49 protein-coding genes and 1 pseudogene are annotated in these 57,671 nt (G+C 53.0%); 19 read left to right on the top strand and 31 right to left on the bottom strand.

The window, feature by feature from the left end:
* Positions 1-65 precede the first annotated feature (65 nt).
* Entirely contained in the window at positions 66-1,379 is a 1,314-nt protein-coding gene (locus CXF87_RS05215) for a hypothetical protein (protein WP_101145757.1), read from the top strand.
* Positions 1,380-1,383: 4 nt separating this feature from the next.
* On the opposite strand, the gene CXF87_RS05210 is transcribed toward CXF87_RS05215, so the two are convergent.
* Positions 1,384-1,905 carry a zinc ribbon-containing protein gene (locus CXF87_RS05210; RefSeq protein WP_101145756.1) on the bottom strand — a complete coding sequence of 174 codons (522 nt, stop codon included), beginning with the start codon at positions 1,903-1,905 and terminating at the stop codon, positions 1,384-1,386.
* A 161-nt stretch (positions 1,906-2,066) separates the two neighbouring features.
* Between CXF87_RS05210 and leuS the strand changes: the two genes are divergently transcribed.
* The 6 genes from leuS (at position 2,067) to CXF87_RS05180 (ending at position 9,189) form a co-directional block, all read left to right on the top strand.
* The gene (gene leuS / locus CXF87_RS05205) at positions 2,067-4,676 is read left to right on the top strand and encodes a leucine--tRNA ligase (protein WP_101145755.1); all 2,610 of its coding nucleotides are present in this window, start codon (positions 2,067-2,069) and stop codon (positions 4,674-4,676) included.
* Positions 4,673-5,167: a twin-arginine translocation signal domain-containing protein gene (locus CXF87_RS05200; protein WP_008956582.1), complete on the top strand. Its 495-nt coding sequence runs from the start codon at positions 4,673-4,675 to the stop codon at positions 5,165-5,167. The genes leuS and CXF87_RS05200 overlap by 4 nt, the downstream gene beginning before the upstream one ends.
* Complete coding sequence (holA, locus tag CXF87_RS05195; protein WP_101145754.1) at positions 5,164-6,231, top strand: DNA polymerase III subunit delta; 1,068 nt, start codon at positions 5,164-5,166, stop codon at positions 6,229-6,231. Before CXF87_RS05200 ends, holA begins: the two co-directional genes overlap by 4 nt.
* An 85-nt stretch (positions 6,232-6,316) precedes the next feature.
* The gene (locus CXF87_RS05190; RefSeq protein WP_008956584.1) at positions 6,317-6,721 is read left to right on the top strand and encodes a PA2779 family protein; all 405 of its coding nucleotides are present in this window, start codon (positions 6,317-6,319) and stop codon (positions 6,719-6,721) included.
* A gap of 85 nt (positions 6,722-6,806) precedes the next feature.
* Positions 6,807-7,700: a PA2778 family cysteine peptidase gene (locus tag CXF87_RS05185; protein ID WP_232774652.1), complete on the top strand. Its 894-nt coding sequence runs from the start codon at positions 6,807-6,809 to the stop codon at positions 7,698-7,700.
* A 289-nt stretch (positions 7,701-7,989) separates the two neighbouring features.
* Entirely contained in the window at positions 7,990-9,189 is a 1,200-nt protein-coding gene (locus CXF87_RS05180) for a GGDEF domain-containing protein (RefSeq protein WP_101145752.1), read from the top strand.
* A gap of 38 nt (positions 9,190-9,227) precedes the next feature.
* Here the strand turns inward: CXF87_RS05180 and sthA are convergent, their stop codons facing one another.
* From sthA to CXF87_RS05135, 9 genes are all read right to left on the bottom strand, one after another.
* Positions 9,228-10,619 carry a Si-specific NAD(P)(+) transhydrogenase gene (gene sthA, locus CXF87_RS05175; protein ID WP_008956587.1) on the bottom strand — a complete coding sequence of 464 codons (1,392 nt, stop codon included), beginning with the start codon at positions 10,617-10,619 and terminating at the stop codon, positions 9,228-9,230.
* A 177-nt stretch (positions 10,620-10,796) separates the two neighbouring features.
* On the bottom strand, positions 10,797-11,051 hold the full coding sequence (nqrM, locus tag CXF87_RS05170) for a (Na+)-NQR maturation NqrM (RefSeq protein WP_008956588.1): 255 nt from the start codon (positions 11,049-11,051) through the stop codon (positions 10,797-10,799).
* Between the two features lie 266 nt (positions 11,052-11,317).
* On the bottom strand, positions 11,318-12,550 hold the full coding sequence (gene nqrF, locus CXF87_RS05165; RefSeq protein ID WP_008956589.1) for an NADH:ubiquinone reductase (Na(+)-transporting) subunit F: 1,233 nt from the start codon (positions 12,548-12,550) through the stop codon (positions 11,318-11,320).
* A 71-nt stretch (positions 12,551-12,621) separates the two neighbouring features.
* The gene (gene nqrE, locus CXF87_RS05160) at positions 12,622-13,239 is read right to left on the bottom strand and encodes an NADH:ubiquinone reductase (Na(+)-transporting) subunit E (protein WP_008956590.1); all 618 of its coding nucleotides are present in this window, start codon (positions 13,237-13,239) and stop codon (positions 12,622-12,624) included.
* Position 13,240: 1 nt separating this feature from the next.
* Complete coding sequence (locus CXF87_RS05155; RefSeq protein ID WP_101145751.1) at positions 13,241-13,909, bottom strand: NADH:ubiquinone reductase (Na(+)-transporting) subunit D; 669 nt, start codon at positions 13,907-13,909, stop codon at positions 13,241-13,243.
* Between the two features lie 2 nt (positions 13,910-13,911).
* Entirely contained in the window at positions 13,912-14,733 is an 822-nt protein-coding gene (locus tag CXF87_RS05150; protein ID WP_101145750.1) for a Na(+)-translocating NADH-quinone reductase subunit C, read from the bottom strand.
* Complete coding sequence (locus CXF87_RS05145; protein WP_101145749.1) at positions 14,733-15,959, bottom strand: NADH:ubiquinone reductase (Na(+)-transporting) subunit B; 1,227 nt, start codon at positions 15,957-15,959, stop codon at positions 14,733-14,735. The genes CXF87_RS05150 and CXF87_RS05145 overlap by 1 nt, the downstream gene beginning before the upstream one ends.
* Positions 15,959-17,308, bottom strand: a complete 1,350-nt coding sequence (locus CXF87_RS05140) for a Na(+)-translocating NADH-quinone reductase subunit A (RefSeq protein ID WP_101145748.1) — start codon at positions 17,306-17,308, stop codon at positions 15,959-15,961. Before CXF87_RS05140 ends, CXF87_RS05145 begins: the two co-directional genes overlap by 1 nt.
* Positions 17,309-17,628: 320 nt before the next feature.
* Positions 17,629-19,083 (bottom strand): glyceraldehyde-3-phosphate dehydrogenase, encoded by a 1,455-nt coding sequence (locus tag CXF87_RS05135; RefSeq protein WP_035586224.1) that lies wholly within the window; start codon positions 19,081-19,083, stop codon positions 17,629-17,631.
* A 261-nt stretch (positions 19,084-19,344) separates the two neighbouring features.
* Between CXF87_RS05135 and mfd the strand changes: the two genes are divergently transcribed.
* Together mfd and CXF87_RS05125 are read left to right on the top strand one after the other, a co-directional pair.
* Positions 19,345-22,794 (top strand): transcription-repair coupling factor, encoded by a 3,450-nt coding sequence (gene mfd / locus CXF87_RS05130; protein WP_198556009.1) that lies wholly within the window; start codon positions 19,345-19,347, stop codon positions 22,792-22,794.
* 109 nt (positions 22,795-22,903) lie between these two features.
* On the top strand, positions 22,904-24,070 hold the full coding sequence (locus CXF87_RS05125; RefSeq protein WP_101145746.1) for a L,D-transpeptidase family protein: 1,167 nt from the start codon (positions 22,904-22,906) through the stop codon (positions 24,068-24,070).
* 154 nt (positions 24,071-24,224) lie between these two features.
* On the opposite strand, the gene CXF87_RS05120 is transcribed toward CXF87_RS05125, so the two are convergent.
* The 6 genes from CXF87_RS05120 to CXF87_RS05095 form a co-directional block, all read right to left on the bottom strand.
* Positions 24,225-24,488: an Lpp/OprI family alanine-zipper lipoprotein gene (locus CXF87_RS05120; RefSeq protein ID WP_008956598.1), complete on the bottom strand. Its 264-nt coding sequence runs from the start codon at positions 24,486-24,488 to the stop codon at positions 24,225-24,227.
* Between the two features lie 225 nt (positions 24,489-24,713).
* Positions 24,714-25,343: a L,D-transpeptidase family protein gene (locus CXF87_RS05115; RefSeq protein ID WP_008956599.1), complete on the bottom strand. Its 630-nt coding sequence runs from the start codon at positions 25,341-25,343 to the stop codon at positions 24,714-24,716.
* 154 nt (positions 25,344-25,497) lie between these two features.
* Positions 25,498-25,962: a hypothetical protein gene (locus CXF87_RS05110; RefSeq protein WP_008956600.1), complete on the bottom strand. Its 465-nt coding sequence runs from the start codon at positions 25,960-25,962 to the stop codon at positions 25,498-25,500.
* A gap of 52 nt (positions 25,963-26,014) precedes the next feature.
* Complete coding sequence (locus tag CXF87_RS05105) at positions 26,015-26,476, bottom strand: DUF6586 family protein (protein WP_008956601.1); 462 nt, start codon at positions 26,474-26,476, stop codon at positions 26,015-26,017.
* On the bottom strand, positions 26,473-29,100 hold the full coding sequence (gene topA / locus CXF87_RS05100; RefSeq protein ID WP_101145744.1) for a type I DNA topoisomerase: 2,628 nt from the start codon (positions 29,098-29,100) through the stop codon (positions 26,473-26,475). Before topA ends, CXF87_RS05105 begins: the two co-directional genes overlap by 4 nt.
* A gap of 293 nt (positions 29,101-29,393) precedes the next feature.
* Positions 29,394-32,030, bottom strand: a complete 2,637-nt coding sequence (locus CXF87_RS05095) for a DUF3141 domain-containing protein (RefSeq protein ID WP_101145743.1) — start codon at positions 32,028-32,030, stop codon at positions 29,394-29,396.
* Positions 32,031-32,278: 248 nt separating this feature from the next.
* Between CXF87_RS05095 and CXF87_RS05090 the strand changes: the two genes are divergently transcribed.
* Positions 32,279-33,265 carry a LysR family transcriptional regulator gene (locus tag CXF87_RS05090; protein ID WP_008956604.1) on the top strand — a complete coding sequence of 329 codons (987 nt, stop codon included), beginning with the start codon at positions 32,279-32,281 and terminating at the stop codon, positions 33,263-33,265.
* Between the two features lie 172 nt (positions 33,266-33,437).
* Positions 33,438-34,496, top strand: a complete 1,059-nt coding sequence (lipA, locus tag CXF87_RS05085; protein ID WP_008956605.1) for a lipoyl synthase — start codon at positions 33,438-33,440, stop codon at positions 34,494-34,496.
* A 54-nt stretch (positions 34,497-34,550) separates the two neighbouring features.
* Here lipA and lipB read toward each other — a convergent pair whose 3' ends face one another.
* From lipB to CXF87_RS05030, 11 genes are all read right to left on the bottom strand, one after another.
* Positions 34,551-35,213, bottom strand: coding sequence for a lipoyl(octanoyl) transferase LipB (lipB, locus tag CXF87_RS05080; RefSeq protein WP_035586226.1), 663 nt, complete (start codon positions 35,211-35,213; stop codon positions 34,551-34,553).
* A gap of 2 nt (positions 35,214-35,215) precedes the next feature.
* Positions 35,216-35,527 (bottom strand): HP0495 family protein, encoded by a 312-nt coding sequence (locus CXF87_RS05075; RefSeq protein WP_035557238.1) that lies wholly within the window; start codon positions 35,525-35,527, stop codon positions 35,216-35,218.
* Between the two features lie 53 nt (positions 35,528-35,580).
* Positions 35,581-36,795, bottom strand: a complete 1,215-nt coding sequence (locus tag CXF87_RS05070; RefSeq protein WP_101145742.1) for a D-alanyl-D-alanine carboxypeptidase family protein — start codon at positions 36,793-36,795, stop codon at positions 35,581-35,583.
* Positions 36,796-36,892: 97 nt separating this feature from the next.
* Positions 36,893-37,939 (bottom strand): septal ring lytic transglycosylase RlpA family protein, encoded by a 1,047-nt coding sequence (locus CXF87_RS05065; protein ID WP_101145741.1) that lies wholly within the window; start codon positions 37,937-37,939, stop codon positions 36,893-36,895.
* Positions 37,936-39,009 carry a lytic murein transglycosylase B gene (mltB, locus tag CXF87_RS05060; protein ID WP_101145740.1) on the bottom strand — a complete coding sequence of 358 codons (1,074 nt, stop codon included), beginning with the start codon at positions 39,007-39,009 and terminating at the stop codon, positions 37,936-37,938. The genes CXF87_RS05065 and mltB overlap by 4 nt, the downstream gene beginning before the upstream one ends.
* A 121-nt stretch (positions 39,010-39,130) precedes the next feature.
* Positions 39,131-40,291: a rod shape-determining protein RodA gene (rodA, locus tag CXF87_RS05055; RefSeq protein ID WP_101145739.1), complete on the bottom strand. Its 1,161-nt coding sequence runs from the start codon at positions 40,289-40,291 to the stop codon at positions 39,131-39,133.
* Positions 40,292-40,294: 3 nt separating this feature from the next.
* Positions 40,295-42,202: a penicillin-binding protein 2 gene (gene mrdA / locus CXF87_RS05050; RefSeq protein WP_101145738.1), complete on the bottom strand. Its 1,908-nt coding sequence runs from the start codon at positions 42,200-42,202 to the stop codon at positions 40,295-40,297.
* 71 nt (positions 42,203-42,273) lie between these two features.
* On the bottom strand, positions 42,274-42,741 hold the full coding sequence (gene rlmH / locus CXF87_RS05045; RefSeq protein WP_008956613.1) for a 23S rRNA (pseudouridine(1915)-N(3))-methyltransferase RlmH: 468 nt from the start codon (positions 42,739-42,741) through the stop codon (positions 42,274-42,276).
* The gene (rsfS, locus tag CXF87_RS05040; RefSeq protein ID WP_008956614.1) at positions 42,738-43,124 is read right to left on the bottom strand and encodes a ribosome silencing factor; all 387 of its coding nucleotides are present in this window, start codon (positions 43,122-43,124) and stop codon (positions 42,738-42,740) included. Before rsfS ends, rlmH begins: the two co-directional genes overlap by 4 nt.
* Before the next feature lie 78 nt (positions 43,125-43,202).
* Positions 43,203-43,862 (bottom strand): nicotinate-nucleotide adenylyltransferase, encoded by a 660-nt coding sequence (nadD, locus tag CXF87_RS05035; protein WP_101145737.1) that lies wholly within the window; start codon positions 43,860-43,862, stop codon positions 43,203-43,205.
* A gap of 9 nt (positions 43,863-43,871) precedes the next feature.
* Positions 43,872-45,179 carry a glutamate-5-semialdehyde dehydrogenase gene (locus CXF87_RS05030; RefSeq protein ID WP_101145736.1) on the bottom strand — a complete coding sequence of 436 codons (1,308 nt, stop codon included), beginning with the start codon at positions 45,177-45,179 and terminating at the stop codon, positions 43,872-43,874.
* A 346-nt stretch (positions 45,180-45,525) separates the two neighbouring features.
* Between CXF87_RS05030 and CXF87_RS05025 the strand changes: the two genes are divergently transcribed.
* From CXF87_RS05025 to CXF87_RS05015, 3 genes are read left to right on the top strand one after another with little or no spacing between them, the layout of a single operon-like run.
* Positions 45,526-46,380, top strand: a complete 855-nt coding sequence (locus tag CXF87_RS05025) for a hypothetical protein (protein ID WP_101145735.1) — start codon at positions 45,526-45,528, stop codon at positions 46,378-46,380.
* Positions 46,377-47,309, top strand: a complete 933-nt coding sequence (locus CXF87_RS05020; RefSeq protein ID WP_008956618.1) for a diguanylate cyclase domain-containing protein — start codon at positions 46,377-46,379, stop codon at positions 47,307-47,309. The genes CXF87_RS05025 and CXF87_RS05020 overlap by 4 nt, the downstream gene beginning before the upstream one ends.
* 40 nt (positions 47,310-47,349) lie before the next feature.
* Positions 47,350-48,747: a bifunctional DedA family/phosphatase PAP2 family protein gene (locus CXF87_RS05015; protein WP_101145734.1), complete on the top strand. Its 1,398-nt coding sequence runs from the start codon at positions 47,350-47,352 to the stop codon at positions 48,745-48,747.
* Positions 48,748-48,766: 19 nt separating this feature from the next.
* Here CXF87_RS05015 and CXF87_RS05010 read toward each other — a convergent pair whose 3' ends face one another.
* Genes CXF87_RS05010 through mpl form a run of 3 tightly spaced genes read right to left on the bottom strand, consistent with a single transcriptional unit; the run spans position 48,767 to position 51,507 of the window.
* Positions 48,767-49,390: a LysE family translocator gene (locus tag CXF87_RS05010; protein WP_198556008.1), complete on the bottom strand. Its 624-nt coding sequence runs from the start codon at positions 49,388-49,390 to the stop codon at positions 48,767-48,769.
* 3 nt (positions 49,391-49,393) lie between these two features.
* Positions 49,394-50,059: a flavin prenyltransferase UbiX gene (locus tag CXF87_RS05005; RefSeq protein WP_101145733.1), complete on the bottom strand. Its 666-nt coding sequence runs from the start codon at positions 50,057-50,059 to the stop codon at positions 49,394-49,396.
* On the bottom strand, positions 50,056-51,507 hold the full coding sequence (gene mpl / locus CXF87_RS05000) for a UDP-N-acetylmuramate:L-alanyl-gamma-D-glutamyl-meso-diaminopimelate ligase (RefSeq protein WP_101145732.1): 1,452 nt from the start codon (positions 51,505-51,507) through the stop codon (positions 50,056-50,058). The genes CXF87_RS05005 and mpl overlap by 4 nt, the downstream gene beginning before the upstream one ends.
* Before the next feature lie 278 nt (positions 51,508-51,785).
* Between mpl and CXF87_RS04995 the strand changes: the two genes are divergently transcribed.
* The gene (locus tag CXF87_RS04995; protein WP_008956417.1) at positions 51,786-52,172 is read left to right on the top strand and encodes a glutaredoxin family protein; all 387 of its coding nucleotides are present in this window, start codon (positions 51,786-51,788) and stop codon (positions 52,170-52,172) included.
* A gap of 57 nt (positions 52,173-52,229) precedes the next feature.
* Here CXF87_RS04995 and CXF87_RS04990 read toward each other — a convergent pair whose 3' ends face one another.
* Positions 52,230-52,799: a hypothetical protein gene (locus CXF87_RS04990; RefSeq protein ID WP_035557206.1), complete on the bottom strand. Its 570-nt coding sequence runs from the start codon at positions 52,797-52,799 to the stop codon at positions 52,230-52,232.
* Between the two features lie 275 nt (positions 52,800-53,074).
* Here CXF87_RS04990 and CXF87_RS04985 point away from each other — a divergent pair.
* The 4 genes and pseudogenes from CXF87_RS04985 to CXF87_RS04970 form a co-directional block, all read left to right on the top strand.
* Positions 53,075-54,655, top strand: a pseudogene (locus CXF87_RS04985) (ABC transporter substrate-binding protein).
* A gap of 185 nt (positions 54,656-54,840) precedes the next feature.
* A complete protein-coding gene (locus tag CXF87_RS04980; RefSeq protein WP_008956414.1) occupies positions 54,841-55,890 on the top strand; it encodes an ABC transporter permease in 1,050 nt (349 codons plus the stop codon).
* Positions 55,887-56,843 (top strand): ABC transporter permease, encoded by a 957-nt coding sequence (locus CXF87_RS04975; RefSeq protein WP_101145731.1) that lies wholly within the window; start codon positions 55,887-55,889, stop codon positions 56,841-56,843. Before CXF87_RS04980 ends, CXF87_RS04975 begins: the two co-directional genes overlap by 4 nt.
* 7 nt (positions 56,844-56,850) lie before the next feature.
* The coding region (locus CXF87_RS04970) for an ABC transporter ATP-binding protein (protein ID WP_101145730.1) at positions 56,851-57,671 on the top strand (821 nt) is incomplete at its 3' end.

Here is a 57,671-nt window from a genome sequence, read left to right as displayed (position 1 = left end):
TAGCTTACCGCTAGCCTTCCGCTAAAAATCCGATTAGCCTGCTAATTCACTATTAAGGGTTTGGCATGCAAGAGACGAATTCTCGGCAGCGCTTGGCGGGCGTGCTGATTCTGCTTGGTTTGATCGCGCAAATTATTGGGTTTACTGGCTGGCTGAGCACTGCGCATGCGGTGAGCTATTTGCTGTGGGCGGCGATTGTGTTGCTGTGGCGGGATATTCCTAAGCGCTCGCGGATTCAGGCGGGCGTTTTGATTGCGCTGGGCGCTGGCATGCTGCTGGTGGCGCGGTTTGTGTATGGTGCGGATGTCGATTGGCCCGCGATGTTGCAGGGCAACTCGTTCGTGGCGGCGATGCTGGTGGGCGTTAGCTTTATCTCTCTGATTGGTAAGCAAGGAACTAAAGGTGCGTCGGGTAAACGTGTGACTGGTGCTAGCGGCGTGATGAGTACCTGGCTGGGGGTTCACTTCCTGGGTACGATTTTGAATCTCTCGACCGTGTTTATGGTCGGCGATAAGCTCGCTCGGCGGGGGCCGTTGACCACACCACAGCTGTTGGCGCTGAACCGTGGACTTTCTAGCGCGGCGCTATGGTCGCCGTTTTTTGCTTCCATGGGCGTGGTGATCGCGCTGGTGCCGGAGGTTGAGTATGCGCAAATCGCCGTGGTGGGTTTTCCCATGGCGATGCTGTCGGGGCTGTTAACCACGCTGGAACTACGCCGACGGTTTGATCTTAGCGAGGTGGATGGCTACTCACTGGCGCCGCGCAGTCTAATGATGCCAGTCGGTATGGCCGCGATGGTAATGCTGTTTCACTTTGTGCTCACCCCTACCCTCACCATTGTCAGCATTATCACCTTTCTACTGCCTAGCGTTGCCGTGCTGAGCAACTTGCACCATGGGCCACGCTTTACCCTACGGCGAATTCGTCAACACACCACGACGCGCTTACCCGCCATGCGTGGGGAAATTTCGTTATTTTTAGCCGCAGGGCTTTTGACGATTGGCCTTTCGACGCTGGTCACGGCTGCCGCAGGCAGCGACTGGACGCTGTTCACTCGCTTTGGCACAACCCAGGCGATGATTAGTTTTGCGGCCATTACGCTGAGCGCGTTAGCAGGCCTACACCCGATTATTGGCGTGTCGGTGTTGGCGTCGATACTTAATCTGCAAAACGGGGAGCAAACGCTATTTGCGTTTGTGGCATTAAGCTCATGGGCGGTGGGCACCAGCGTCGGGCCGCTTTCCGGCATTAATCTTTCATTGCAGGGGCGCTACGGGGTAAGCGGTTATCGCATGATGAAGAATAACCTGCTGTATGCGGCGGTAATGAGCCTGCTTTCGCTGGGGGCGATCGCAGGCGTCAGTTTACTGGTGATTTAGTGAATCAGGTCTCAATGATCTTGCTGGGAAAGCGGTAGAAGTAGCGATGGCCGCACTCATGGCAAGGTTCCAGGCGTGCAACGGTGGGTAGCATTACCTGTGCATCGCAGTGGGTGCAGGCCATTAAACCGGGCGCGGCCATTTCGCCTTCGCAGTAGTCGGCGCGGGCGGCTTCTAGGTCTTCTTCAAAGCGTTCGCGTTCCACCACGCTACGGTCGGCAATCGAAAGCAGCGATTCCGCCACGCGACGGGAGAGCCCGTCAATATCGATGCCTAGCCAGCTGGCTACTTGCTTGCCGGTATCCGCCATGAAGTAGCGCATATCTTTAAGGTCGCGCTCTACCCAGGCGCGCAGCAGCGCTAGCTCGTCTTTGGTGTACTCTTCAAGCTCCGATTCAAACTCAACCGCGTCGTCCAGATCCTTCTGTAAATTTTCCCAGGTGAGCTCATTTGCGCCCCCCTGCATCCGCTCCAACAATCTTTCGTAACCTTCGCGTAGGCGGTTGTCATTCTGTTGTTCACTCATGGTGCCTCTCCTTTTGTCGACGCATGCGGTTTCCTATCATCGGCTTACCGTTCAAGGATACACCTGCATAGGATACAATCGACCTCACTTATCTGACAGATGTCATCTCACATTCACTTTGCGCCCCTTTTGGGCGAATACGCCAAGGCATTAATAAACCGATGGACGCACACTACAGCCCTCGTGATATCGAACGCGACGCCCAGCAGTACTGGGACAAACATCAGTGCTTCAAAGCCGTAGAGGACGCGAACCGCGAGAAGTACTACTGCCTCTCCATGTTCCCCTACCCCAGCGGCAAGCTGCACATGGGCCATGTGCGTAACTATACTATCGGCGACGTTGTCTCGCGTTACCAGCGTATGCAGGGCAAAAATGTCATGCAGCCCATGGGCTGGGATGCCTTCGGTATGCCCGCAGAAAATGCGGCGATACAGAACCAGGTGCCGCCCGCCAAGTGGACGTATCAAAACATCGACTACATGCGCAATCAGTTGAAGGCACTGGGCTTTGCCTACGACTGGAGCCGCGAATTCGCCACCTGCGATACCAGCTACTACCGCTGGGAGCAGTGGTTCTTCACCAAGCTGGTCGAAAAAGGCCTGGTGTATAAGAAGATGTCGACGGTCAACTGGGACCCGGTGGATCAAACCGTTCTCGCCAATGAGCAGGTTATCGATGGCCGCGGCTGGCGTTCTGGCGCATTGGTTGAGCGCAAAGAGATCCCGCTTTGGTTCTTGAAGATTACCGACTACGCCGATGAACTGCTGGCCGATTTGGATAAGGTTGAGTGGCCGGAGCAGGTCAAAACCATGCAGCGCAATTGGATTGGTAAATCCCGTGGCGTTGAGCTCAGCTTTGATATCAAGACCGCTGAAGGCTCCGATATCAAGGCGAAAGACGGCAGCACCTGCGATCCGTTAGCGGTGTACACCACGCGCCCGGATACGCTGCTAGGCGTGACCTATGTGGCGGTTGCGGCAGGCCACCCGCTGGCCAAGCAGGCGGCTGAGCAGAACAGTGAGCTGGCAGCCTTCTGCGATGAGTGCGCCAAAGGCGGCACCTCAGAAGCTGAAATGGCCACCAAAGAGAAAAAAGGCATGCTCACCGGCCATAGGGCGGTTCACCCGCTCACGGGCGATGAAGTGCCGGTTTATGTGGCTAATTTCGTGTTGATGGAATTTGGCACCGGCGCGGTGATGGCGGTGCCCGGCCACGACCAGCGTGACTGGGAGTTTGCCACCAAGTATGGCATTGCGATCAAACCAGTTATCGCCGACGAAAGCGGCCAACCCGCCGATGTTTCTGAAGCCGCCTACGCCGAATACGGCACGGTAGTGAATTCAGGTGAGTTTGATGGGCTCGGTTTTGAACAGGCCTTTGATGCCATTGCTGCCAAATTGGCCGAGCTTGGCCGTGGTGAAGTCAAAACCAACTACCGCCTGCGCGATTGGGGCGTTGCCCGTCAACGCTACTGGGGCGCGCCGATTCCGGTCAAATACGGCCCGGAGGGTCAAACCGTACCGCTGACCGATGACGAACTGCCGGTGTCCCTGCCGATGGAAGTCACCGTCGATGCTTCGGGCTCGCCGCTGAAGAAAATGCCCGCGTTCTCTGACCTGGGCGATGGCTGGACCCGTGAAACCGACACCTTCGACACCTTCATGGAGTCGTCCTGGTACTACGCGCGCTTCTGCTGTGCCGATAACACCGAGGCGATGCTGGACGAGCGCGCCAACTATTGGCTGCCGGTCGATCTCTATATTGGTGGTATCGAGCACGCCATTCTCCACCTGCTGTATGCCCGTTTCTTCCACAAGCTGATGCGTGACTTTGGCTTGGTGGATTCCGACGAACCCTTCCAGCAGCTGCTGACCCAGGGCATGGTCATCGCGGAAACCTTCTACCGCCCTACCGATAACGGCGGCAAGCAGTGGTTTAACCCCGCTGATGTGGAAGTGAAACGCGATGAGAAGGGTCGCCCGCTCAGCGCTATTTTGATGAGCGACGGCGAGCCGGTAGAGATGGGTGGCATCGAGAAGATGTCCAAATCGAAAAACAACGGCGTTGATCCGCAGTCGATGATCGACAAGTTCGGCGCCGATACCGTGCGCCTGTTTATGATGTTTGCCGCACCGCCCGAGCAGTCGTTGGAGTGGTCGGATTCCGGCGTAGAGGGTGCTCACCGTTTCTTGAAGCGCCTATGGCGTCAGGTCAATGAGCATTTGGCGGCTGGTACGCCTGGGCCGCTCAACATTGACGCGCTCAATGATGACCAGAAGGCACTGCGGCGTAAAACCCATGAGACCATCAAGAAGGCCAGCGACGACATTGGCCGCCGCACCACCTTCAATACGGCGATCGCAGCGGTCATGGAGCTCTCCAACGCGATCGGCAAGTTCGACGACACCTCTGAACTTGGTCTCGCGGTTAGCCGTGAAGCGTTGGAAGCCGGTGTGTTGCTGCTCTCGCCGATTACCCCGCACCTGTGCCACAGCTTGTGGGAAGCACTCGGCCATACAGGCCCGGCCATTGAAGCGACTTGGCCTGCCGTGGATGAAACGGCCCTGACCCGCGATAGCATTGAGCTGGTGGTGCAAGTCAACGGTAAACTGCGCGCCCGTCTTGAGGTGCCCGCAAGCGCCGATAAGGCATCTATCGAAAAACTCGCCATGGAACACGAAAACGTACAGCGCTATCTTGAAGGTAACACCGTGCGTAAAGTGATCGTGGTGCCCGGCAAATTGGTCAACATCGTGGTGAGCGGATGAACCGACGCACATTTTTAACCGCCAGCATCGCCGCCTCAGCGGCGGTGCTGCTCAGCGCCTGCGGGTTTCAGCTACGGGGTACTGAATCACTGCCCACGCTGCCTCCCCTTTCCCTAGAGGGCGACACCAACAGTGCCGTTGCCCAACAGGTCGCTGCGCGCCTTCAACAGTTAGGCACTCAGGTAACGGCTGATGCCCCATGGCGGGTCACCCTGGGTACGCCTGCGTTAATTGAGCGGCGATTGGGTGGTGATGGCCGCGCAAGTCGTGAACATGAGCTGACACTGAGCACTTCGCTTTCGGTACAAGAGCGGGCATCCAATGCCTATCACCTCAATAACGCGACCCTGACGACGAGCACGCGTATTCGCGTTAGCGACGATGATCTCCTTAACCGTGAAACGCTGATGATGGAAGCCGAGCAAACGCTTGCTCGACAATTGTCTCAGCAAATCATCGAACGCCTTGCTTACATTGAGGGCATGCAGTGAAGGTATTTGCTGATCAGCTACCCGCTGCGTTAGCAAAAAAGCTGCCCCGCGTGGTTATCGTGGCGGGGGATGAGCCCTTACAACATCGCGATGCCTGCGATGCTGTAAGGAAAGCAGCTCGCCAAGCAGGCGTTGAAGAGCGTGAAGTACTCGATGTAGAGCCCAACTTTGCTTGGGGTCGGTTGATGGAGATGTCCAGCAACCTCTCATTGTTTGCGACCAGCAAGCTCATGGAATTGCGTTTGGGCAATCACAAGCTAGGGCAAGAAGGCAGTAAAGCACTAGCGCAGTATGCCGAAACACTGGATAACAGCGATGATATCTTGCTTATCAGTATGGGCAAATTAGACGCCAAGCAGCAGAAAAGTGCATGGTTCAAAACGCTGGATAAGCAAGGGTTATTCGTACCGGTCTGGCCTGTCGATGTTTCCCGGTTGGGTTACTGGCTGAGGGATCGCGCTTCACTCCACGGCTTACAAATTGACCTTGATGCAGCTCGCCTGCTGGGTGAGCGCACAGAGGGTAACCTACTGGCCGCCGACCAGGAGCTGCAGAAACTAGCGCTGATTCACCCGCAGGGCACGCGCTTGAATGTGGAAAGCATTGCCCAAGGCGTTGAAGACAGCACACGCTTCGATGTTTTCAATTTGGCCGATGCCTGCCTAAAAGGCGAACCTAGCCGCGCATCGCGTATCGTCAATGGATTGCGTAGTGAAGGGGTCGAGGCCCCCATCGTGCTTTGGTCACTGACCCGGGAGCTGCGCACTCTCCTCTCGCTGCATCAGCATCTGGATCAAGGGCAAAGCTTTGAACATGCCTGCAAAAGCCAAAAGCCGATGATTTTTGATAAGCGACGTCCGGCCTATCAAAAAGCGATTGGCCGCCTGCCAATGAAGCGCCTGCATAAATTGCTGTTAATGGCACAGCGGCTCGATTTAGCCGTTAAAGGCGCTGCAACAATACCGCTGTGGCCAGGCCTAAATGATTTGGCAATGACCATGGCCGGTGGTCGTGGGCTGCTTTCTGAATCCGCCTGGACCTATCGCATTAGTGCAAATAATTAGTACTTTGCACATTAGACTTAAAAATTGAACCAATTGTTTCTATACTCACTCCACACCCCCCGACTAGTCTATAAGGAAGAAGACGATGAAAACATTGCGTGCATACCTCTCCACCCTCCTGATTGCGGCGCTTGTTATTACCAGCCTACCCGTTGCAGCAGCTCCCACTGCGCCTCAATCCATTGATTTAGTCTCTACCCAATCTGTTTTGTCAGCTGATCGTGCTGGCGCTGACCGTGAGCGTATTAACGAGGTCCTGGCCCGCGCCGATGTGCAGGATCAACTGCTAAAACAGGGTGTTGACCTGAACGAAGTAGATGCCCGCGTTGCTGCCTTAAGCGATTCTGAAGCAAAGCAAATGGCTGACCAGCTCGAGATGATGCCTGCCGGTGCCGGTGGTGGCGTTATCGGTGCCCTCTTTGCCGTCTTTATCATTCTGTTGATTACCGATATTCTCGGCCTGACCGACGTTTATCCGTTTACGCGTTGATAGGCAGCTCATGACCCCTAAGTCTTTGAATAGCGTGTTTTTGAATAACACGTTTTCTAACGCCCGCTTCGCGGGCGTTTTTATTATGTTGCTACTGCTGAGCGGCTGCGCACGAAACCCGGTACTGCTACAAAGTACCTATCAAGCGCTTCCGCCCCATGCAGAAATCACCAGCGTACCGTTTTACGCCCAAACGGAGTTTCAGTGCGGCCCTGCCACGCTGGCGATGGTTCTCAACCATCAGGATGTCGAAACAGACGTTGAGCAACTGATCCCCCAGGTGTTCTTGCCTGAACGCGACGGCAGCGTACAGCCAGAAATGCTGGCGACTGTGCGACGCTATGATCAACTCGCTTATCCCATTCGAGGCACCATGGATGCGCTGTTAGGCCATCTGGCAGCAGGCGATCCGGTGGTGGTGATGCAAAACTTATCACTCCCTATCTACCCGATGTGGCACTACGCGGTGGCCATTGGCTACGACCTGCCTAGTGAAACGCTTATTCTGCGCAGTGGCGAAATTGAACGCCATACGATGTCGTTTAGCCGTTTCGACGCCACCTGGGCGCGCACTGAACGCTGGGGATTTGTCGTTGCCGAGCCCGGCACGCTACCTGCGGGTATCACCGCCCGTAATGCCCTTGAAGCCATCAGTGCCTACGAAGAAACGAACGGCCCCCAGGCTGCATTATCAAGCTGGCAAGCATTTATCGAGCACCACCCTACCAATGCTATCGGACAATTTGCGCTAGGCAACGCGCTGTACGCTGACCAACAACCAGAGAAAGCTCGCAACGCCTTTGAACGAGCAACGAAGCTTGATGAAAAAATGGGCGCTGCCTGGCTAAATCTAGGCCTTTTACTGCTTCAGCAAGAAGAACCCGTCGCTGCTCGAAAAGCGTTGGAACAGGCCGCCTCGCTGACAGGTAGCTGGCAGGAAAAAGCCCGCTTAGCCATAGAAAGCATGAATACACAATAAATATCAAAGACCTATAAAATTTACTAATAATAACGAGCACAAGTATGATCCTGCGATTAGTAAAGTTGTTGGATAGCATACCTTGCGAGTGAGTGCTTAAGTTACATAAGGATAAGCCTTCAAGTTGTTCATTGGACTACCTAACCATTGACGGGAGAGGTGCCATGCAGAACTGTCCTTTGAAACGTAAGTGCTCTGTTAATGGTTGTGTATATTTACTATACGAGCTGGCTCGTTTGCGACATTTTGCAAAGAGAGACGTCATCACTAACAGCTCGTTGATTGCGTCATGACGATTCTTCATCATTTGCGCCAGCCTCGCGGATGTTTGGCATTCCTTTTCGCCGTCATCTTCTGCACCTTGTCGGCAATCATGGGCAGCTATGTATACAACACTTGTCAAAAAGCCAGTGCCAACTACACCAAACTGGTGAGTGATATTATGCTGGCCCAGCAAGCGACACCTCAATTACGAGAAGCGTTGGAAGAAGGAAATAGTCGTCAGCCTAACAACGAACATATTGAATACATTGATCACTTCATTTCAACTTCCAAGCAGCATTTAAATAGCATACAGAGCAACATTGAGCAAAATCGCTTTCTCACTTCTAACGTTAACTACCTTATTAATCATTTTAGCGAGCTTGATAATCGTCTTTCTGACCTGAACCAGCAGGCCCGTGAAGTCCATCAGCATCCAGAGCTAATTGAACCGTTGCAGCGTGGTGCAATGAATGTTGGCGGCTCCCTGGCATGGCTTTATGACCAACTATTGGAAGAAGTCTACACAATATCCTCGCAACAAAGCTTGGTGATGCAGCGGCTCTCAATTGCTATCAATGTGCTACTGGTAGTCATAATCGGCGCGGCAATTACGCTTTGCATGGCGGTTATCCATCTACACCGACAACGCAACGTAATGCATCAGTTAATGCTCACCGATGAATTAACTGGGCTGTATAACCGGCGCCATTTGGTCAATGTAGCCTTCGCAGTGCTGACTCAAGCGCAGCGTGATAAAACGCCGCTTAGCCTGCTGTTGTTAGATCTAGATCACTTCAAGCAAATAAACGACACCTATGGGCATCCTACTGGCGATGAGGTGCTACGCCAGGTCAGCAAAAAACTGCGTCAACTAAGTCGCCCCTCCGATACATTAGCGAGAATTGGTGGCGAAGAATTTTGTTTGTTAATGCCCAACACATCCACCCATGATGCACTACAGGTGGCGGATCGGCTGCGCCGAGAAATTGAAGTTAGCGAGCTGGGTGACCTAAGTTTACATGCCAACCCGACCATTAGCATTGGCGTAACGACGGGTTATGACGGCTCACTTACGTTTGAGCAGCTGTATTCATTTGCTGATAAAGCGCTCTACCAAGCCAAGTCGCTGGGTCGTAACCGTGTTGAAAGCTTGTTACCACCCATCGCCAAGGCTTCAGAAAACGCTGAAAAAGCAAAAAACTACAGCCATTCTCTCATCAGCTAACAGCGTATTACCAAACTAGAAAGAAATGAAAGCTGAGGTTAAAAAACACGATTCAAGCCATTTTGAGCGGCCACCCGATACGCTTCTGCCATGGTGGGATAATTGAAAGTAGTGTTAACGAAATACTTTAGCGTATTGGCGTCGCCCTTCTGTTGCATGATCGCTTGGCCGATATGCAGAATCTCAGACGCCTGATCGCCAAAACAGTGAATCCCGAGTATTTCCAGGGTGTCCTGGTGGAAAAGTATTTTAAGCATCCCCACGGTATCACCGGTAATCTGTGCTCGGGCAGTATCTTTGAAAAAGGCTTTGCCTACTTCGTAGGGCACTTTTGCTTCGGTTAACTCACGCTCATTCGGGCCAAACGAGCTAATTTCGGGGATGGTATAAATCCCGGTGGGAACATCACTGACAAAGCGATACTCTTTATCGAGCAGCTCGTTGCATGAATTAAGGCCTTGATCGTAGGCGGCACTCGCCAAACTTGGCCAACCGATAACATCGCCTGCTGCATAAATATGGGGCACCTCGGTGCGGTAGTGCTCATCAACACTGAGCTGGCCCCGCCCATTGGCATTCAAGCCAATGTTTTCAAGCCCAAGGCTATCGGTATTACCCGTACGACCGTTGGCCCATAAAAACGCATCCGCGCGGATTTTCTTGCCTGACTTGAGGCGCACGACGACGCCTGATTCATCGCCCTCAACACTCTCATACTCTTCATTATGGCGAACCAACACACCGTGCTTACGCAAGTGATAGGAGAGCGCATCGCTGATTTCATCGTCCAGGAATGACAGTAGGCTGTCACGGTTATTGATTAAATCAACCTTGACGCCTAACCCAGAAAAGATTGACGCGTACTCACAACCGATTACCCCTGCCCCGAAAATCACTAGGGTACGTGGCGTATGCGAAAGGCTCAAAATGGTATCGGAGCAGTAAATGCGCGGATGCCGAAAGTTAATGTCCGCCGGGCGATAGGGACGTGAACCGGTAGCAATGACGATTTTTTTGGCCACCAGCTCTTCCATGCCTTCTTGGCGGTCATGAACTATCAACGTATGTTCATCTTTAAAGCGGGCAACACCGTGGAAGAGGTCAATCCGGTTACGCGCATAAAATGTCGTGCGCATCTCTACCTGCTTGTCGATGGTGCCACGTGAACGCTCCATCACTTTCGGAAAGGAGAACCAGCGCGGCTCACCGATATCGCGGAACATGCGGTTTGTGTTGAACGCCATGATCTGCTTGACCTGATGGCGCAACGCTTTGGAGGGAATGGTGCCCCAGTGAGTACAGTTACCGCCTACTTGAGCCTGCTTTTCAATAATCGCTACCCGTTTGCCATGCTTGGCAGCGTTAATGGCAGCGCTTTCACCCGCAGGCCCTGTACCGATTACCACGACATCGTAATTGTGAACCGCCATACTCTCTGCGTCTCCTTCCTATTCGGGTTAACCCATTCTCGTCAAACTATCGCCGACAAACGATCCAAGGCTGATAGTCCCAGGCAAACAGTCCAAGACAAACAGGCACTTGTGGCATAAACGTTAAGAAGGCGCAGTTCACATGAACATGCGCCTCTTCGTTATCTATATGGCTTATTAACGACGGGTGGCGTCATAGCCTAGGTCAGCGCCGCGACTTTCGTCACTACGGCGCCGCTCGCTGCCACGCTTGCGGTTCTCTTCTTCGCACACTTCGTCTTTACCGCCACAAATATCACAGCCGTCTTTCATGCCTATTTGATTCAAACCACCGCATGAACCTGCAATAGGTTTACGACCCATGATGACACCCACGGCCATGACACCCATAATCAGTGCCATAAAGCCGAATACCAGTAACCAAATCGCCATATTAACCTCCCAGCATGTCACTGCTTAGCTTTCTATTATTGACCTAACCGGCCATCACCTCTATCTACAGCATTCAGGCCGATTAGTGCCTCACAATCTTTGTTTGTTAAGCCTATTGTACCTCAGTGGGCTGTTGTTATCAGCGCGGCGCACTTCTCATTAACAATACCTATCAGTAACACAAACGGGGCTGACCAAAAGGCCAGCCCCGTTCATTGTTACCGCAGTAATCTCGCTTCATAACCCATTGCGATTATGAAGATTGATTAGCCACCGAAATCATCCAATAGGATATTTTCTGGTTCAACGCCCATATCAAGCAGTAGCTTAATTACCGAGGCGTTCATCATCGGCGGACCACACATGTAGTACTCGCAATCTTCAGGTGCCGGATGGTTCTTCAGATAGTTTTCGTACAGTACGTTATGGATAAAGCCTGTCGGCCCTTCCCAGTTATCTTCCGGCTGTGGATCAGAAAGCGCCAAGTGCCACTCGAAGTTCGGGAACTCTTCGGCTAACTGGTCATACTCTTCGTTATAGAAGGTCTCACGCCAAGAGCGTGCACCGTACCAGAAGGTAATCTTGCGATCAGACTTCAAGCGCTTCAACTGATCAAAGATATGACTACGCATTGGCGCCATACCCGCACCACCACCGATAAAGATCATTTCGGCGTCAGTATCGCGAGCAAAGAACTCACCAAACGGCCCCATTACGGTCACCTTGTCGCCTTCTTTAAGATTGAAGACGTAGGTCGACATCAGGCCGGGCGGATGATTAGTGCCAGGAGGCGGCGTCGCAATACGGATGTTGAACTTGAGGATACCCTTCTCATCTGGGTAGTTCGCCATGGAGTAGGCGCGAATCACTTCCTCGTTGTTCTTATGGGAAATTTTGAACATATCAAATTTTTCCCAATCACCCCGGTACTCCTCTTCAATATCAAAATCAGAGAATTTGACATCATAAGGGGGAGCAACGAGCTGAACGTAGCCACCAGCGCGGAAGGCAACTTCTTCGCCTTCAGGCAGTTTCAGATTCAGCTCTTTGATAAAGGTGGCAACGTTGGGATTGGCAATAACTTCACATTCCCACTTCTTCACCCCAAACACTTCTTCAGGCACTTCGACTTTCATGTCCTGCTTCACAGGTACCTGACAAGAGAGGCGCCAGCCTTCTTTCTTCTCACGCATAGTGAAGTGCGACTCTTCCGTGGGCAGAATAGAGCCACCGCCCTCTTCTACACGGCACTTACACTGGGCACAAGAACCACCGCCACCACAGGCGGAAGAGAGAAAAATACCGTTAGCAGCAAGTGTATTAAGCAGCTTGCCACCAGCCTGGGTTTTCAAAGTGTGTTCGGGGTCGCCATTGACCTCAATGGTCACGTCCCCGCTACTCACAAGCTTGCTGCGCGCTGCCAGAATGATCGCCGTTAAGCTAATAACGATGACCGTGAACATGACAACACCGAGCAAGATGACTGTTGTATCAACCATGTCGGTTTCCTATTGCTGGAGGTTTCTATTACCCAGCGGTGTCTGACACCGCTGGGAAAAACCGGCTCCGATTAAAGCTGAATGCCCGAGAAGGACATAAAGCCCAACGACATTAGCCCCACGGTGATGAAAGTAATGCCCAGCCCTTGAAGGCCACTCGGCACATCGCTGTACTTCAGCCTTTCACGGATACCCGCCAGGGCGGCAATGGCCAACGCCCAGCCGGTGCCTGCACCAAAGCCATATACCACGGCCTCACCAAAGTTATAACTACGCTCTACCATGAACAGTACGCCACCCAGGATGGCGCAGTTAACGGTAATCAATGGCAGGAATACACCCAGCGCGTTGTAGAGCGACGGCACGTACTTATCAAGGAACATCTCCATGATCTGTACGAGAGCAGCAATAACACCGATGTAGGAGAGCAGCCCAAGGAACGACAGGTCAATGTTTTCAGCACCACTGATACCAGTCCACGTTAGCGCACCTTCTTGTAGCAAGTAGGTGAATACTAAGTTGTTAACCGGCACCGTTACGGTTAATACAACGATTACCGCGATACCCAGGCCAATCGCTGAGGAGACTTTTTTGGACACTGCCAAGAAAGTACACATCCCCAAAAAGAAAGCCAGCGCCATGTTTTCAACAAACACCGAAGCAACAAAAAGACTCAGATAATGTTCCATGTTACACGGCCTCCTTGGGCTTGGTGTTTTCCTTCATTTTGAACTCATTATCTTCTACCTGTTCCGGGTTAACGGCACGCATCACCCAGATTAGTAGACCAATAATAAAGAACGCTGAAGGCGGCAATAACAGCAAGCCATTGGGAACGTACCAACCACCATTTTGAACGGTCTGAAGGATAGTGATACCAAAGATGCTGCCTGAACCGAGTAGCTCACGGAAGAAGCCAACCACCATAAGCACGAAACCATACCCAAGGCCGTTGCCAACACCGTCTAAAAATGACATGCCCGGCGTGTTGGACATCGCAAAACCTTCTGCACGTCCCATGACGATACAGTTAGTAATGATCAAGCCAACGAATACGGAAAGCTGCTTAGACATCTCATAGGCATACGCTTTCAAAATCTGATCTACCACGATTACCAGCGAGGCAATGATGGTCATCTGCACGATGATACGAATCGAAGAGGGAATATGATTCCTGATCAGCGATACGAATAGATTAGAGAATGCCGTTACGAAAATAACCGCCAGCGCCATAACGAGCGATACGCTCATACTGGTGGTTACCGCAAGTGCCGAACAGATCCCCAGGATTTGCAGCGCAATGGGGTTGTTCTGGAAAATCGGCGCGGTTAAAACGCCTTTTGCATTTACGTCCGCCATGATCAGGCCCCCTCAACGTCTTCGAAGTTGGTATCAGTCTCTTCGGCGTCTTCCGGCTCAGTACCACTGCGGAATTTAGCCAAATAGGGACCGAAAGCTTCTTCGCTTAACCAGAACTGCAGCATGTTAGTTACGCCGTTACTGGTAAGCGTAGCGCCAGATAGCGCATCTACTTCGTATTCGTCGCTAGCGCCGCCCTTGGTCAGGTGGATCTCCGGTGAGAGGTCGCCCTCTTCATCGTAAATCTTTTTACCTTCCCACTGAGCCTGCCAGCGAGGATTGTTTACTTCAGCACCCAGGCCTGGCGTTTCACTGTGCTCATAGTAGGTGATACTGACGATCGTATTGCCATCACCCTCTACTGCCAGGAAACCGCGCATTAAGCCCCACAGACCTTGACCACGAATAGGGAGTACGATCTGTTCCGGATCATCTTCGCCACCAATCAAATATACGGTGGCGTAGTTTTCGACCCGCGATAGACCTGCGATGTCCTGGTCACCGGATAGCGTACGACCCGACGCAGGGTCACGGGCAGCTTCAAAGCTATCGTAGGTATCAGGATCAAACTCATCAGAATACTCACCGGTATCCAGGTCAACGACCCGAGCGGTGATCTCTTCGCTAAACACCTCTTCAACGTCCATGCCAGGCTCATACAGCTTGGCGACGTTCAAGATATTGGTTTTACGATCAAGCTCCTGGTTGAGCTGTTGGGCGGGTCGCAGTGCGACCGCCGCAGTCGAGACAATGACGGAGCACACGATACAGAGTGCAAACGCCACAATCAGGACTTTCTTGATGGAGTTGTTACCTTGTGCCATTAGGCAGTCTCCTCGGCCGGTACGCCGGTTCGCTTAACGCGACGCTTGATGTTGGCCTGGACGAAGAAATGGTCAATCAGCGGTGCAAACAGGTTAGCAAATAAGATAGCCAACATGATGCCTTCCGGGAAAGCCGGGTTCACAACGCGAATCAATACGGTCATCACACCAATCAGCGCACCAAATATCAAACGGCCTTGGTTGGTCATCGATGCTGACACCGGGTCAGTGGCCATGAACACCATACCGAAAGCGAAACCACCGATTACCAGGTGCCAGTACCACGGCATGGCAAACATCGCATTGGAGTCGGAGCCGATGAGATTAAAGAGTGTGCTGGTAGCCACCATGCCCAAAAATACGCCAAGCATGATTCGCCACGAGGCAATCCGCGTCCACAGCAGCACTGCAGCACCAATAAAGATCGCAAGCGTCGATACCTCACCCACAGAACCGGGAACAAAGCCAAGGAAGGCGTCCCACCAGCTGAAAGTATCCGTTAACGCGGCCATACCCTCTTGGAACGCCAGCGAGAGTGCAGTAGCACCGGTGTAACCGTCAGCGGCAACCCATACAGCGTCACCGGAAATCTGCGCGGGGTAGGCAAAATAAAGAAATGCACGGCCAGTCAGCGCGGGGTTCAAGAAGTTCTTACCCGTACCACCGAAGATCTCTTTGCCGATTACCACACCAAAGGTGATACCCAGCGCAACTTGCCACAACGGAATGGTCGCGGGCAGTATCAATGCAAATAGCACTGAGGTAACGAAGAACCCTTCGTTAACTTCGTGACCACGCTTAATGGCAAACAACACTTCCCAGAAACCACCCACCACAAAGGTGACTAAGTAGATTGGCAAGAAGTAAGTCGCGCCGAGGACAATGTTAGCCCATAAGCTGCTGGCATCATGACCTGACGCCAATGTCATCATAATTGCTTCGCGCCAGCCACCCATTGATGCGTAGCCTGCATCGATAGCCGTGTTTGCTTGCCAACCCGCGTTCCACATACCAAAGAACATTGCTGGGAAGGTACACAGCCACACGGTAATCATGATGCGTTTAAGGTCGATACCGTCACGCACGTGGGCGGTGGTTTTAGCAACGCTTGGCGGTGAATAAAAAATGGTATCTACCGCTTCAAAGAGCGGATAGAACTTTTCGTACTTTCCGCCTTTGTGGAAATGCGGCTCGATATTTTGGAGTGTTTGTTGAATACCCATCATCAGGCCTCTTTCTCGATCATGGTGAGATTGTCACGCAGGATGGGGCCATATTCGTATTTGCCGGGGCAAACGTACGTACACAGCGCCAGATCCTCTTCGTCCAGCTCCAAACACCCAAGCTGCATGGCAACCTCAATGTCGCCCACGATCAGCGAACGCAGTAACTGAGTTGGCATGATATCCAGCGGCATCACCGTTTCATATGAGCCAACGGGCACCATCGCGCGCTCTGAACCATTGGTTGATGTGGTGGGTGCGTAGTTACGCAAGCCTTTAATTCTGGAAAGATAGATCCCCAGGACAGAATGTCGATCTGCGCCCAGTGATAGCCACCCAAGTAAGATGCGCTTATTACCTTCTTCAATCAGACTAAACTGATTGCTAAAGCGTCCCAGATAGGTAAGTTTGCCTTCCGCGGTAAAGCCAGAAAATACAGAACCAGAAATGACACGGGTGTCATCGGGTTTGATGACTTCTTCTGCCAGGAGTTCATCCGTGCTAGCGCCGATACGGGTACGTACCAAGCGAGGGTTTTCAGCACGCGGGCCACCAATGGCAACCACGCGGCTCATATCCAGTTTCCCTTCTACAAAGAGCTTACCGAACGCGATAACGTCCTGATAGCCGATGTGCCACACCTGTTTGTGCAGAGCGACGGGAGAAAGGTAATGAATATGGGTACCCACTAGCCCGGCTGGGTGCGGCCCGGCAAAGCTTTCGGTTTTGACGCCTTCCACCTCACCGCCCGGAATAGAGGCGTTTTCCCCTGTACAAAGAAAGACGTTGCCCTCGGTCAGGCGCGCTAACACCTTGAGGCCATCTTCAAATGCTTGCGGCTGCTCATTAATGATCAGTGCAGGATCAGGGCTTAAAGGATGGGTATCTACGGCTGTTACAAAAATATCGGTCGGAGTGCTATCGATTGCCGGTGTACGCGAGAAAGGACGGGTGCGTAGCGCCGTCCAGAGTCCCGACTCCACCAGTTGGTCAACAACGACCTGGCGTTCAAGCTGCGTTAAGGCATTACGGTCATGAGCAGCGAATTCAATCGCCTCCTCAGTCTCGTCGACTTTGATCACAACAGATAGTAAACGACGTTTTTCGCCACGGTTTATTGCAAGCACTTCACCAGCAGCGGGCGCTGTATAGCGCACACCATCAATTTTCTTGTCGGTGAAGAGCAATTGGCCTAGTTTGACCTTATCCCCTTCCTGAACTTCCATCGTCGGCTTCATGCCAACGTAGTCGGTACCCAGGATTGCCACGTGGCGCACAGGCCGCGCATCTTCAATACGCTGCTCGGGCGCTCCCGCGATGGGGAGATCCAGGCCTTTTTTGACTTCGATCATAGTCTCGCCCAGTTGTTGGATCGGATATACGAAGGTATGGGGTTCGAATGCTTATTTTCTGCTCAGCGAATTGTTATTTTCTGCTCAGATTGTTACCAGTCCGGCCCAAGCAGCACTTGAACCACCCCGAAAAATCCATCGTATTATAAAGATAAGCGCGTCCAATGACCACATCCCTGATGATCTCCAAAAGTGCTATATACATTGGCAAACGGAAGGCATAGAGACAAAAAAACGCCACCCGAAGGTGGCGCTGCATCATTATTTCGCTTGATAGCCCCCGCAGAGAAGCTAATTTAGCAATATTATTATTTAGCTATTTAGCGCGGCAGCTTTAAGAACCGCACATTAGACATCTGTTGTAAAATACGCACGACTTGGCAGCTATAGCCAAATTCGTTGTCGTACCACATATAGACAACCGCATGATGACCGTTGGCGATAGTCGCTTTGGCGTCAACAATGCCAGCATGACGATTGCCTACAAAGTCCGACGAGACCACTTCTGCCGAGTCAACGAAGTCAATTTGCTTTTGATAAGCAGAATCAATCGACATGCGACGCAAGTAGTCGTTTAGCGCAGCCGCATCAGTCGTTTTGTCCAGTGTCAGGTTAAGAATGGCCATGGAAACATTGGGGATCGGCACGCGAATTGCGTTACCGGTTAGCTTACCCTCAAGCTCAGGCAGTGCTTTGGAGACAGCTTTAGCCGCGCCCGTCTCGGTTAACACCATGTTCAACGCCGCGCTGCGGCCACGACGGTCGCCTTTGTGGTAGTTATCGATCAGGTTTTGGTCATTAGTGTAAGCATGCACGGTCTCAACGTGACCGTTTACCACACCATACTCATCGTTAAGCACCTTCAATACCGGCACGATCGCGTTGGTGGTACATGATGCAGCTGAAACAATAAGATCGTTATCGCCAATCGATTCGTGATTAATACCGTAAACGATATTTTTGATATCGCCTTTACCCGGCGCGGTCAGCAGCGCTTTGGCAGCACCTTTGCACTTCAAGTGCTGGCCCAAGCCCTCTTCATCACGCCAAATACCGGTATTATCAACGATAACGGCATTGTTGATGTCGTAGGTGGTGTAGTCGATCTCACTCGGTGAATCGGCATAGATAACCTGAATGACATTGCCATTTACGGTTAGCGTGCGCGCTTCTGCATCAACCATGATGGTGCCATCAAACGGCCCGTGTACGGAATCGCGGCGCAGCAGGCTGGCACGTTTTTCAAGGTCCTTTGCCACATCGCCACGGCCACGTACAACAATAGCCCGTAGGCGTAGCAGGTTGCCGCCACCGGCTTTTTCAACCATCACCCGAGCCAATAACCGACCAATACGGCCAAAACCATAAAGCACCACATCTTGTGGCTCACCGGTGCTGGCACCTGGCTGATAACCATCAATAATTTCGTGCAGTTCTTTGCGCAGAAAGGCTTCCACATCGCCCCCGCCCTGGCGCTTAAACATTACCCCCAACTTGCCCACATCGACATGCGCAGGGCCAAGGTTTAACTCAACCATGCTTTTAAGAATCGGATAGGTATCTTCAACGGAGAGCTCAGTTCCCTCCAGTTTGCGTACAAAACGGTGGTCTTTGAGAATACGGATGACTGACCGTTTGATGAGCGAGCGTCCGAACATGGTGGCAACAACATTATTCTGACGATAGAGCTGCCCTACCAATGGGATCATCTGCTCCGCCAAGGCTTCGTTGCCTTGCCATTCTTGAAAAACGTTTTCGAGCGCTTGCTGACTCACGGGCGGCCTCATCAGGTAGTGGAAACAGGAAGTGGAAACGGGGTCGTAAACTAATAATTCGGTTTATTATCCGGGGCAAGCGCAGTCGTCGCAATGAAAGGATAGTCGCACAACATGTAGGGGTATTACAGAAACGCCAATCTCACTACAAAACCACTTTCATAACAGATTAACCCGCTACCTAAAGCCGCGGCACTCTAACTGAAACGGGTGATCGTGTATGATCTGTTTTCCGTTTCACCGCAAAACGATATCTTGCTTATGCCGACTTTCTCTCTGCTCGAACCGCCCCAGCCTCAAGGGACTCGCGATACGCTCTACTGGTCATCGCCACCGGGCAGCGCGACTGCTCTGGCTCTTTCACGCGTGGCCAAGCACGCCCCGCTATTGGTGATTACCCCCAATACGGCCAGTGCGCAGCGCCTGGAACAAGATCTTTACTTTTATAGCGATGTCCCCGTATTACCCTTCCCTGATTGGGAAACGCTGCCCTACGATAGCTTTTCGCCCCACCAGGACATTGTCTCAGCGAGGCTACGTACCCTGCGCCAGCTCCAAGATGGCGTGCGCGGCATTGTATTGGTGCCGATCAATACGCTGATGCAGCGCTTACCGCCGGTTGAGTACATCGCCGGGCGGGTAATGACGCTCAAAACCGGTGAGCGTTTGAATCGCGAAACGTTCCGGGAATCGCTTTCGCGAGCGGGCTATCGCGCCGTGGAAACGGTGTATGAACCCGGCGAATACGCCATGCGTGGCGCGTTGATCGACCTCTTTGCGATGGGCATGGACGAACCGATTCGCATCGACCTGTTTGACGATGAGATCGACACACTGCGTCACTTTGACCCCGGCACTCAGCGCTCAACCGATAAACTTGAGTCGCTAGAGTTGCTGCCCGCCCACGAGTACTCGCTAAGCCGTAGCGCCATCGCCTGCTTTCGTGAGCAGTTTGAAACCCTCTTTGATGTCGACCCGCGCCAGTGCCCGCTTTATAACGATGCATTAAAGGGCATTCCCTCCCCGGGGCTTGAGCACTATCTGCCGCTGTTTTTTGAGCAGACCGCTTCGCTGTTTGAGCACCTAACCGACGACACCCGGGTCGCCCTACTGCCTGGTGTGCTTAATGCGGCCGAACAGCACTGGCAGTCTATTGATGCACGCTACGTTAACTTGGGTGTTGATCCTACACGGCCACTGCTACCACCTCACCGGGCGTTTTTCCCGGTCAGTGATGTTTTTTCGGCTATAAAAGCACGCCCGCGCATAGAGCTAACTGAAGACAGCGAGCAACGCCATGCGCATATGCCTGAAGCAGCACCATTGCCTACGCTGTCGATTAATGCCCGCGCTAAGCAGCCACTTGGCGAGCTTACGGCGTTTTTGAAGTCTCACGCCGAAACCCGGGTGCTGTTTGTAGCGGAATCACGGGGCCGCCGCGAAGCGCTGGAAGAGATATTGGCCCCGCTTAAGCTTTCGCTCCCACATACCGATAGCTTTCACGACTTCCTAGCCAGCGATCACACCTATGCCATCACCGAAGGCTTGGTGGACAGCGGCCTGTGGCTGAACAACCCAAGCGTTGCAGTGATCAGTGAGACAGAGCTATTTGGCGATGTGGTACGCCAGAGCAGGCGGCGTGAAAAAGCTACCGATGATAACGAGCTTGCGGTCCGCCATCTGTCAGAACTACGCGAAGGCGCGCCAGTGGTTCACCAGGCGCATGGCGTTGGCCGCTACATAGGGCTGGAAACATTGGAGGCCGGTGGTCAGGCCAACGAGTTTTTGGCGCTTTCCTACGCCGATGGCGCCAAACTTTATGTGCCGGTCGACAGCCTACATATGATCTCCCGCTACAGCGGTGCCGGTGACGAACTGGCGCCGCTGCATAAGCTGGGTTCCGATCAGTGGGAAAAAGCCCGTCGCAAAGCCGCCGAGAAGATTCGCGATACCGCCGCGGAACTATTGGATGTTTACGCTCGCAGGGAAGCTCAACAGGGCGTGGTCTACGAAGCGCCAGGCGATGAGTATGTTCGCTTTGCGAGCAACTTCCCATTCGAGGAGACTCCCGACCAGCACGCAGCCATTGAAGCGGTGATCAGCGACATGACGTCGCCGCAGCCCATGGATCGCGTGGTATGTGGGGACGTAGGCTTCGGCAAAACCGAAGTGGCCATGCGCGCTGCATTTATCGCCGTGCAATCAGGTCGCCAAGTAGTGGTCCTGGTGCCTACCACGCTATTGGCGCGCCAGCACTTCGAAAATTTCCGTGACCGTTTTGCCGACACTGCCGTCAATATCGGCTTGATATCGCGCTTCACCAGCGGCAAAGAGGTTACCCAAACATTAGAGAGTGTTAAAAGCGGCCAAACCGATATCGTTATCGGTACCCACAAGCTGCTCGCCAAAAGCGTTGAGCTACCCAAAATGGGTTTGCTGATCATCGATGAGGAGCACCGCTTTGGGGTGGCGCAAAAAGAGAAACTTAAAACACTGCGCGCAGAAGTCGATATTTTGACCCTGACCGCGACACCTATTCCGCGCACGCTAAATATGGCCATGAGCGGCATCCGCGATTTGTCGATTATCGCCACCCCGCCCGCACGGCGGCTGTCGGTCAAAACGTTTGTTCAGCAGCACGATGCCAGTATCATTAAAGAAGCCCTACTACGCGAGATACTGCGTGGCGGGCAGGTGTATGTGCTGCATAACGAAGTCAAAACCATCGAAAACAGTGCTGAAAAAATCCGTGAGCTGATTCCTGAAGCGCGGGTAGCGGTTGCCCACGGCCAACTGCCTGAGCGCAGCCTCGAACGCATCATGTCGGATTTCTATCATCGCCGTTTTAACGTGCTGGTGTGCTCGACCATTATTGAAACCGGTATTGATGTGCCTAGCGCCAATACTATTATTATCGAACGCGCCGATAAATTTGGCTTGGCACAGCTTCACCAGTTGCGGGGCCGTGTTGGCCGTAGCCACCACCAGGCCTATGCTTACCTGCTGACACCGCCCCCTAAAGCGATGACCCGTGATGCCATCAAACGCCTGGAAGCCATTAGCGCTTCGGACGATCTAGGTGCTGGTTTCACCCTGGCCAGCCACGACATGGAGATTCGCGGAGCAGGCGAGCTACTGGGCGATGAACAGAGCGGCCAGATGGAAACCATTGGCTATACACTTTATATGGAGATGCTTGACCGGGCAGTGAAGGCCATTCGTGCGGGTAAAACACCCAATATTGATGCACCCTTCAATACCGGCGTGGAAATCAACCTCAACCTGCCCGCGCTGATTCCAAGTGATTATATTCACGATGTTCAGCAGCGCCTGGTGATGTACAAGCGGATTGCCAACACCCAGAGCGATAGCGAACTTAAAGAGTTACAGGTTGAGCTAATTGACCGCTTTGGCTTGCTGCCCAATCCGTTGAAAAACCTGATTCGCCAGACCAAGCTGCGCCACCGTGCCGAGCAACTGGGAATCAGCAAAATCGAGGCTGGCGAGAGCCGCGGTAGAGTACTGTTTAATAGCAGCACCCAGGTGGATCCCTTAACCCTGGTGACCCTCATTCAGACGTCACCAAAGCACTATCGTTTAGATGGCTCTGACACCTTACGATTTGAATTATCAATGGAAAGCGTCGACAAACGCTTTCAACAGCTTGAAAACCTACTTAGTACGCTTAATCAAAAAGTAGCGGCGGCGTGACGCTTGGGGCAAACTTACCAGTAGCCATGCCTAGTTAACCCACCTCGTGGACTAACATCAGTGGCCCAACGACGCGCATCAGCAGTGAATTAACATATTAGGAATGATCATGAACATTCGCGACACCTTTACCCTCTGGGGCCCCACCAGCTTGGCAGTGCTACTAGCCGCGAGCTTGGCGAGCCCTGCTTTTGCGCAATCAGCTGCCGAGCAGGCCGACAGCCAACCCCAAGAGCTAGCTCAGGAGCAGGAGCAGAACCAAGAGCAGCAGCAACCACAGGAAATCAGCATCGACGCTGTCGACAGCGCCGCTCAGGTTGCTGACCAAGATGAACTGCCTCGTGGTCACTTCCGCCTACCCGAAAGCGGTGACATTATTGGTGAGAACTACACGGTTGTGGTCGAAGACCCCAAACAGACGCTGATTGATATCGCCCGTCGTCATAACATTGGCTATGAAGAAATTCGCATGGCCAACCCCGATGTCAGCTTGTGGGTGCCTGGCGTGGGTACCGAGGTAGTGATTCCCGCTAAGTACATTCTGCCGCCTGCCCCACGCGAAGGGGTGGTGGTGAACCTTTCAGAGCTACGTCTCTACTATTACCCTGCTGATAAACCCGGCATCGTTGAAACCTACCCGGTCAGCGTGGGGCGTGAAGAGTTCGCAACGCCTGTGGGCATTACCCGCACCACCGTTAAAGTTAAAGACCCTGCCTGGGCGCCCCCCTCCTCCATGCGTCGTGAAGCAGCTGAACGTGGTGAACCAGCGCCGTCCGTGGTACCAGCAGGTCCTGACAACCCATTGGGCGAGCATGCGATTCTATTGGCCATGCCGAGCTATCTAATACATGGCACCAACCGCCCTGATGGCGTCGGTATGCGCGTTAGCCGCGGCTGTATCCGTATGTACCCTGAGGATATCAAATCGCTTTACGAGCGCTTACCGAGCGGTACGCAGGTTAATTTGATGGATGCGCCATTTAAAGCAGGCTGGGCTTCCGACGGCACGCTGTTTGTGCAGTCATTTCCGCAGCTGGAAGAGAACGTGGAAGGCTTTGAACCTCTGTTAAATGCCGTAGAGCGCGTCACTGAGCTGACTGACAATGACATTGAAATAGATGCCGAACAGATACAGCGGGCCGTTGAAGCCCCCGATGGCCGCTTTATTGCCCTGCATGGCCCACAAGCGCCAGCACCGGCGCCAGAGCCCGAACCTGTTGAGCTGATTAACGAAGTTGAGCTCAGCGCTGCAACTAATGGCGAAGAAGAAACTTAATACGCTGATACGGCAGTAACAAAAAACCCCGCCGAGGCGGGGTTTTTTGCGTAGCTAGCGGCAAAAACTACTTGCCTAATATCTTTACCAACTACGACTTGCATACAGCAACCGCTGAAAGAGCCTATTGACTCCCCAGCAGCTCCAAGCAGAATTACTTCTGCATGGAACGCTGGAACATGCGGTTCATTTCTTCACGGTTCTGCTCAGACATCTGCAGAGCAGCCTGCGCATCGCGCTGGGCTTGGTTTGCAGTGTTCATAGCTTGTGAAGCCATGCTGCGTGCTTCTGCAGCGTCAGCCTGTGCAGATTCTGCAGTCATGCGGACTTCTTCCAGCGCGCCGGTAGAAGCACAACCAGCAAGAATTGCCAGAGAAGCGGCAGCAGCAGTCATCTTCAGAGTAGTTTTCAAAGTCATAATGTTCTCCTTGAGTCGTCCTTGGGTACTACATTAAGGGTATGACAAAAATAAGGCTACGCACTTTACTAACGTACTTAGCTTAAATTTGTCTACCTGCGGTGCAGGTTCTTTACAGTGACTTGTTTTGCGATGCTCGCAAGTCAAACGCTGTTTTATAATAGACTACAGCGGTTGTCTATAGCCACTTGTTTAAAACCTCGAACTTCCTTCAACGGCATTAGCTTAACGGATCACTACACGGGTGCCAACACCCACTAGCGATGCCAAGCGATCAATTTGCTCGTTGGTAACGGCGACACACCCTTGAGTCCAATGATAGCGACCATGAATATCGGGGTCCGCGCTACCCAAGCCATGAATCCCAATCGCCCCACCCAGGGCAGTATTTTGCGGTGGTTGACCGTTACGTCGGTAGTAGTCGAAGTAATCTTCATAATCGGTTTGGGAATAAATTCCTTTTTCAAGCGCCATGCGTGCATGGGCTGGCGTTGGGAAATCAATCCCCATAAACGTACGCCACTGGCTTTCGTAATTAAAACGATTGATACGAAACTCACCCTTAGGCGTCACGTTATCGCCACGAACGCGCTGAGTCTTCGCCCCTGCACGCCCTAGGGATATGGGTGCATAGCGCTCCAAAAGCGTATTACCACGGAACACACTGAGTGTAGCCTCTTGATCATCAATCAGTACCCACAGCTCATTGCTATGGCGCGGCACATGGGCGCGCGTAAGCATTGTTTCGATAAGGTCAGAGGGAGCAGCCTGGTTAGGTGCAGTGACAGCAGCGCTAGCAACCGCTGGCAAGCTCAGCACCATAGCTAAAAATCGACGGCGATTGATTAAAAACATGACAGCTCTCGAAACATAGTAGCCTGTGGTTGACCAACTAAACGCATAGGGTGGCTGTTATACCTTATTCCCACATCCGCCGTAAGTAATTTCGTCATAGTATCGCTTTGGGTCGTCCCGAAGCGATGATGTACTCGCCAGTGGCACATACTCATTAAACGCCCTGCAACTCTTCCATACTCGCCATCATGTGGCGTATTTCAGAATTATGCCCTTCAGCTAGCGAATCAAAGAACTCTGCTTCGGGTTCAATTCTCGAACGTGCGGCACGATGCTTGTACAATGCCTGCAAACGCTCATGGGCGGTGGTGGCTGTTTTCATGGCATCTTCTATGGAGCCTGTAACGGTTTGCTCCGCAATTCGATCCAGTTCTGGTGGTTCGGGAAATTCGCTCGACTCGTCGAACCACGTCTCCAGCACCTCAGAATGATCCGTACCGTCATGGAACAAGTCTTCAAGACCCGTTTTCATCTTCAATTCACGGCTGGCGAGATAATCTAATCCCATTTTTAAGCGTTCATTGTCGGCTTTATCAGCGGCCTCGCTGTATTGACGCGCCATTCGCGCGTGAAAGCCTGCCGCCCATTCGACTAAATCTTTAACTTGGTTATAGCGCATCATGATCTCCTTTTCGTGGTGCTTACTTGACCAGCGGGTAAAATCGAGCCTTTTACCACTCCAGGCTGGTTTCACGCAGAGCACTTATTTCGCGCTTTGCGGCCTGAAGGTTATCCAGCAATTGCTGAGGCAAACTCGCTTGACTATCCACCTTAATCATAGCGGGATTATGAGTAGTACGCCGCGCAGCACCTTCATCGCTATGTAGGCGTTCAAGCTGACCCGTCAGCCAATTCAACCAACTTTCCGGCTGAGCGTTTAAGTCGCGCAGGCGCTGTAGCTCTGCCAAAGCCGGGCCTTGCTGAGATAACAATACATGCCAGCGATGCTCTGGCAAGCGAGCATGCTCGGTGACTTCCCGTAAAAGCGACTCTAACGCCAGCTCAAAGAGCGCCAACGCGCCCTCCTCCAGTGCCATCTGCCGCGAAGGGGCATGCTCATCTTCCCCCGCTGGCATAATGGCTAACAGCTCCGCTTGGTAGAGTAACTGATTGGTCCGCGAGCGTGCATTCACTTGCGCTTATCCTCCACGTGCCATTTGCCAGCCTCAAACATGGCCTTCCAGCCGGTGGCTTTGCCCTCTTCGTCAGTCATTACAAACTGCTCTTTCGTCTTACGCGAATAACGGATTTGAGCGGGGCGACCATCGGGGTCTTCGCTAGGCGCTTTGAGAATAAAATGGTACTTCTCAGGCAGCTCTTCGGCATGCGCTTTCAGCTCTTTCACCAGCGGCGGCCGCGTTTCGCGATTTTTAGGAAATTTGCTCGCCGCCAAAAATAGGCCACTCGCGCCATCGCGCAGCACGTAATGGTCGTCCACTTTTTGACACGCCAGCTCCGGCATCGGGATTGGATCCATTTTGGGCGGTGCCACTTCGCCACTCTTCAATAATTTGCGAGTGTTTTTACACTCGCTATTGGTGCAGCCAAAATACTTACCGAAGCGACCTGATTTCAACTGCATCTCAGAGCCACACTTATCGCACTCGATCACAGGACCGTCATAGCCCTTAATCTTGAATTTACCGCTTTCCACTTCGTAGCCATCACAGTCAGGGCTGTTGCCACAAATGTGCAGTTTGCGCGTTTCATCAATCAGGTAGTTGTCCATTGCCGTGCCACACTTGGTGCAGCGACGCTTAGCACGCAGTGCATTAGTTTCGGCCTCTTCGCCCGCGTCTTCCGCTACCGCTTCTTCACCTGGGATCAGGTCGATGGTGGTCTTGCAGCGCTCTTTTGGCGGCAAATTGTAGCCGCTACAGCCCAGGAACACGCCTGTGGAAGCGGTGCGAATTTGCATATGGCGGCCACATTTCGGGCAGTCAATATTGGTGGGCACCGGCTGATTGGGCCGCATACCATCTTCGCTCTCCGCCTTGGCTAGCTCTTCACGAAACTCGCCGTAGAAAGCATCTAGCAAAGCCTGCCAGTTACGCTCGCCTTCGGCGACTTCATCAAGACTATCTTCCATGCGCGCAGTGAAAGAGAAATCCATCAAATCAGGGAAGGACTCTTTCAGCCGCTCGGTAACGATATCGCCAAGCTTCTCGGCATAAAAGCGGCGGTTTTCAAGCTTCACATAGCCGCGATCCTGAATCGTGGAGATAATCGATGCATAGGTAGAAGGACGACCAATCCCCTGCTTCTCAAGCTCTTTCACCAAGCTTGCTTCGGTGTAACGCGGTGCAGGTTTGGTAAAGTGCTGCTGAGGATCGAGTGCTTCCAACGCCATCGGCGTGCCTTTAGGCAAGTCAGGCAGGGTCTGATCTTCATTTTTACCGCTGGGCTTCATCACCCGCGTATAACCATCAAATTTAAGCACGCGCCCTTTAGCACGCAGCTCATACCCATCAACCTCGACGCTAAGCGTGCTGGACAGGTACTCAGCAGGCGTCATCTGGCAAGCCACAAACTGGCGCCAGATTAGCTCGTAGAGGCGCTCTGCATCGCGCTCCATGCCGGACAGGTCTGATGCTTTGCGTTCAACGCTGGAGGGGCGAATCGCTTCGTGGGCTTCTTGAGCACTCTCTTTGCTGCTGTAACGATTAGGTGCTTCAGGCAGATAGCGTTCGCCAAACTCTTCGCCGATATAAGTGCGCACGCCTTCCACTGCATCTTTTGAAAGATTGGTGGAGTCAGTACGCATATAGGTGATATAGCCCGCTTCATACAGACGCTGGGCCATGGTCATGGTCTTCTTAACAGAAAACCCTAACCGGCCACTCGCGGCCTGCTGTAGCGTAGAGGTAATAAAGGGCGCTGTCGGCTTGGAACTGGTGGGCTTATCTTCCCGCGAAGTAATCGCAAGTTTGGCTTTTCTAAGCTGCTCAATGCGCGCCAGGGTGTCTTTTTCAGACGTGGGCCTAAAGGCTTTGCCATCCTGACGAGCCAGTGCAAAACGCACCAGCTCACCCTCGGGGGAGGCCAAATCCGCATGCACATCCCAGAACTCTTCGGGAATAAAGGCGCGAATTTCGCGCTCGCGCTCAACAATTAGACGTACCGCGACTGACTGTACACGGCCAGCCGATAAGCCGCGTGCTACTTTCGCCCACAGCAAAGGCGAAAGCATAAAGCCCACCACGCGATCCAGGAAACGCCTAGCTTGCTGTGCTTCCACCCGGGGAATATTTAGCGCGCCCGGCGCTTTGAACGCGTCCTGAATGGCATTTTTGGTAATTTCGTTAAACACCACGCGCTTATAGCGACTGTCGTCTCCACCGATAGTCTCACGCAGGTGCCAGGCAATGGCTTCCCCCTCGCGATCCAAATCCGTTGCGAGATAGACAGCGTCGGCTTTCTCAGCCAACTTTTTCAGCTCAGCCACCACTTTCTCTTTGCCTGGCAGCACTTCATAGCGCGCTTCCCAGCCATTATTGGGGTCAATGCCCATCCGCCGAATCAGCTGATCCTGGCTCTTACGCTTCTTATATTCCACCTTCTCTTCCGCCGACATCTTGCGTGTCGCTGCGGCTTGGCGCGCGCGCTCCTTAGGGTCGGAGGCTGCCTTACCTGAGCCGCTGGTCGGCAGGTCACGAATGTGACCCACGCTCGACTTCACGATGAAATCGTTGCCGAGATATTTGTTAATCGTCTTCGCTTTAGCCGGCGACTCGACGATGACCAGTGACTTGCCCATAGTGCTCCACTTTCCTAATGCACGGGCTGTCTAGCACGTGCTCTAAATTCGGTGCCGTATCGCCGGGATGAAACAGCCCATTAACAAAGATACGGATGAAAAAATGCGCCTACCCTACCCCAGCCCTTGGCTAAGCGCCAGTAGCAACCAAGCCGTAGGAAGAATCCGTAGATTTCAGACAAAGAGTAGCTAGACACTAGACTGCCACTGGCATTACGGCAACCCAAAAGGCACACAGACAAACAAAGCGCCCCCACCATATAGGCGGGGGCGCTGTAAGCTAACGCACTGTTTTAGCGTTTGTCAGATGGCTTACTACCGCCGTTAGCGCTGTCAGATTTCACTGTTGACTTGGTGCTTTCCTCATCGGTTGCAGAGGGTTTAGTGGCTTTTCCCTCTGCTTTGTCAGGCACAGCCGAGGACTCAACAGAGGTTAGCTTAGCTGCTTTTGGCTTAGCTTCTTCTGCATTAGCTTTTGCCTGACTAGCTCCTTCCGATTTAACAGCTTCCTGCTTGGGTTTGATAGCTTCTGATTTAGCAGCTTTCGGTTTGGTAGCTTCTGGTTTAATACCTTCTTTATCAGCTTTACCAACCACACCAGTCTTGGCGGTTTGTGACTTTGCTGGTGTTTTCGCCTTTGTCTTGGCAGCGTTAGGAGAAGCAGGTGTTTCCTTTTTGCTAGTCCGTGCCTGATCAAAAAGCGCCTTTATCTGAACAAAGCGATTTGCAGCATGCTCCGTAAGCTCGCCACTGGCGGCAAACACGTGCTCAAGATGGCTAATATAACCATCGATATCGTCGTTGCTATTACCCTTGAGCAAAATAGGCAGTGCATTCAGTGCTTGCTCACGATCCAGCTTCAAGATAAAGAACTGCTCGCGCACTAGGCGTTTAAATTCACTCAGCTCTATGCCTGGCTCAAGCTCGGCACGGGAGGCGCGTAACCGCTTAAAGTTACGCTCATCCGTGGCTGGAGCACCGCCGAGCACGTAGATCAGCGAGCGCATAACCGCTTCATGCGCACCGCCGTGGGTAATTTTCTCGCGCAGCGCTTCCTGACGCTGCTCCATGAAGCGGCGGTGCTCGGGCTCAGCCCCGGGGCGGCGGCGATGCACATGAGCATCGCCATAAAGGCCCACGGCGGCCTGCAACAGCGGCTGGCCGTAAATATCCATAAACATTTTTTCGGTGCTACTATCGCGTAAGTCGCGCACCGCATTGAGGCTTGCAACCAACTGGTCAGAGCCCATGGTTTCAAGTGCTTTAAACAGATTATCTTGAGACACAGGGTGACGATTTTTACGCACCGCTTCTGCCATTACCGGTAACGGCACGGAAAGCGGGTTACGGTCGGAAAGCAGTTTGTAGCCCAGCCGGATCGGGTGCATACGACGAATAAAGCGGGCAGCTTCCGGCGTCATAATAGCTTTTAGCCAGGGCTGCATAAATATCCGATACAGCCCCAGATTAATTTCTGATATACGCGCCACGGTGGCAAAGCGACGATCATCCTCAGGCTTGTGCATCACTGCCTGATCTAACTCTTTAAAGTTACGCGGCATAAATTCGAGCAGATAATCACGCTCGAACAGGTCAGCATCTTCGCCCTTTTCCGCCGGGGATATGGAGGTTTCGTACAGCCCAGGCGGTAGTACGTCGATGTAATCCATATTGGCAGTGAATTCGGTATGCTCTTTGCGCGACACGCTACCCGAAACAAATATACCTAGGTGGCCGGTAGTATCATGCTGGCAATAGACGATAGTTTGCTCGTTGGCGATGATGTCATCTGTGTTTTCATATAAATCACGAATCCAGCCCAACGCTTGCGGCGGCGGGGTAATATCGTCCCCACGAGAACAGAACACCACGATCGGTGAGCGCACATTCCGTAGGTCGATTCGGCGCCCATCACGAGTCACCAACTGCGCGGTAGAAAGTCGATTGCCAACAAACAGATTATCGACAATATATTGAATTTCTTCACCGCCCAACAGGACGTGACCGCCCCACCAGCGTTCAAAGTCGAGGTATCGGCCCGCTTCTGTATCGATGTTATCGTAAAGGTGATACTGTTTTTTCCAGTACGTATTAGCCGGGTTGAGGCGCTCAAAATTCTGCACCAGCCACGCCCCGTCAAACAGGCCATTGCCAATATCGCTAGTGAGTGCCGTAATCCAACTACCCCCGGTCATACCGCCCGTATAACGCATTGGGGCTTTACCATGCTCGCCCGCCCAATAAGAAAGCGGCGCACCGGCAATAAGGATCGGCCCAAACACATCTGGCTCTAGTGCGGCCGCCATCATGATTTGCCAGCCTGCTTGGCAATTGCCCACCACCATTGGCTTTTCGGTGGTTTCGGGGTGAAGCTCGATTACATGGCGTAGAAATGCAATTTCTGAATCAACTACATCCTCGACGGTTTGACCCGGCTCAGGAAAAGGTAAAAAACCAATAAAGTAGCAGGGATGCCCCGCTTTTAGCGCCACCCCCAACTCGCTGTCTGGCTTAAAGCCACCAATCCCTGGCCCATGCCCCGCTCGCGGGTCGATCACTACAAAAGGACGTTTTTGTAGGTCAGTTTCAGTCCCTTCATGGGGCAGTACGCGCAGCAGTTCATAGTTAGTTGGCTGCGGTAGCGTCCGTCCATCCATCAGCACTTCGGTATCAAACCCCAACACACTGGGCTTGGTTTGCTCCATATGCTCAAGGTACTGATTACCACGCTCGCGCATAACGTCCAGGTACAAAACGCTACGCTCCATGCTATCGCGCCAGTAACCGAAAGCCGCCCGTCCAAACCCAAATGGGTCGAACAAGGAAGCGATCGTTTCACTACTTGGCAACGCTGTGGAACCATTTTGTTGCTTTAGCCAGGCGTCAGTAAAAGCGCTGGTGGAGAGCAAAGGATTGGCGAGAAAGTTCATAGGTTCTCCCATTGGGATGATGCGCCGGCATCAAACCGGGCAGCAATCAGGATGCTGCAATGCAATATAGTTTAGGCCACTACGTGCGTGACGTCGATCTTTACCCCTAATAATTACGACTAATGGGGTGACATAGCTCTCTTTAAGCAGCGCCAAAGATTCAGTGTTAGCATGCGTTGCGCTGACGATAAAGCCTGTATTTGGCATTAGTCCTAGCGACATTAAAGGGTGTTCACTATGAGGTTGCTATGTCATCCCCTACTCTGCTCAATCGCCTTACATTTCGGCAACTACAGGTCTTCCAGGCGGTGCACCGGCAACGCTCTTATTCTCGCGCAGCTGAGCAGCTGGGACTTACTCAGCCCGCGGTGAGCGCACAAATACGCCAGCTTGAGCTGGCACTGGGTCAGCCGCTTTTTAACTACGCGGGCAAAACGCTCCACACACTTCCCGCCGCCGACACGCTCGCCCATTCGACACGAGAAATTTTTGGTCAGCTTTCACGTCTGGAAATGAACCTATCGGACATTAACGGCAAAATAAGCGGCGAACTTAATATTGCGGCAGTATCCTCGGCTCAATATGTGGTGCCTTACTTACTCGCCCGGTTCCGTGCTCACTACCCAGAGGTGCACGTTCGCTTAAAGGTATGCAACCGCAGCCAAGCCCTAGAGCGGTTGACTGAGCAGCAGGACGATCTCGTTATTATGGCGATGGTGCCAGAGGATGATCGCTTAGTAGTGATGCCAATTCTTGATAATGAATTAATCGCGGTGGTTTGGCCGGAACACCCCTTGCTTTCCATGCCAGAGCCCTCTCTGGCAGACTTTGCACGCCACTACGTATTGATGCGCGAGCCAGGCTCTGGCGTGCGCAATGCCTTTGAACAAATGGCCGCCAATCAGCAGGTCGCCCTTCCCCACTGTATTGAGCTGGGCACCAATGAAGCAATTAAAGGCGGAGTCATGGCCCACTTAGGCGTTGCCGTTCTCCCCCGCTTGGCGGTACAGCTTGAACTTGAGCAAGGGTTACTTTTTGAGCTTGGGCTTCCCGATTTCCCGATCCACCGATCCTGGTGCACGGTGTATGCGCGGAAACGTTTTCCCACACCGGTGGCAGAGCTTTTCTTAAGCTTTATCCGTGAGCACTTACCCGATTATCGCCGCCACTTTCAAGCGCCTTCAAGCCCGTTACCGAGCCACGGCGTCGCTTGCCTGCCAATGCTTGCGCCCTAGGGTCATGCGGTGTCCTGTTGACAGTGAGATATGTTACATTAGTAGCTATTAGCACGATGAAATATCGGATTCACTTCGTATTAATTAATCAGGTATCAATTGGCAGGTCTTGTAAGGGCTTAACGCCCGCAAACGTACTTGGCCTACCGCACAAAAGAGAGGCTCTGTCCCTATGAGCAATATCCCTCCGCAACGCGTGTCTAGCGGTGAAAAATTCCGTAATGAACATGGCATGTCGGTGATCAAGGATGGCATGAAGCAGCGCAAAGCGCAGGCAGAAGCCCCTTCTCTTGAACGCAAGCCCAAGTGGCTGCGCGCACAGATCCCTGGAGGGGAGCGCTTTGAGGCGGTCAAGAAAAACGTCGCCACTCACCGACTGAGCACCGTTTGCGCTGAATCTCATTGCCCCAATATGGGCGAGTGCTGGAGCAACGGTACGGCGACCATCATGCTTATGGGGTCAGTATGCACCCGCGCCTGTCGATTCTGCGCGGTAGATACCGGCAACCCACAAGGCTGGCTCGATCATGAAGAACCTGAAAACACCGCGAAGTCTGTGGAGTTAATGGGCCTTCGTTACATCGTGCTCACCTCGGTAGACCGTGACGATCTCGACGATGGCGGTGCATCGCACTATGCCAACTGTATTAGTGCCATTAAAGCGCGCACGCCTGAAGTAGTCGTGGAAGCCTTAACGCCTGACTTCGATGGCGAGCTGAGTGCTATTGAGCGCGTTGTTGATTCTGGGTTACAAGTATTTGCCCAAAATGTTGAAACCGTTGAACGATTAACAGGCCGTGTACGCGATCGGCGAGCCGGTTATCGTAAAACGCTTGATGTGCTTGCCCATGCCAAGCGCTACCGTCCTGACATCATCACCAAAACCAGTTTGATGCTGGGGCTGGGGGAAACTGACGAAGAGATTTTGCAGACTTTTGATGATCTGCGTGAAATCGGTGTCGATATCGTCACGCTTGGTCAATATCTGCGTCCAACCAAAAATCACTTGTCGGTAGAGCGCTGGGTAACGCCAGAAGAGTTTGACCGCTACCGCGTGATCGGTTTGGAGAAAGGCTTTATGGAAGTGCCTTCGGGCCCGCTGGTGCGCTCCAGCTATCGCGCTGATCGCGTGTTTGAAAAGAACAACCTGGGGCTCGCCTCACCCGCTGCAATTCCTGGTCAGGAACAAGAAGCGAATCCCAACATTATTCCAGCGCTAAACGTAGGATAGGCCTAACTCTAGCGCTATAGAGTTTGCTGAAACGGGGAGCCAGTGGCTCCCTTTTTACAGGGGCGAGCTATCTACACTGACTAATTCACGATTTAGCCGTTTGGCTAGCGCTTTCGCCAACTGCTCTCCGACCCGATGATCACTTGGCAGTGCCGTAAAATCGGCCAACCTCACCATGGGCATACCTGCATAACCGCAGGGGTTAATTCGTAAAAAAGGCGCTAGATCGCCATCGACATTTAATGCCACGCCATGAAAGCTTGCACCACGCCGAATACGTAGACCTAATGAGGCAATTTTGGCCTCACCCGCCGCTGTCATGACATAGACCCCTGGCGCATCGGGGCGCGCACGCGCGCTTACCCCATAGCTGCTTAAAACATCAATTACCGCATTCTCCAATGCAGTAACTAAATCGCGCACGCCAATTTTACCTCGTCGTACATCCAGCAACGGATACAGCACCACTTGCCCAGGGCCGTGGTAGGTCACCTGCCCGCCCCTATCCGTATGCACTACCGGAATATCGCCGGGCAAAAGCAAATGCTCTGGCTTGCCTGCCTGCCCTTGAGTAAACACAGGATCGTGCTCGACCAACCAGAACTGATCAGGGGTATTGGCATCGCGCGTATCGGTCAGCGCACGCATTGCCTCCCAAACAGGAAGATAGGGTTGGCGCCCTAAGTAATGCAGCCTGATTGGCACGGCGTCGCTCACGCTTACACCACCATATGGACACGGCCGGTGGCTTTTAGCGCCTCAAACAGCTCTTTAATGTGCTGCTCTCCGGTCGCTCTAATCACCACACGAACCGATTGGAAACGACCATTACGGCTATCAACTACCTGCATTGTCGTAGCGTCGAAATCAGGCGCATGGCGCACAATGACCTGGCACACACAAGCAGGAAAGTCTTCAGCAGCATCGCCGACGACCTTTAACGAGTAATCACAAGGAAAAGTGATTTTAGGCGGCTCTTGAACCGCTGGTTGGCGCAAATCACGCAGTCCCTGTGGCGTACCTTTTTTCATAGCAACCCCATCATTGCAAAAAAGAAAACCAACGGCTTAAACCTAATCAATATTTAGTCGGTAAAGTTGCTGATTAGGCCACTAAAAAAGCGCTGCACCTGATCAAACAAACGCTTAAAGAGACCGCCCTCTTCAATGTTTTCCAGGGCCACCAGTCGCCGTTCACCGACCACCTCGTCGCCCAGATGAACTTCAAGGGTGCCGACCTCATCACCAATAGCAATCGGGGCCTGTAGATCTGGATTCAGATTAAGGCGCGCACGCAGCTCTTCATTACGGTTACGCGGCAAGGTCATAAAGACCTCTTCATCGACGCCCACACGTAATTCGTTAATGTCGCCACCCCACACACGCGGCGTTGCCAGAACAGCACCACGCTCGTAGAGCTTCATGGTTTCAAAAAAGCGGAAACCATAGCTGAGCAGCTTTTGCGTTTCCTGAGCACGCGCTTCATCAGAGGTGGTGCCCATCACAACCGAAATCAAGCGCATATCATCACGCTTAGCCGATGAGACTAGGCAGAAACCCGCCTCCGTTGTCCAGCCGGTTTTTAGGCCATCGACCGAAGGATCGCGCCACAGCAGGCGGTTACGGTTAGGCTGGTCGATGCCGCCATAAGAGAAAGTGCGCTGAGAGTAGATTTCATAGTGGTCGGGGTAATCATTAATAATATGCTGGGATAAGCGCGCCATATCGTGGGCAGTTGAGTAGTGATTATCCCCCGGCAACCCCGTGGCATTTTGGAAGTTTGTATTATTCATTCCCAGCCGAGTCGCATGTTGGTTCATCAGATCGGCAAAGGGCGTTTCTCCACCCGCTAAATGCTCAGCCATGGCGACACTGGCATCGTTACCCGACACAATAATGATTCCATGAAGAAGGTCATCTACTGAAACTTGATCACCCACTTCGATAAACATTTTAGAGCCGCCGGTACGCCACGCGTTCTCACTAATATTAATCATGTCAGTCAGATTAATAGTGCCGCGATCAAGCTCACGCTCAACCAAATAGGCCGTCATCAGCTTGGTCAAACTCGCTGGCGGCAGACGCTCATCGGAATTATGCTCAGCCAAGATGCGGCCACTGTTGGCATCCATGAGTATCCACGAACTTGCCGCTAACTGGGGAGCCGCAGGAATAATGGTTTGCGGTTGCGGAATTACCGGCTGAGGAACTTGCTGTGCACTGGCAGGCACAGCAACCGTCGCCATTGCAGCAAAAAGGCATAGCCGTGCAGAGCGACCAATGGATGTAAACACGTTCATAACGTCAGTCTCACTTACTTGAAAGCTTACTTGTAAAGCTTTTTTTAAAAACAAGGCGGCGCGTAAAACGCGCCACAAGAAATAAATAGGGTGCTAATTATCGCACAACAAAGACCTGGGGGAACCCTGCTTGACGCAGCGTTTCACGTGCTTGAGTCTCCTGCCCCGGCCTAATCGGACCTACTTGCACACGGTAGACGTCAGCATCACTCATAATACGCACGTCGTGAGGCTGCTCCCCCTGTAAACGCTGCTGTAACTGCTGAGCGCCTTCTGGATTCCCTAACGCGGCAATTTGTAGATAAACTTCGCCATCTGATTCGCCTTGGCTTGGCGTCGGCTGAGATACCGATTCTCGAGAGGACGCAGCAGGCGCTGAAGCAGTAGGCACTGAGGAATTAGATACTGAAATATTAGACGCCGTTTGCCGGGCAACAGCCGACGGAGCGTTTGAAGCAACTTGCCTCGGCTCTGGAGTGCTTGCTTGTTGGGAAGAACCACTTCCCCCTCGACCACGCTCGGCTAGCCACTGTTCCGGGTTGATCGCTTCAACTTTAACGGAGCCGGTGCCATTGTCGAGAAAGCCCAATCGTGCCGCTGCCGCATACGAGAGATCTATTTCACGGTCACTATGAAACGGGCCGCGATCATTTACCCTGACAATCACCGATTGCCCGTTATCCAAGCTGGTTACCCGAGCAAACGTGGGTAAGGGCAGCGAACGGTGAGCTGCCGACATTTTATACATGTCGTAAATTTCGCCATTTGAGGTCGCATAGCCATGGAATTTTTCACCGTACCAAGAGGCCGTACCACGTTTTTCATAGCCTGTGGCATCGGGCAGCACATGGTAGGTTTTTCCCCATACCTCATAGGTTGAGCGGTTGCCGCCTCGAGAGGGCTGCTCAACGCGCGGCTCTGCATCGGGCACTTTGGTAACATCCGGCGGCTCAAGTGGGTAGGCATCTCCACTCATGGCATAACGACCGTCACTCGTAGCGACCGATGAACTGGGGGCAGCTGCTTGATTGGCCGAGCTAGGCACATCAATACGCTGGGTATCGTTGCTAGCACAGCCACTGACCAGCGCCAGCAAGGCGATTACCCCGCCAGCACGCCTGGTTATCGTCAGTTTGCTATTCATACCTCGTCCTCATGCAGCTTATCGTGCAGTGCGGCGATCTCTTCTGCCAACTCGGCTACAGCCATGGCATACAGGTGACTATGGTTATAGCGAGTAATCACATAAAAATTATACTCGCCAAACCGATAGTGAATCTCGCCATCAGCGAACTCAAGTGCCAATGGCACGACCAACAATTCACTATCAAGAGACTCATTAGGCGTCAGTCCATGCACGGCAAGTTGAGCAACACTCACTGCAGGAGGCGCCGTTTGGTTAAACGAGAGTTCCTGTAATAGCTCCTTAGGCAATTCGTCTGGCCCAGTGGCCTGGTGATAAATATCAGCCCCTGGTTTCCAGTTATGCTCGGCAAAGTAATTAGCGACACTACCAATCGCATCGACTGGGTTTTCCCACAGATCGCGACGGCCATCGTCATCAAAATCTACTGCATAGGCTTGGTAACTGGTGGGGATAAACTGCGGATAGCCCATGGCACCTGCATAAGAGCCGCGTAGCCCAGTAGGGTCAACCTGCTGCTCATACGCTATACGTAAAAATGCTGCCAGCTCACCCCGAAAAAAAGCGCCTCTCACCGGGTGATGAAACGCCAGCGTGGCTAGCGAATCCAATACACGGTGCTGGCCTTTATGACGGCCGTAGTAAGTTTCAACGCCAATAATAGCGGTAATTATTTCAGCGGGAACACCATAGGTACTTTCGGCTCGCGCCAAGGCGTCAGCATGCGCATCGATAAATTCAACGCCCTCCTCAATGCGCTGCTGGGTCATGAAAATAGCGCGATACTCATGCCACTTTAAACGTCGCTCGGCGGCCCCTTCCATAGCGTCCAATACACTTTGAGTATAATTAGCCTGCCCGAGCGCCTCTTCCAGCCACGTTTGTGGCACCCCTTGCTCAACTAGCTCTTCCATCAGCGCTTGGCTGTCAGCATTTTGCTGAGGTGCAAAGTGCTGTGGTGCAGCTTGCTGGCCACCCTCAGAAGGCTCATCAGCAATTGATATGGGCGTTACCCAGCACATCATGGCTGCCAAACAATAGCGGCTCGTCTTCCCTTGAACCTTGTTCATTAACTCTCCACTCCTGAGCTCTTTATCCCAAAACGATTAATTCCAGAATCATCTATTCCTGAGTTCTCCATTGCCGAGCAACACAGGCGTCTGAACTATATGTTTGGGCTGGGCAACTTTACTAGCGCGACAGCAGCCGACGATGAGCATGTATGGACATGAGAATACCGAAACCCGCCAACAAGGTCACGCTTGAGGTGCCGCCAAAGCTAACCAACGGTAGCGGCACACCCACGACAGGCAGAATGCCACTCACCATGCCCATATTGACAAATACATAGATAAAAAAGGTGAGGATGATACTGCCTGCGACTAAGCGACCAAAGGTATCCTGGGCAGCGCTTGCCATCCATACTCCACGGCTCACGATTAATAGATACAGACACAACAGCACCAGCATACCCACTAAACCAAACTCTTCGCCTAAAACGGCAATAATGAAATCCGTATGCCGCTCTGGCAAAAACTCTAACTGGGACTGGGTACCCTGCAGCCACCCTTTCCCCCACAATCCACCGCTACCGATGGCGGTGGTTGACTGAATGATATTCCAGCCAGAACCCAGTGGGTCGCTTTCAGGGTTCAAAAAAGTCAACACGCGCTGACGCTGGTAGTTATGCATATTCATCCATAACACCGGCACCCCGGCAGCCCCCAACGCCGTAATAAACCCGATCAACCGCCACGACAAACCTGCCAGCAGAACCACGATAAGAGCAGCACTGGCTACTAGCAATGAGGTTCCCAAGTCAGGCTGAATAGCCGTCAGCACGACGGGTACGCCAATGATAACCCCACACACCAGTATATCGCGCAGACGCGGCGGCAACTCACAGCGATTAAGATAGGCCGCCACCATTAACGGGGCTGCCAGTTTCATCATTTCCGAGGGTTGAAAGCGTATGACGCCAGGAATGTCCAACCAGCGCTTAGCGCCCATACCCACATCACCGAATACATCAACGGCAACCAGCATGGCAACCCCGATGCCATAGGCTAGCGGAGCGAAGCGCAAAAAAGTTGAAGGTGAAAACTGGGCAATGATCACCATTACCACCAGAGCGATGCAAAACCGTACGCCCTGAGCAATCACGGCATCAATGGATTGCCCAGAAGCGCTATAAAGAACGATCAAACCACTGCCCATCAATACCAGTAGCAAGCCAAGCAGCCAGGGGTCTAGATGGATTCGCTCCCAAATACTTTTACGCCGGGCGATGCCGCTTTCGGGCGGGCGAACAGGGTAACCACGCATAGAACGCGCTAGATAATGCCAAGGCATGGGTTAGTTACCCTCCACGTTGGCGTTATCTTCTTCTAACACTTCGCGTACTTCTTCTACGTCCGGCGCTTCATCCTCAAGTAACCAGGCATCCGTCATAGCACGCGCCAAATGAGCCGCGTGTGTACTGCCGCCGCCTGCGTTTTCAACAATAACGGATACCGCAATCTGAGGGTCTTCCAGCGGTGCAAAGGCCATAAACAGCGCGTGGTCACGGAGCCGCTCCGCTAACTCATCAGCGTTATAGCGTTGGTCCTGGCCCAGCGAAAACACCTGTGCAGTGCCTGACTTGCCGCCCATGCGGTACTCAAGGCCCACGCCAGTTCGACGCGCTGTCCCTTCGGTGCCACTAATCACCTTCTCCATACCGCTGAACACCCGGTTCCACCAGTTATCATTGGCTAACTGAATGTCATCCAAGGTATCGGGCAGGTCACGGGGGACAGGGGAATCGCCAATCTGACGCGCCAAGCGCGGCTTCACCCAGTGGCCGCGATTGGCCAGCGTTGCAGTGGCGCTGGCTAGCTGCAAAGGCGTCACCTGCCAGTAGCCTTGCCCAATCCCCACGGAAAGGGTCTCACCGGGATACCAAGGCTGGTTAAAGCGTCCTCGTTTCCAATCACGCGAGGGCATCAATGCGCTGCTTTCTCCTTGCACGTCATGGGCGACACGCTGACCAAAACCAAAATTACTCATCTGTTCATGGAGATTATCGATACCTAAATCATGTGCCAAGGTGTAGTAGTAAGTGTTATTGGAAACAGCCAGGGAACGCTCCATATCGACACGACCGTGCCCCCAGCGCAACCAGTTGCGGTAACGGCGGGAGTCGTTGGGTAACTGATAATAACCGGGGTCATTAATCGTGCTATCAGGGGTAATGACGCCTTTCACCAACCCGGCCAGCGCTAGAAAGGGCTTAATAGTAGAGCCAGGAGGATAATGGCCACGGATAGCACGGTTAAAGAGCGGTAAATCGAGATCCTCCTGCAAACCACGATAAGAAGCCACATCAATGCCGGTGACAAATTGATTACTGTCAAAACCCGGTGTCGAGACCATAGCAAGAATCTCACCCGTAGCTGGCACAATAGCGACGATAGAACCGCGACGACCATCTAACAATTCATAAGCCAACATTTGGAGGGACTTATCCAGCGTCAATGTTAAATTCTTCCCAGGCACCGGGTCAGTGCGCCCTAGCTCTCGTAGCACTCTTCCGCGGGCGTTCGTTTCCACTTTGCGTAAACCCGCCTCACCGTGAAGTTCTTCTTCGTAAAAACGTTCAATGCCGGTTTTACCGATAAAGTGAGTACCCGCGTAACGGCCTGCATCCAGCGTTTCCATCTCTTCAACATTAATACGACCAACGTAACCTAGCGCATGGGCCATTATTTCGGCATCCGGATAAAACCGCAGCGGCTGTGCCTCTATCTCCACCCCTGGCAATCGGTGGCGGTTAACTGCCAAACGGGCAATTTGGTCTTCGCTTAGATCACTGGTAAGCAGCGCTGGCTGGAAAGGTCGTTGACGCTGGCGTGAGCGCACGTTAAACGCTTCAATCTCTTCTTCAGGTAGCTCAAGAAGCTCTACTAGCAGCGCCAGCGTTTCATCCAGATTATCGACGCGCTCGCGGACGAGGGTCAGGTTATAGGTTGGACGGTTTTCGGCTAACAGTACGCCATTACGATCGTAAATTAACCCCCGATTAGGCGGCAGCGGTTCGACGCGAACCCGGTTATTTTCAGAGCGCGTGCTATACATATCGTGCTGGACGATCTGTAAATAAATTAGCCGCCCCGTTAGCAAGCTGGCCAGGGTCAACACCACCAACACGGCGAGCAGCGCTCTAACACGAAAAATACGCAGTTCTTGCTCGGAGTTTTTTAGCGTGTTGGGGCGCTTGAGCATGGCAACGAAGACTCTCAAAACAAACAAAGGGCGCAACAGGACACAAACAGTAATGGCTTACCATTCAGCCGTTAACGGTGATAAGGGTGACCCACTAATAGTGTCCAGGCACGGTAGAGCTGCTCGGCCAGCATAATTCGTACCAGTGGATGTGGTAGCGTCAGTGGAGAGATTGACCAGGTTTTGTCGGCCGCGGCTGAGAGCGAAGGCTCAAGCCCGTCTGGCCCACCTACAAGCAAAGCAATATCCCGCCCAGCCATGCGCCAAGCGTCAGCTTCTTGTGCCAACTGCTCGGTGGTCCATGGCTTACCTTTCACTTCCAGTGCTACCACGTATTCGTCGCCACGCAACTTATCGCGAATACGCTGCGCCTCCTGGGCGCGCGCTTTCGCGATATCTGCATTTTTGCCACGTTGGCCGAGGGTAATTTCTTCGATCTCGAGATTGAAATCTCTCGGAAGCCGCTTACGGTAGGTCTCCACGCCCTCTTCTACCCACCCAGGCATTTTGCTTCCCACCGCTAACAGCCGGATTTTCATGACATGCCGGCTCGCTCTTGAAAGCGCTCAAGCGACTCACCAATCGCGCCCGAATCCGTCGGCAGATCGGCCCATAGCCGCTCCAAATCATAGAGCGTGCGCGCCTCAGGCATCATGACGTGAACCACAATGTCACCCAGGTCGACCAGCACCCAGTCGGCGTTATCACCACCTTCCACGCCCAAAGGGCCAAGTCCTGCAGCCTTGGCTTTTTCCACTACGTTTTGCGCCAGAGCAGCAACGTGACGGGTCGACGTACCACTGGCAATCAACATGAGGTCGGTGACCTCGGTTAATTTAGCAACATCTAACTGCGTAATGTCGCGTGCTTTCAGTTCTTCTAGCGCGTCAACCGCTAGAGTTTTCAATGTATCGATGTGCATGACTCCTAAAGACAACCTCATGGGGTAATCGGTCAATAAAGCCGGCCATTGTAACGGCTTATTTGACGACTGCCAGCGCTATTCACACTGCTGGTAAAGTCCGTAGTGCGCAATAGCCTGTTCAACGGGGGGCGGCACCAAATAGCGCACGCTTTTACCCGCTTCTAGCCGCTTTCGAATATAGGTCGCTGAAATGGCCATTAACGATGGCAATTCAAGCGACAAAAAGCCCCCACATGACCGCTGCATTAATTCTTCTACGCTATCGACTACCCGATGCTCTACCAGTTCCATTAATGGTGCTGGCAATGGATCGCCATAGCCTGGACGAGCAATAACCACCAAATGGGCAAACTCAAATATGCGCGCCGGTTGATGCCATTGTGTAAGCCGCAAAAAAGCATCGAAACCAATCGCCATGACCAAGCGCGCATGCTCACCATACTCCGCACGCAGCTCGGCAAGCGTATCGGTGCTGTAGGAGGGGCCGTCACGCATCAGCTCACGATCATCAGCCAACAAGCCAGGCGTGTCACCGATACCTGCCTTTAAGAGCGCCAACCGCTGCCGCGCTGACACCTGGGGCTGATCCCGTAAAGGGGGCTGCTGAGCAGGTATCATATGTAGCTGATCAAGCGACAGCGCCTCATGCAACTCCACAGCACTGCGTAAATGCCCCAAGTGAATGGGGTCAAAAGTGCCCCCCAACATTCCGATACGCTGAAACTTTAGACTCACACCACCCCCTTATTCACGCACTTGGCCATCACCGAATACGACGTACTTCTGGGTGGTTAAGCCCTCTAACCCTACCGGCCCGCGGGCATGCAGCTTGTCGGTTGAAATCCCAATCTCAGCGCCCAAGCCATACTCAAAACCGTCAGCAAAGCGAGTCGAGGCATTAACGATGACCGAGCTCGAATCCACTTCCGCCATAAAGCGTCGCGCCAGTGAATAATCTTGGGTCACAATCGCGTCGGTGTGGTGTGAGCCGTACTGTTCGATATGGGCGATCGCTTCATCAACCCCATCGACCACTTTAATCGCCAGGACCGGGGCTAAGTACTCAGCGTACCAATCCGCCTCATCGGCTGCGATAGCCTGAGGTAACAGTGCCTGAGTACGCTCACAACCACGCAGTTCCACCTCATGTTCAGCATAGGCACGTGCTAGCTCGGGTAACAGTAAATCAGCAATCGGCGCATCGACCAGCAGTGTCTCCATGGTGTTACAAGTGCCGTAGCGATGGGTTTTCGCATTGACGGCGATGGCTAAGGCCTTGGCAGGGTCAGCGGTGGTATCGATATAAACATGACAAACCCCGTCAAGGTGTTTGATAACCGGTACGCGCGACTCACGGGTAATACGCTCAATAAGCGATTTCCCACCACGGGGAATAATGACATCGACATATTCCGGCATGCTAATCATGGCGCCTACTGCCGCCCGGTCGGTGGTTGCTACCACCTGAACACTACCTGCTGGCAGACCTACATCCGCAAGCCCTGCTTGAATACAGGCACTAATCGCAGCATTTGAGGCGCTGGCTTCTGAACCGCCACGCAAAATACAGGCATTACCCGATTTTAGACACAGGCTAGCGGCTTCCAGCGTCACGTTAGGGCGCGACTCATAAATAATGCCAATAACGCCTAGTGGCACGCGCATTTTGCCAACCTGAATCCCGCTGGGCCGGTAACGCATATCACTAATCTCGCCCACTGGGTCTGGCAAGCTCGCTACTTGCTGAAGCCCTTCAATCATGGCGTCGATTCGAGCATCGTTTAGCGCTAAACGGTCTAACAGCGCGCTCTCTAAGCCGTTCTGGCGGCCACGCTGCAAATCCTCAGCATTGGCGTCTAGAATGCGCCCACGCGCTTCTGCCAAACGCTGCGCCATTGCCATCAGGGCACTGTTTTTCAATCCCGTATCCGCCCGGCGTAGCTCACTGGCTGCGCGGCGTGCCGCCTGACCCAACGCCTGCATATAGGCGGGCACGTCTCCAGACGCTAGGTGCTGATGGGCCTCTTCTTGGAACGGTGTTGAAACGCTCATAGTGTCTCCATGCGGCATCGTGCGTGCTAAGTTCAAATATGAAATTCCAGTACTCAAGCCATGTATTCAAGCCGAGTGCTCAGAATAACTACCAAGATTAAAATCTAAAGTGAATAATGCCCTAAGCAGGGTCGAGGTACGCTGTTCAGTGGTTATGAAATGATAAACCCAATAGCTTTGAATGGCATGATTGTGCAGCCGTTTTTACGTTTGTGCTTATGTTACGCCATTTCGACGTTATACTGAGGATGATTAAGGCGCTAATATGTGTCGCGTACGTTGTTCATAATACGCTCACCCACTTGCTCAGATATTTCTGGTTATTCAGGACGAATAGTAAGTCACCATGCAAAGCAAGTACAAAATACGCTTACTACGTGCCAACCTTTTAGCGGCTGCCGTTGCTTTGGCGCTTTGGACGCCCTCTACGCCGCCCGCTGCAGCACTCGTGCTGTGGCTTTCAGTCGGCTGGCTATTTATTACCGCTCTAATGCTCGACTTCAGTCACCGACGCTCGCGAGGGTTGCCATGGCAGCTTGTGCCGGGCGTGCTGCTGGTCGCGTTAATTGCGGCTGCTCCTGAACGGCACAGCATTTTGATTTGGGCCTGGGCCGCCATGCTGATGCTGCCACAAAATAATTGGGTGGCGGCGTTTCACCTCAGCGCCGCATTGGTTAGCTCTGTTCTGGTGGCGCCCCAACTGGAAAAGTCTGAATTTATTCTGCTGCTCTGCTGCCTGTTCGTGCTTGGCTTGCTGGCCCTCTCCAGAGCACAGCAGCTTATTGATATGAACGGCTCTATTCGCCAACGCTTACGCTTGATTCCAGGGCTCAATTTATGGGCCGGTGAACAATTACTGCGCGACATTGCCCGCGAACAAACGCGCTGTGAGCGTGAAGGCATTCATGCAGAAGTATTTATACTGCACGTCAAACGTCATCAACTTTGGCCAACCGCACAAAAACTGTGTGAATTAACGCATGATTTTGAAAACGTGTACCGTTTAAGCAGTACGACGCTGGTCACCCTGCTTCTCGCACGTTCACCGAAAGAAGCCACTCAACGACGCAGCTTGCTGCTCGCCGATTTACCCGACAATATCACGAGTGAATACCTTGAATTGATCGATATCGAACCGGCAACCCTATCGGTATGTGAGATGAGTAAGTTACCGGCTGAGCGAGCACGAGAGACGATATGACCGAGCACCATATTCCCAAGCGGTTGATGACGCTCGCCTACGCCGCCAGCATTGCGCTAATGGCGGGTTATGCGCTTTGGCTATATGCCATGGGTGACTACCGCGACCTGCTGATCCCTACGTTCATGACCCTGCTGCTCATGTCAGCGTTACTCATGCATATCGGGCAAGGGCTGAAAAGTTATCTGCCGCGCATCATATTGCTTTGCAGTACTTACTCGGTGGTACTTAGTGCTTTTTACTACCACCCTGGGGCATCGCCCATTTGGCTTGGCCTGCCCGTTACCGCCACTTTTTTATTGTTACCGTTGTGGGCTGCGTTACTGATCAATGTTGCTATTGGCCCCTTATGGTGGCTGCTTCCCTCCGTCGCCGCTGCGCCACCCGCGATTATTGTCGGCTATGCCGCCTTAACGCTGCTCCTTGCGCTACCTCGCTGGGAACACGCCCGTCGCCGTGCTTTACTTCGGGCGACTGACCCAAACGATAGCGACTGCAACGCCTATCACATTGATACGCTGAAAGAACGCTTAAATAGCGAATTCCAGCGTGCGGCCATGCTCAATCAACAGCTAGCGGTGCTAGTAGTGCACTTGCCGCAGCTGGATATGGCCGCAGAGCAATTTGGCCATCGCGCCCAGACGGCTCTATTAGGCGCACTATGTAGCGAAGTGAATAGCCGCTGCCGTGACCATGATGTCCTGGGTCGCGCCGATAACGCTACGTTTTGGCTGGTTCTGCCAGACACCAGTGAAAGCGGCGCACTATTGGTTCGCGAGCGCTTACAGCGAGCTCTTTCTGAGCGCGTGCTGGTGGAAACTGGCCAGCTTGAAGCACGTATTGCGGCCTGCTTACCCAGTCGAGCAGAAAGCTTTGAGCGCTATTTAAAGCGCCTGGAAGCACGCGGCGCGTCACTCTCCAACGTTTAATTTATTGTTAGCCCCCCCTCATTTGTCGCCGGAGAAGTATGTGCCGCTAGCCGATATGCTCCTCTCATTAACGCCATCGCCCCTACTACTACTTTGCTTGGTGCTGGTCATTGCATTAGTGGAATCGCTTGCACTAGTGGGCTTGCTAGTACCTGGCGTGGTGTTAATCACCTCAACGGCCTCTATGGCAGGACATCAGGATATTACCTTGGCATGGCTGATTGGTGCGGCCTTTATAGGGGCTGTTATAGGTGACGGCATCAGCTTTTTGCTCGGCTATAGACATCGCGATCAAGTTACCCAGCGTTGGCCACTGTCTCAGCATCCCGAGTGGCTGGGAAGAGGGTCACGCTTCTTTGAGCGCTACGGTATATGGTCGGTTTTTATCGGCCGCTTTGTAGGCCCTGTAAGACCCATTATTCCCCTGGTGGCAGGCATGATGCAGATGCCGCCGCGCACTTTTATTTGGGCCAATCTAACCTCGGCAGCGCTGTGGGCACCTGCTTATATTCTGCCCGGCTACTTACTAGGCCGCACTTGGCAGCATCATTTGAATCTCCCCCCAGGCCTTGAAGCCGCGTTACTGGTGCTGGCCGTTATTGTTGTCGCTCTCGCGGTTATTTTTTCATGGGGCCGCCATCAAGCCACACGGCATGGGCGACTTTACCGGATGATCGCCGGTACTGCTCGTCGGCTGCCACTGCTACGGCGTCCCTGGCTAGCGATGAGCCAATCTGGAGATGTCCCATTAGCCTCCCTGCTGCTGTTGGTCATAGCACTTGGTAGCCTCTCGGGCTGGACGTTAATGGTTATCGGCGAAAACGGCCCACTGGATATGGATATTTTTATTCATCGGCTGTTTACAGGGCTGCACGGCGATATTTCTTACAGCGTAGGGAATGTTTTTGCAAAAATTGGCGACACCTTTGGCATTATCGCGTTCGCGCTGCCATGGGCGGTGTGGCTACTGTTAGGCAAACGCTGGGATGCCCTACGGCACTGGGGCGGCGCTTTTGCAGGGGTCGCGCTGCTTAACATTATTGGCAAAGGGTTGTTTGGACGTGCCCGCCCTGACACACCGGACTACCTGATGGGCTCTTTTTCCTACCCAAGCGCGCATACATCCACCGCTGTGGTGCTATTTGGTCTGACAGCAGCGTTTATTGCAGCCGAAATGCCTCGCCATAAGCGCTTTTTGGCCTATTGGTGTGCACTTGCGCTTGCACTGCCTATGGCATTATCGAGACTGGTGGTGGGTGTGCACTGGTTTAGCGACCTGGTGGGAGGCGCGCTGTTAGGCTTAGTTGTCTGCGCACTAACCCTGCTGCATTGGCAGCAGCAGCCTCGGCCAAGCCTACGGCCATGCCCTTGGCCTCTACTCAGCGTGGCATCATTGGCACTTCTCAGCGCCCGCATCGGTTTTTTGCCGCCGGTTTAAAGCACTAACACCGTTTTGTTCAACCAAGGGCAAGCCAGAGCCCAACCCCTATCATCAACGTGCCAGCGATACGGTTAAGTAAGCGCACATTGCCGCTCTTGCCGAGCACATTACGTAGCGTTTTACCCCCAGTGGCGTAGACCAGCATGCTAGCGAACTCGATGGTTAAAATGACCGCAATCAGCAGGCTGAGCTGGCCTGGCAATGGGCGATTACTGTCTAAAAAAGGTGGCAGTAGTACCATAAAAAACGCCCACCCCTTGGGGTTTGCTACCGCGGTCACAAAGCCTTGCGTCGCTAGCTGTAGCCGACTGGCTGGTGGGCCAGCATCCAACTCGCTAGGTATTGCCATTCGTCCGCGGGAACGCCACATCATAATGCCCAAATAGCCTAAATAGGCGCCGCCCACCCATTTGAACAGCACAAACAGTTCTGGCTGGCGTAACATTAGCGCCGCCACCCCAGCACCCGCTGCTGCCGCTACCAAGCCGACGCCGAACAGCTCGCCAATCATCATCCACAGCGTACGCTTAACGCCTTGGGTCATACCCAGCACCATAGCAAGTGTCATGCACATGCCTGGGGTAAGCGAGACAAACAAAAACGTTGGTACAAAAACCGAGAGCGTCGCCCACGACATCATAGATTAGTTATCCTTAGTTGATGAGGGGTTTGCAGTGCTTTCCACCTCACCCCAGCGAGGCATCAGCGAATGCTCGATTCCCAACTGGTTTAGGATACGCGCCACAATAAAATCGATTAGATCCTCAATACCTTGTGGGCGATGATAAAACCCCGGCGCCGCTGGCAAGATGACCACGCCCAGGCGGCTTAATGCCAGCATGTGCTCAAGATGAATGGGGGAAAACGGACTTTCACGAGGCACTAACACCAGCGTACGGCGCTCCTTAATCGCGACATCGGCCGCCCGCTCAATCAGATTATTGCTAGCCCCCGTGGCTACCGCTGAAAGCGTTCCCGTTGAGCACGGGCACACCACCATTGCCGATGGCGCACCGGAGCCTGAAGCCACGGGCGCCATCCAATCTTCGCGCCCAAAGCAGCGAATCTGCCCCGGCTGGGCACCACTGCGCTCACTTAGCGCCTGAGCTAACCGCTGAGGCTGCGCTGGCAGTTCGATATCCGTTTCGGTGGCAATCACCATGTGTGCAGCTTTGGAAATCATCACCCACACTTCATGCCCCGCTGCGACCAGCACATCAATCAGACGTAGGCCGTACTGCGCCCCAGAGGCACCGGTAAGTGCGACGGTAACTGGCTTTTTGAATAGCGGTTCAGTTTGATTGGTCACACATGCCCCTCTTTTGCAGCAGCTTCATGGGCAGTCTTCAACGCGGCCAGCAAACGCTCATGCACGCCCTCAAAACCACCATTAGACATCACTACAATACGGTCCAATGGTGACGCTTGCGTGACCACCGCCGCCACCAATGTATCAATGTCATTATGCAGCTGCGCACGCGCCCCCTGAGTGGCTACTAGCTCCTCCATGGACCAATCCAGCCCAACGGGCTGAAACCAAAACACACTATCAGCATCAGCCACGCTCTCAACCAAACGTTCGCGCAGCGCGCCCAAGCGCATTGTATTGGAGCGCGGCTCAATCACTGCCAGCAGCCGCCCTTTAGTTGTCGCCGCGCGTAACCCTTTAAGCGTGGCGGCAATTGCCGTGGGATGGTGGGCAAAATCATCAATAACCTGAATCGCATTGATTTCACCACGCACTTCCTGCCGCCTTCTGGGGGTTTCAAAACGCGCCAACGCCGCACAACCACGAGCTAAATCAACCCCACATAAGTTGGCTGCCGCCAATGCTGCCAACGCATTGCGAGCGTTATGCTCACCGGTGAGGGTCCATTCAACGACACCATCTTCGTCTTGGCCCTTGTTATTTTGAGAATGGCTATCCTGGACGGGCTCGCCACCACAATGAAGCACCTGGAAACGGCTGGCATCGTCACGCTCAAGGGTAAGCTGCCATTCACTCGTGGCTTGGTCACCAAAATGAGCGACCGGGGTCCAAACGCCCTGGGCAAGCACACGCTCAAGCGCGGGCTGTTCATCGGCCACCAAGAGTTGGCCTTGGCTGGGCACGGTACGCACTAAATGATGGAACTGGCGCTCAATCGCGGCCAGATCAGGGAAGATATCCGCGTGATCAAACTCAAGGTTATTGAGTATCGCGATGTGCGGACGGTAGTGAACGAACTTGGAACGCTTATCGAAGAACGCCGTATCGTACTCGTCAGCTTCCACTACAAACGGTGCCCGCGGATCGCCTAGACGCGCTGACACACCAAAATTACGCGGTACGCCGCCGATCAAAAACCCTGGTGTTAATCCGCCGCTTTCCAATAACCACGCCAGTATGCTCGCAGTGGTCGTCTTTCCATGGGTACCTGCTACCGCAATCACTCGTCGACCAGGCAATACGTGCTCTGCCAACCACTGCGCGCCGGAGGTGTATGGCAGGCCACTATTAAGTAGTGCCTCCACCTCTTCATTACCGCGCGACATAGCGTTACCGACTACCACAAGGTCGGGCACAATACCCGGTGCTAGCGAGAGATTATCCGCGTGGTAACCCTCTTTCAAAATAATACCCGCATCAACCAATTGGGTACTCATGGGCGGATAGACATGCTGGTCAGAGCCACTTACCTGATGACCTAACTCACGCGCCAGCAGCGCTAGGCTTCCCATAAAGGTGCCGCAGATACCAATAATATGCAGATGCATGGCTTTCGCCCCGTTATTCGCCAATAAACTATTCGCAAAGACGTTTAATTAAAAAGCCAAAATATGGCGTAAAAATAGCCAAATAGCCTAGCATGCTGACTCAATTTGCTCATCTACTCATCACTATAAACTGCGATTAACGGGGTCAAAACACCCTTCAAGTGACAAATCCTTTTAGTTGTTGCAGGATGCGGCCACTGTTTATCAATGTTCACCATCACTCTCTTTCCACTCGGCACGCTGACATGAGCCTAATCATCAGCGAAAGGAGCCTTTAGATGCGCATTTTAATCCGCTATTTTTTTCGTGGCGTTCGCTTAGTGCTTGCCCCGTTTATGCTGATTTCTGAAAAGCTCTCTACGCCTAAGTCAGTTGAACGCTCGCCTGAAGAGCAAGCCACTATTGATCAGACATGCCAGCGGCTGGCCCTGTATCAATTTCGCACCTGCCCGTTTTGCATCAAGGTACGCAAAGAGATAGCGCGGTTGGGATTGAACATTGAACTGCGCGATGTCCAGCTTGACCCTGACCATAAGCAAGCGCTCTTGGAAGGCGGGGGAAAAGTTAAAGTGCCCTGCCTCAAAATTATCCATGATGATGGCCGGGAAGAGTGGATGTACGAATCTGACACAATCAATGCCTGGTTACATAAGCAGTTTGACTAACTAACTGCGTTACACCGTCATGTATTACCCGAAACGGGCAGATGTCGGTTTCGGGTATCAAAACTCGATTTTTTGCGCCTCCACATCAAACGCCACATCAATCTCAATGGTCTCTTCCTGACTCGGAGGCTCATCCAGCTGTATTTGTAGCGCCAGTACGCCCTGTATCTTGCCAGCCACGTGAACTCGTTGACTGGCCCGCTCATAGTGCGTCAGCGTTACTTCTACATCGCCCCCTTCAGAGGTGTAGAGCGGCGGTGAGGTCGAGTCCCCCAGCGGGTGTAACACCACGGCGCTGATCAGCTCCCCTTCGTTTATCGTCAGGCTAATAGACAGCGCTTCTTGAGTCTCCCAGGCCTCATCATCAACAAATCCCGTAATATCGATAGTGATATGGTCATCACTTGACTCAATAAATGATGCGTTTGAATCATTGCCATGGCTCAAAATAAACCATTCTCGTAATTCACCATCTAACAAGCCTTTGATCTGAGCCGCCGTTTCCGAGTTGGGTGGCAAATCATGCTCAGAGCCCTGCTCTGCATTGGTTCCAGGCGTTGGTTCAACGGCGACAGCTAGGGTAGGAAGGTACCAAGCCATGGCTGCGACTATGATTTTTTTCCACATACGGCTTCTCCGACTATTCTGGCGTATCTTTTTTCTTACTACTTTCGTCTAATGACAAGCACGTAATGTGCCGCTATTAGCCACGTCATGTAGCAGATGAATGATGCCTGTCATTATTTCGATTGTATGACGCAACAGGCAGTCTCTATGTTGTTAGCCTATGTTATTAAGATAGCTTTAAAGCTGACCGTGTCTGTTTTACGGGTATTTTCGTCCTTTAGCGAGGGGAAAGCGCCCGCAAAACGAACAATAAACAATGACCCAAGGGAACAACTATGACGTTCAAGAAAACCCTACTGGCTTCTGTTATTGGTGCAGTGGTTGCAGGTACGACATTGCTGCCGATGACGGCAAGTGCTGAAACCCTCCGTATTGGTTACTCTGCCGACCCTGAAACGCTCGATTTACATGAACAACTCTCTGGCGGCGTGCTGCGTTTCTCTCACCTTGCGTTTGATCCTCTTGTTCGCTGGACCAAAGACTTCCAGTTTGAGCCGCGCTTAGCCACCGAGTGGGAATAAGTAGACGACACCACTATGCGCATGACGCTGCGTGAAGGCGTTACCTTCCACTCTGGTAACGAATTCACCGCTAAAGATGTGGTATGGACGATTGAACGCCTGAAAGAAAGCCCTGATTACCGCGCTATTTTTGAACCGGTTGCCAGTGCCGAAGCGGTGGACGACTACACCGTTGAGATCGTTACCACTGAACCTTACCCACTGTTGCTCAACCTTGCTACGTACATCTTCCCGATGGATAGCGAGTTCTATACGGGTGAAACCGACGACGGTAGCGACAAAGCTGAAATCGTCAAAGCGGGCAACTCCTTCGCTTCACGCAACGTTTCAGGCACCGGCCCGTTCATTGTGACTGACCGTCGCCAAGGCGTTCGGGTTGATTTCGAACGTTTCGAAGATTACTGGGACACTGAGAGCGAAGGCAACGTATCCAACATCGTCATGACGCCTATCGCTGAAAACGCCTCTCGCGTTGCGGCACTGCTTTCTGGCGGCGTTGACTTTATTGATGCCGTTCCGCCCAACGATTTAGACCGAGTCCGTGAAGCAGATGGCGTCAATCTGATTGAGATAGACGGTACCCGCATCATTGGCTTCCAAATGAACGAAGAGCGCGTAGAAGCCTTCCAAGACGCCCGCGTTCGCCAAGCGGTTGATCTGGCTATTAATCAAGAAGGCATTGCTGACCGTTTAATGCGTGGGTTTGCTAACCCGGCTGGACAGTTCTCGCCAGAGGGTTACTCAGGCCACAACCCTGATTTAACGCCACGCTACGATATCGAACGCGCCAAAGAGCTAATGGCAGAAGCGGGATATGAAGAGGGCTTCAGTGTTGAAATGATCGCCCCCAACAACCGCTACGTGAACGATGCCCAGATTGCCCAAGCAGTGGCCAACATGCTGGCGCAAATCAACATCAAAGTTGATCTACGCACCATGCCTCTCGCCCAGTACTGGCCTGAGTACGATACCCGCGAATCCGATATGGCAATGATCGGCTGGCACGCCGATACGGAAGACAGCGCTAACTTCTTCCAGTACCTCACCTTCTGTATCGATGAAGAAACCGGCGCGGGTCAGTACAACTACGGCAGTTACTGCAACGAAGAGATTGATGCACTAGTAACCGAAGCGGATGGCGAAACGGATCTGGAAAAACGCAACGAAATGCTGCGTGAAGCCGAAGCTATGCTTTACGAAGACGTCGGTTTCATCATGCTGCACTGGCAGAACCTTGCCTACGCCGCGGCGGATGGTGTTGAGGTCGAGCCGGTGGTGAACGCTATCGACTTCCCTTACCTGGGTGACTTGGTCGTTAAAAGCAGCGACGACTAATCATGTCCATCGCGCATTAATTGCATAGTGCCAAAAGAGTCACTGCAATATTAACTGCCAGTATGCTTCGCTCCCTAAGCGTTTAGGGAGCGAAGCCTTTTATTTGGCGGCACGAACCTGCAAGCACTTTGAATAACCATGCCCCTACTTTCTTTGATGAACCCTTCACATAGGTGGCGTACGCCATGATTGCCTTTTTAATCAAGCGGCTGATGCACGCGATTTTGGTGATGTTTGTCATCAGCGTGTTGGCCTTCGCCATTCAGGACAACCTGGGTGACCCCGTACAGCAGATGGTCGGCCAATCAGTGCCGGAAAGCGAACGCGAAGAGATTCGCGAGCGTTTAGGCCTAAATGACCCCTTCCTGGTGCAATACGCGCGTTTTGCTAAAAATGCCGTTCAAGGTGATTTTGGCTACTCGTATTTTTACCGCGAACCGGCGTTAGAAGTCATTGCTCGCCACTTACCCGCCACCCTGGAGCTGGTATTTGCGGCGACACTGATAATTGTGCTGTTTTCAGTACCTATCGGGGTATACAGCGCGATCAAACCGCGATCGCCAATTTCACGACTATTCATGGGTGTATCGATCATCGGTATTTCAATCCCCGTGTTTCTAACCGCGATCGTGCTTATTCAAATTTTCGCGATTGGCGTTACCGTGACGCTATTCCCAGAAAGTACCGGCTGGGGCGCTTGGTTAAACGCCTTCTTTTCTACCGAAGGAAACATGCCGTCCTTTGGCCGTGGCTATGATCTGGTGAATGTGGTGGGTAACTGGGATACCAATTTAGCCACCTGGAACGGCTTACAGCATCTAGTATTACCGGCCGTCTCACTGGCCTCTATCATGTTGCCGCTATTTATTCGCCTTATCCGCGCCGAAATGATGGAAGTCCTGCAGTCGGAGTACGTTAAGTACGCCCGCGCCAAGGGTATCTCTATGCGCCGCGTATATTTTGTTCACGCGCTTAAAAACACCATGCTACCGGTGATTACCGTCGGCGGCGTACAGATCGGCACCATGGTGGCTTACACCATTCTGACCGAGACCGTTTTCCAATGGCCGGGCATGGGTTTGATGTTTTTGGATGCGATCAACCGCGCTGATATTCCGCTCATCGTCTCCTACCTGATGATTGTCGGCGTTATTTTTGTCGTCACCAATACGATTGTGGATCTGATCTACGGTCTGGTGAACCCCACCGTTAAACTGACTGGGAAGCCCGCATGAGCACCACAAGTAATTCTTCACAAGCGAGTGCTTCACCCGGCCGCTGGGAGCGCGTGCGCGACTCCTATATGTGGTACAGCTTCAAGCGTGACCGCACCGCACAGCTCTGTCTGGCCGTGTTTATTTGCATGGTTATCGCTGCCTTTGCCTCCCCGCTGTTGGCGCCAACCAATCCTTACGACCTTGCTCAGATTGACATCATGTCATCTGAACTGCCGCCCTTCTGGATTGACGGCGCCGATGAGCGCTATGCCTTGGGCACCGATGCCCAAGGCCGTGATTTATGGTCAATTGTGCTGTACGGCACACGCGTCTCGCTACTGATCGGCTTTGGCGCGGTCATTTTGCAAGCGCTGCTAGGGGTCACTTTCGGCCTGATGGCGGGCTATCTTGGCGGGCGTGTCGATACTATATTGATGCGGCTAGCGGATATTCAGCTCTCCTTCTCGACGCTAATGGTCGCTATCGTGGTAGGCGCTTTGGTCAAAGCGACCATGGGCAGCGCCTTCTATAGCCAATACGCAGTGATGATGCTGATCCTGATTATCGGCCTGGCCGAATGGCCACAGTATGCCCGCACCGTTCGCGCCTCGGTGCTGGCAGAGAAAAACAAAGAGTACGTAGATGCTGCCCGAGTAATGGGGCTGCGCAGTAAGCGCATTATGTTCCGTCACGTGTTGCCCAACACCATGTCGCCGATCTTCGTTATCTCGACCGTACAGATTGCCAACGCGATTATTTCTGAAGCGGCGCTGTCGTTTCTGGGGCTTGGGATGCCAGAAACGCATCCATCTCTGGGCTCGTTGATTAAATCAGGCTTTGACTATATTCAGTCCGGCTCCTGGTGGATCACTCTCATTCCTGGTGCGGTACTGGTCGTGCTGGTGCTGTCGATCAATCTACTTGGTGACTGGCTGCGCGATGTCATGAACCCACGACTCTACAAAGGCTGAGGACACCATGGCACTACTTGAAGTCAATAATCTTGATGTCCGCTTTGCGCTGCGCCAGGGTGAAGTCCACGCCTTGCGGGACATTAGTTTCAGCCTTGAGCGCGGTGAGCGCTTGGGCATTGTCGGTGAATCTGGCGCAGGTAAATCTGTCGCGGCTTTTTCGCTGCTTAACTTAATTTCCAAGCCAGGCTTTATTGCCGGCGGCACCGTCAACTTTGACGGCCAAGTGCTCAACCATATGTCTGAGCGCGGCCTGCGCAAAGTGCGCGGCAATCGTGTTTCGATGATCTTCCAAGATCCGATGATGACGCTCAACCCGGTGCTCTCCATTGGCGAGCAAATGGTTGAGTGTTTGAAAGCGCATCGGCGTATTTCCTCCAAAGAAGCCCGCGCAATTGCCTTGGATAAGCTGCAACAGGTGCAAATTCCCTCACCGGAAACGCGTTTGGATCAGTACCCTCACGAGCTATCCGGCGGTATGCGCCAGCGGATTATTATCGCCATTGCGCTGCTGCTCGATCCTGACATCATTATCGCCGACGAGCCCACTACGGCGCTTGACGTGACCATTCAAGCCGAGATCATGGCGCTGCTGCTTGATCTCTGCGAGCAGCACAATGTGGGGCTTATTCTGATCACCCACGACCTGGGCGTGGTCAGCCAGGTCACCCAGCGCATGCTGGTCATGTACGCTGGACGCGTCATTGAGCAAGGGCCGACACGGGAAATCATTAATGACCCGCAACACCCCTATACCCAAGGGCTAATCAACGCCTTGCCACAGATGGCAACGCCGGGTGAAAAGCTCAACCAGATTCGTGGCAGTAT

Source organism: Halomonas sp. MES3-P3E (assembly GCF_002836035.1).
Taxonomy (GTDB): domain Bacteria; phylum Pseudomonadota; class Gammaproteobacteria; order Pseudomonadales; family Halomonadaceae; genus Vreelandella; species Vreelandella arctica.
This window is presented reverse-complemented; position numbering and strand designations above follow the sequence as displayed.

What these genes read in the sequence shown, in the direction of transcription:
- CXF87_RS05215 (WP_101145757.1), top strand. Translation starts at nt 66, where the DNA reads ATGCAAGAGACGAATTCTCGGCAGCGCTTGGCGGGCGTGCTGATTCTG.
- CXF87_RS05210 (WP_101145756.1), bottom strand. Translation starts at nt 1,905, where the DNA reads ATGAGTGAACAACAGAATGACAACCGCCTACGCGAAGGTTACGAAAGA.
- leuS (WP_101145755.1), top strand. Translation starts at nt 2,067, where the DNA reads ATGGACGCACACTACAGCCCTCGTGATATCGAACGCGACGCCCAGCAG.
- CXF87_RS05200 (WP_008956582.1), top strand. Translation starts at nt 4,673, where the DNA reads ATGAACCGACGCACATTTTTAACCGCCAGCATCGCCGCCTCAGCGGCG.
- CXF87_RS05190 (WP_008956584.1), top strand. Translation starts at nt 6,317, where the DNA reads ATGAAAACATTGCGTGCATACCTCTCCACCCTCCTGATTGCGGCGCTT.
- CXF87_RS05185 (WP_232774652.1), top strand. Translation starts at nt 6,807, where the DNA reads ATGTTGCTACTGCTGAGCGGCTGCGCACGAAACCCGGTACTGCTACAA.
- CXF87_RS05180 (WP_101145752.1), top strand. Translation starts at nt 7,990, where the DNA reads ATGACGATTCTTCATCATTTGCGCCAGCCTCGCGGATGTTTGGCATTC.
- sthA (WP_008956587.1), bottom strand. Translation starts at nt 10,619, where the DNA reads ATGGCGGTTCACAATTACGATGTCGTGGTAATCGGTACAGGGCCTGCG.
- nqrM (WP_008956588.1), bottom strand. Translation starts at nt 11,051, where the DNA reads ATGGCGATTTGGTTACTGGTATTCGGCTTTATGGCACTGATTATGGGT.
- nqrF (WP_008956589.1), bottom strand. Translation starts at nt 12,550, where the DNA reads ATGGTTGATACAACAGTCATCTTGCTCGGTGTTGTCATGTTCACGGTC.
- nqrE (WP_008956590.1), bottom strand. Translation starts at nt 13,239, where the DNA reads ATGGAACATTATCTGAGTCTTTTTGTTGCTTCGGTGTTTGTTGAAAAC.
- CXF87_RS05155 (WP_101145751.1), bottom strand. Translation starts at nt 13,909, where the DNA reads ATGGCGGACGTAAATGCAAAAGGCGTTTTAACCGCGCCGATTTTCCAG.
- CXF87_RS05150 (WP_101145750.1), bottom strand. Translation starts at nt 14,733, where the DNA reads ATGGCACAAGGTAACAACTCCATCAAGAAAGTCCTGATTGTGGCGTTT.
- CXF87_RS05145 (WP_101145749.1), bottom strand. Translation starts at nt 15,959, where the DNA reads ATGATGGGTATTCAACAAACACTCCAAAATATCGAGCCGCATTTCCAC.
- CXF87_RS05140 (WP_101145748.1), bottom strand. Translation starts at nt 17,308, where the DNA reads ATGATCGAAGTCAAAAAAGGCCTGGATCTCCCCATCGCGGGAGCGCCC.
- mfd (WP_198556009.1), top strand. Translation starts at nt 19,345, where the DNA reads ATGCCGACTTTCTCTCTGCTCGAACCGCCCCAGCCTCAAGGGACTCGC.
- CXF87_RS05125 (WP_101145746.1), top strand. Translation starts at nt 22,904, where the DNA reads ATGAACATTCGCGACACCTTTACCCTCTGGGGCCCCACCAGCTTGGCA.
- CXF87_RS05120 (WP_008956598.1), bottom strand. Translation starts at nt 24,488, where the DNA reads ATGACTTTGAAAACTACTCTGAAGATGACTGCTGCTGCCGCTTCTCTG.
- CXF87_RS05115 (WP_008956599.1), bottom strand. Translation starts at nt 25,343, where the DNA reads ATGTTTTTAATCAATCGCCGTCGATTTTTAGCTATGGTGCTGAGCTTG.
- CXF87_RS05110 (WP_008956600.1), bottom strand. Translation starts at nt 25,962, where the DNA reads ATGCGCTATAACCAAGTTAAAGATTTAGTCGAATGGGCGGCAGGCTTT.
- topA (WP_101145744.1), bottom strand. Translation starts at nt 29,100, where the DNA reads ATGGGCAAGTCACTGGTCATCGTCGAGTCGCCGGCTAAAGCGAAGACG.
- CXF87_RS05095 (WP_101145743.1), bottom strand. Translation starts at nt 32,030, where the DNA reads ATGAACTTTCTCGCCAATCCTTTGCTCTCCACCAGCGCTTTTACTGAC.
- CXF87_RS05090 (WP_008956604.1), top strand. Translation starts at nt 32,279, where the DNA reads ATGTCATCCCCTACTCTGCTCAATCGCCTTACATTTCGGCAACTACAG.
- lipA (WP_008956605.1), top strand. Translation starts at nt 33,438, where the DNA reads ATGAGCAATATCCCTCCGCAACGCGTGTCTAGCGGTGAAAAATTCCGT.
- CXF87_RS05075 (WP_035557238.1), bottom strand. Translation starts at nt 35,527, where the DNA reads ATGAAAAAAGGTACGCCACAGGGACTGCGTGATTTGCGCCAACCAGCG.
- CXF87_RS05070 (WP_101145742.1), bottom strand. Translation starts at nt 36,795, where the DNA reads ATGAACGTGTTTACATCCATTGGTCGCTCTGCACGGCTATGCCTTTTT.
- CXF87_RS05065 (WP_101145741.1), bottom strand. Translation starts at nt 37,939, where the DNA reads ATGAATAGCAAACTGACGATAACCAGGCGTGCTGGCGGGGTAATCGCC.
- mltB (WP_101145740.1), bottom strand. Translation starts at nt 39,009, where the DNA reads ATGAACAAGGTTCAAGGGAAGACGAGCCGCTATTGTTTGGCAGCCATG.
- rodA (WP_101145739.1), bottom strand. Translation starts at nt 40,291, where the DNA reads ATGCCTTGGCATTATCTAGCGCGTTCTATGCGTGGTTACCCTGTTCGC.
- mrdA (WP_101145738.1), bottom strand. Translation starts at nt 42,202, where the DNA reads ATGCTCAAGCGCCCCAACACGCTAAAAAACTCCGAGCAAGAACTGCGT.
- rlmH (WP_008956613.1), bottom strand. Translation starts at nt 42,741, where the DNA reads ATGAAAATCCGGCTGTTAGCGGTGGGAAGCAAAATGCCTGGGTGGGTA.
- rsfS (WP_008956614.1), bottom strand. Translation starts at nt 43,124, where the DNA reads ATGCACATCGATACATTGAAAACTCTAGCGGTTGACGCGCTAGAAGAA.
- CXF87_RS05030 (WP_101145736.1), bottom strand. Translation starts at nt 45,179, where the DNA reads ATGAGCGTTTCAACACCGTTCCAAGAAGAGGCCCATCAGCACCTAGCG.
- CXF87_RS05025 (WP_101145735.1), top strand. Translation starts at nt 45,526, where the DNA reads ATGCAAAGCAAGTACAAAATACGCTTACTACGTGCCAACCTTTTAGCG.
- CXF87_RS05020 (WP_008956618.1), top strand. Translation starts at nt 46,377, where the DNA reads ATGACCGAGCACCATATTCCCAAGCGGTTGATGACGCTCGCCTACGCC.
- CXF87_RS05010 (WP_198556008.1), bottom strand. Translation starts at nt 49,390, where the DNA reads ATGATGTCGTGGGCGACGCTCTCGGTTTTTGTACCAACGTTTTTGTTT.
- mpl (WP_101145732.1), bottom strand. Translation starts at nt 51,507, where the DNA reads ATGCATCTGCATATTATTGGTATCTGCGGCACCTTTATGGGAAGCCTA.
- CXF87_RS04995 (WP_008956417.1), top strand. Translation starts at nt 51,786, where the DNA reads ATGCGCATTTTAATCCGCTATTTTTTTCGTGGCGTTCGCTTAGTGCTT.
- CXF87_RS04990 (WP_035557206.1), bottom strand. Translation starts at nt 52,799, where the DNA reads ATGTGGAAAAAAATCATAGTCGCAGCCATGGCTTGGTACCTTCCTACC.
- CXF87_RS04980 (WP_008956414.1), top strand. Translation starts at nt 54,841, where the DNA reads ATGATTGCCTTTTTAATCAAGCGGCTGATGCACGCGATTTTGGTGATG.
- CXF87_RS04975 (WP_101145731.1), top strand. Translation starts at nt 55,887, where the DNA reads ATGAGCACCACAAGTAATTCTTCACAAGCGAGTGCTTCACCCGGCCGC.